47 protein-coding genes and 3 riboswitches are annotated in these 57,489 nt (G+C 72.0%); of the genes, 34 read left to right on the top strand and 13 right to left on the bottom strand.

The genetic code is table 11. The features are described 5' to 3' along the window. Positions 1 to 45: 45 nt before the first annotated feature. The 3 genes from E0F75_RS22430 to E0F75_RS22420 all read right to left on the bottom strand — a co-directional run bounded on the left by E0F75_RS22430 (position 46) and on the right by E0F75_RS22420 (position 1,626). Entirely contained in the window at positions 46 to 249 is a 204-nt protein-coding gene (locus E0F75_RS22430; protein WP_030213732.1) for a cold-shock protein, read from the bottom strand. Positions 250 to 439: 190 nt separating this feature from the next. Next, entirely contained in the window at positions 440 to 781 is a 342-nt protein-coding gene (locus tag E0F75_RS22425; protein ID WP_187624333.1) for a DUF6422 family protein, read from the bottom strand. A 143-nt stretch (positions 782 to 924) separates the two neighbouring features. Continuing rightward, positions 925 to 1,626: a 2-phosphosulfolactate phosphatase gene (locus E0F75_RS22420; RefSeq protein WP_187624332.1), complete on the bottom strand. Its 702-nt coding sequence runs from the start codon at positions 1,624 to 1,626 to the stop codon at positions 925 to 927. Positions 1,627 to 1,883: 257 nt separating this feature from the next. Here E0F75_RS22420 and E0F75_RS22415 point away from each other — a divergent pair, with 257 nt between their 5' ends. Beyond that, the gene (locus tag E0F75_RS22415; protein ID WP_187624331.1) at positions 1,884 to 3,791 is read left to right on the top strand and encodes a propionyl-CoA synthetase; all 1,908 of its coding nucleotides are present in this window, start codon (positions 1,884 to 1,886) and stop codon (positions 3,789 to 3,791) included. A 116-nt stretch (positions 3,792 to 3,907) separates the two neighbouring features. Here the strand turns inward: E0F75_RS22415 and E0F75_RS22410 are convergent, their stop codons facing one another. Then, complete coding sequence (locus E0F75_RS22410) at positions 3,908 to 4,186, bottom strand: hypothetical protein (RefSeq protein ID WP_187624330.1); 279 nt, start codon at positions 4,184 to 4,186, stop codon at positions 3,908 to 3,910. Positions 4,187 to 4,477: 291 nt separating this feature from the next. Here E0F75_RS22410 and E0F75_RS22405 point away from each other — a divergent pair, with 291 nt between their 5' ends. The 7 genes from E0F75_RS22405 (at position 4,478) to E0F75_RS22375 (ending at position 9,570) form a co-directional block, all read left to right on the top strand. Next, complete coding sequence (locus E0F75_RS22405; protein WP_194481514.1) at positions 4,478 to 4,633, top strand: CsbD family protein; 156 nt, start codon at positions 4,478 to 4,480, stop codon at positions 4,631 to 4,633. 191 nt (positions 4,634 to 4,824) lie between these two features. Continuing rightward, positions 4,825 to 4,980, top strand: a complete 156-nt coding sequence (locus E0F75_RS22400) for a DUF6131 family protein (protein ID WP_187624328.1) — start codon at positions 4,825 to 4,827, stop codon at positions 4,978 to 4,980. A gap of 122 nt (positions 4,981 to 5,102) precedes the next feature. Further along, positions 5,103 to 5,927, top strand: coding sequence for a YhjD/YihY/BrkB family envelope integrity protein (locus E0F75_RS22395; RefSeq protein WP_187624327.1), 825 nt, complete (start codon positions 5,103 to 5,105; stop codon positions 5,925 to 5,927). A gap of 169 nt (positions 5,928 to 6,096) precedes the next feature. Further along, positions 6,097 to 6,465, top strand: coding sequence for a PRC-barrel domain-containing protein (locus E0F75_RS22390; protein WP_187624326.1), 369 nt, complete (start codon positions 6,097 to 6,099; stop codon positions 6,463 to 6,465). Between the two features lie 306 nt (positions 6,466 to 6,771). After that, entirely contained in the window at positions 6,772 to 7,365 is a 594-nt protein-coding gene (locus tag E0F75_RS22385; RefSeq protein ID WP_187624325.1) for a snapalysin family zinc-dependent metalloprotease, read from the top strand. Positions 7,366 to 7,574: 209 nt separating this feature from the next. Beyond that, the gene (locus E0F75_RS22380; protein WP_187624324.1) at positions 7,575 to 8,816 is read left to right on the top strand and encodes a hypothetical protein; all 1,242 of its coding nucleotides are present in this window, start codon (positions 7,575 to 7,577) and stop codon (positions 8,814 to 8,816) included. Continuing rightward, on the top strand, positions 8,800 to 9,570 hold the full coding sequence (locus tag E0F75_RS22375; protein ID WP_187624323.1) for an alpha-ketoglutarate-dependent dioxygenase AlkB: 771 nt from the start codon (positions 8,800 to 8,802) through the stop codon (positions 9,568 to 9,570). Before E0F75_RS22380 ends, E0F75_RS22375 begins: the two co-directional genes overlap by 17 nt. A gap of 10 nt (positions 9,571 to 9,580) precedes the next feature. Here E0F75_RS22375 and E0F75_RS22370 read toward each other — a convergent pair whose 3' ends face one another. Further along, entirely contained in the window at positions 9,581 to 10,996 is a 1,416-nt protein-coding gene (locus E0F75_RS22370) for a short-chain fatty acyl-CoA regulator family protein (protein WP_187624322.1), read from the bottom strand. Between the two features lie 375 nt (positions 10,997 to 11,371). On the opposite strand from E0F75_RS22370, the gene aceA reads away from it, so the two are divergent. From aceA to E0F75_RS22355, 3 genes are all read left to right on the top strand, one after another. Beyond that, complete coding sequence (aceA, locus tag E0F75_RS22365; protein WP_187624321.1) at positions 11,372 to 12,697, top strand: isocitrate lyase; 1,326 nt, start codon at positions 11,372 to 11,374, stop codon at positions 12,695 to 12,697. A gap of 100 nt (positions 12,698 to 12,797) precedes the next feature. Continuing rightward, complete coding sequence (gene aceB / locus E0F75_RS22360; RefSeq protein ID WP_187624320.1) at positions 12,798 to 14,396, top strand: malate synthase A; 1,599 nt, start codon at positions 12,798 to 12,800, stop codon at positions 14,394 to 14,396. A gap of 50 nt (positions 14,397 to 14,446) precedes the next feature. Further along, complete coding sequence (locus E0F75_RS22355) at positions 14,447 to 15,340, top strand: 3-hydroxybutyryl-CoA dehydrogenase (protein WP_187624393.1); 894 nt, start codon at positions 14,447 to 14,449, stop codon at positions 15,338 to 15,340. A 94-nt stretch (positions 15,341 to 15,434) separates the two neighbouring features. Here E0F75_RS22355 and E0F75_RS22350 read toward each other — a convergent pair whose 3' ends face one another. The 6 genes from E0F75_RS22350 to E0F75_RS22325 form a co-directional block, all read right to left on the bottom strand. Continuing rightward, a complete protein-coding gene (locus E0F75_RS22350; RefSeq protein WP_229312788.1) occupies positions 15,435 to 16,127 on the bottom strand; it encodes a hypothetical protein in 693 nt (230 codons plus the stop codon). 95 nt (positions 16,128 to 16,222) lie between these two features. Next, a complete protein-coding gene (locus E0F75_RS22345) occupies positions 16,223 to 20,356 on the bottom strand; it encodes a hypothetical protein (RefSeq protein ID WP_187624318.1) in 4,134 nt (1,377 codons plus the stop codon). Between the two features lie 185 nt (positions 20,357 to 20,541). Beyond that, positions 20,542 to 21,612, bottom strand: coding sequence for a hypothetical protein (locus E0F75_RS22340; protein ID WP_229312787.1), 1,071 nt, complete (start codon positions 21,610 to 21,612; stop codon positions 20,542 to 20,544). 71 nt (positions 21,613 to 21,683) lie between these two features. Beyond that, positions 21,684 to 23,279: an AbfB domain-containing protein gene (locus E0F75_RS22335; RefSeq protein WP_187624316.1), complete on the bottom strand. Its 1,596-nt coding sequence runs from the start codon at positions 23,277 to 23,279 to the stop codon at positions 21,684 to 21,686. Between the two features lie 270 nt (positions 23,280 to 23,549). Continuing rightward, positions 23,550 to 24,344 (bottom strand): precorrin-6A synthase (deacetylating), encoded by a 795-nt coding sequence (cobF, locus tag E0F75_RS22330; RefSeq protein WP_187624315.1) that lies wholly within the window; start codon positions 24,342 to 24,344, stop codon positions 23,550 to 23,552. Positions 24,345 to 24,491: 147 nt separating this feature from the next. Further along, a complete protein-coding gene (locus tag E0F75_RS22325) occupies positions 24,492 to 25,904 on the bottom strand; it encodes a hypothetical protein (RefSeq protein ID WP_187624314.1) in 1,413 nt (470 codons plus the stop codon). A gap of 132 nt (positions 25,905 to 26,036) precedes the next feature. Further along, positions 26,037 to 26,111, bottom strand: a riboswitch (cobalamin riboswitch). 117 nt (positions 26,112 to 26,228) lie between these two features. Further along, positions 26,229 to 26,368, top strand: a riboswitch (cobalamin riboswitch). Between the two features lie 108 nt (positions 26,369 to 26,476). On the opposite strand from E0F75_RS22325, the gene E0F75_RS22320 reads away from it, so the two are divergent. The 22 genes from E0F75_RS22320 (at position 26,477) to E0F75_RS22215 (ending at position 53,440) form a co-directional block, all read left to right on the top strand. After that, on the top strand, positions 26,477 to 29,296 hold the full coding sequence (locus E0F75_RS22320; protein ID WP_187624313.1) for a prenyltransferase/squalene oxidase repeat-containing protein: 2,820 nt from the start codon (positions 26,477 to 26,479) through the stop codon (positions 29,294 to 29,296). Beyond that, entirely contained in the window at positions 29,293 to 30,261 is a 969-nt protein-coding gene (locus E0F75_RS22315) for a hypothetical protein (RefSeq protein ID WP_187624312.1), read from the top strand. Before E0F75_RS22320 ends, E0F75_RS22315 begins: the two co-directional genes overlap by 4 nt. A 4-nt stretch (positions 30,262 to 30,265) precedes the next feature. Continuing rightward, positions 30,266 to 31,450: an energy-coupling factor transporter transmembrane component T gene (locus E0F75_RS22310; protein ID WP_187624311.1), complete on the top strand. Its 1,185-nt coding sequence runs from the start codon at positions 30,266 to 30,268 to the stop codon at positions 31,448 to 31,450. After that, a complete protein-coding gene (locus tag E0F75_RS22305; protein ID WP_187624310.1) occupies positions 31,447 to 33,102 on the top strand; it encodes an ABC transporter ATP-binding protein in 1,656 nt (551 codons plus the stop codon). Before E0F75_RS22310 ends, E0F75_RS22305 begins: the two co-directional genes overlap by 4 nt. Beyond that, entirely contained in the window at positions 33,099 to 33,923 is an 825-nt protein-coding gene (locus tag E0F75_RS22300; RefSeq protein WP_187624309.1) for an ECF transporter S component, read from the top strand. The genes E0F75_RS22305 and E0F75_RS22300 overlap by 4 nt, the downstream gene beginning before the upstream one ends. A gap of 41 nt (positions 33,924 to 33,964) precedes the next feature. Further along, positions 33,965 to 34,459 carry a DUF4430 domain-containing protein gene (locus E0F75_RS22295; RefSeq protein ID WP_187624308.1) on the top strand — a complete coding sequence of 165 codons (495 nt, stop codon included), beginning with the start codon at positions 33,965 to 33,967 and terminating at the stop codon, positions 34,457 to 34,459. Positions 34,460 to 34,901: 442 nt separating this feature from the next. Next, on the top strand, positions 34,902 to 36,377 hold the full coding sequence (locus tag E0F75_RS22290; protein WP_187624307.1) for a xanthine dehydrogenase small subunit: 1,476 nt from the start codon (positions 34,902 to 34,904) through the stop codon (positions 36,375 to 36,377). Continuing rightward, positions 36,374 to 38,779 (top strand): xanthine dehydrogenase molybdopterin binding subunit, encoded by a 2,406-nt coding sequence (gene xdhB, locus E0F75_RS22285; RefSeq protein ID WP_187624306.1) that lies wholly within the window; start codon positions 36,374 to 36,376, stop codon positions 38,777 to 38,779. Before E0F75_RS22290 ends, xdhB begins: the two co-directional genes overlap by 4 nt. Position 38,780: 1 nt before the next feature. Continuing rightward, positions 38,781 to 39,584 carry a xanthine dehydrogenase accessory protein XdhC gene (xdhC, locus tag E0F75_RS22280; protein WP_187624305.1) on the top strand — a complete coding sequence of 268 codons (804 nt, stop codon included), beginning with the start codon at positions 38,781 to 38,783 and terminating at the stop codon, positions 39,582 to 39,584. A gap of 701 nt (positions 39,585 to 40,285) precedes the next feature. Next, the gene (locus E0F75_RS22275) at positions 40,286 to 40,855 is read left to right on the top strand and encodes an RICIN domain-containing protein (RefSeq protein ID WP_187624304.1); all 570 of its coding nucleotides are present in this window, start codon (positions 40,286 to 40,288) and stop codon (positions 40,853 to 40,855) included. A gap of 82 nt (positions 40,856 to 40,937) precedes the next feature. Then, positions 40,938 to 42,524: an AbfB domain-containing protein gene (locus tag E0F75_RS22270; protein WP_187624303.1), complete on the top strand. Its 1,587-nt coding sequence runs from the start codon at positions 40,938 to 40,940 to the stop codon at positions 42,522 to 42,524. A gap of 813 nt (positions 42,525 to 43,337) precedes the next feature. Continuing rightward, complete coding sequence (dhaK, locus tag E0F75_RS22265) at positions 43,338 to 44,330, top strand: dihydroxyacetone kinase subunit DhaK (protein ID WP_187624302.1); 993 nt, start codon at positions 43,338 to 43,340, stop codon at positions 44,328 to 44,330. Between the two features lie 26 nt (positions 44,331 to 44,356). Beyond that, positions 44,357 to 44,995 (top strand): dihydroxyacetone kinase subunit DhaL, encoded by a 639-nt coding sequence (gene dhaL, locus E0F75_RS22260; protein WP_187624301.1) that lies wholly within the window; start codon positions 44,357 to 44,359, stop codon positions 44,993 to 44,995. Further along, positions 44,992 to 45,483 carry a PTS-dependent dihydroxyacetone kinase phosphotransferase subunit DhaM gene (locus tag E0F75_RS22255; RefSeq protein WP_229312786.1) on the top strand — a complete coding sequence of 164 codons (492 nt, stop codon included), beginning with the start codon at positions 44,992 to 44,994 and terminating at the stop codon, positions 45,481 to 45,483. The genes dhaL and E0F75_RS22255 overlap by 4 nt, the downstream gene beginning before the upstream one ends. 197 nt (positions 45,484 to 45,680) lie before the next feature. Next, positions 45,681 to 45,959, top strand: a complete 279-nt coding sequence (locus E0F75_RS22250; RefSeq protein ID WP_187624300.1) for a hypothetical protein — start codon at positions 45,681 to 45,683, stop codon at positions 45,957 to 45,959. Between the two features lie 52 nt (positions 45,960 to 46,011). After that, a riboswitch (cobalamin riboswitch) is annotated at positions 46,012 to 46,247 on the top strand. Between the two features lie 28 nt (positions 46,248 to 46,275). Beyond that, positions 46,276 to 46,974, top strand: coding sequence for an energy-coupling factor ABC transporter permease (locus tag E0F75_RS22245; RefSeq protein ID WP_030319292.1), 699 nt, complete (start codon positions 46,276 to 46,278; stop codon positions 46,972 to 46,974). Next, complete coding sequence (locus tag E0F75_RS22240; protein WP_187624299.1) at positions 46,971 to 47,381, top strand: energy-coupling factor ABC transporter substrate-binding protein; 411 nt, start codon at positions 46,971 to 46,973, stop codon at positions 47,379 to 47,381. The genes E0F75_RS22245 and E0F75_RS22240 overlap by 4 nt, the downstream gene beginning before the upstream one ends. Before the next feature lie 6 nt (positions 47,382 to 47,387). Further along, complete coding sequence (gene cbiQ, locus E0F75_RS22235) at positions 47,388 to 48,137, top strand: cobalt ECF transporter T component CbiQ (RefSeq protein WP_187624298.1); 750 nt, start codon at positions 47,388 to 47,390, stop codon at positions 48,135 to 48,137. Then, on the top strand, positions 48,134 to 48,991 hold the full coding sequence (locus tag E0F75_RS22230; protein WP_187624297.1) for an energy-coupling factor ABC transporter ATP-binding protein: 858 nt from the start codon (positions 48,134 to 48,136) through the stop codon (positions 48,989 to 48,991). Before cbiQ ends, E0F75_RS22230 begins: the two co-directional genes overlap by 4 nt. A 203-nt stretch (positions 48,992 to 49,194) precedes the next feature. Next, a complete protein-coding gene (locus tag E0F75_RS22225) occupies positions 49,195 to 51,210 on the top strand; it encodes an NADPH-dependent 2,4-dienoyl-CoA reductase (protein ID WP_187624296.1) in 2,016 nt (671 codons plus the stop codon). 32 nt (positions 51,211 to 51,242) lie between these two features. Beyond that, on the top strand, positions 51,243 to 51,779 hold the full coding sequence (locus E0F75_RS22220; RefSeq protein ID WP_187624295.1) for a PadR family transcriptional regulator: 537 nt from the start codon (positions 51,243 to 51,245) through the stop codon (positions 51,777 to 51,779). Positions 51,780 to 52,045: 266 nt separating this feature from the next. Then, complete coding sequence (locus tag E0F75_RS22215; protein ID WP_187624294.1) at positions 52,046 to 53,440, top strand: NAD(P)/FAD-dependent oxidoreductase; 1,395 nt, start codon at positions 52,046 to 52,048, stop codon at positions 53,438 to 53,440. Between the two features lie 84 nt (positions 53,441 to 53,524). Here E0F75_RS22215 and E0F75_RS22210 read toward each other — a convergent pair whose 3' ends face one another. Beyond that, positions 53,525 to 54,865, bottom strand: a complete 1,341-nt coding sequence (locus tag E0F75_RS22210; protein ID WP_187624293.1) for a DUF2252 domain-containing protein — start codon at positions 54,863 to 54,865, stop codon at positions 53,525 to 53,527. 184 nt (positions 54,866 to 55,049) lie between these two features. On the opposite strand from E0F75_RS22210, the gene E0F75_RS22205 reads away from it, so the two are divergent. Further along, complete coding sequence (locus E0F75_RS22205) at positions 55,050 to 55,808, top strand: GntR family transcriptional regulator (protein WP_187624292.1); 759 nt, start codon at positions 55,050 to 55,052, stop codon at positions 55,806 to 55,808. 140 nt (positions 55,809 to 55,948) lie between these two features. Here the strand turns inward: E0F75_RS22205 and E0F75_RS22200 are convergent, their stop codons facing one another. Continuing rightward, entirely contained in the window at positions 55,949 to 57,484 is a 1,536-nt protein-coding gene (locus E0F75_RS22200; RefSeq protein WP_187624291.1) for an amino acid permease, read from the bottom strand. Positions 57,485 to 57,489 lie beyond the last annotated feature (5 nt).

Raw genomic sequence — 57,489 nt, 5'->3', positions numbered from 1 at the left:
GTCGCCGTCAGGAGGGAGACAAGCCCGCCGGAGCGGGCCCGGGGCTCAGCCCCGGACGATGTTCTCCGCCTGCGGACCCTTCTGGCCCTGGGTGATGTCGAACGTCACGGCCTCGCCCTCGGTCAGCTCGCGGTACCCGTTGCCCGAGATGTTGGAGTAGTGGGCGAAGACGTCCGGTCCGCCGCCGTCCTGGGCGATGAAGCCGAAGCCCTTCTCGGAGTTGAACCACTTCACGGTGCCGCTGGCCATGCTCGTCCTTCTGGTCAGTCCGGCGACGGTCCGGGGTGGGACCGTCGCGGCGCCCTTCCACGGGTGCCACTCGGGTCTTCCCCCGACACATCCCCACCTACACCCACTGATCCGATCTTGTTACTCCGATGTGATGATCTTCCGGTCGGCCGGGACGTACGACTCCGGACCTCGCACCGGTGACCGGGGGTCAGATCCGGCCGTGCGAGTCCTTCGGGTGGCGGCAGCGGACGCGGGGGGAGCCCGTGCCGAGATCAGGTCCCGTGTCGTCGACGAAGGTGTTCACACAGGGCTCGTGGCCGTTGCCGCGGTAGCGCGGGCACAGGCAGAAGTGGGGAGTCGGGGGCGGTGCCAGCGCACCCCCGCAGCCGTCGCCCACGAACCAGTCGCGCTCCTCGGGCAGCAGCTCCGTGTCCGCCCTCCGCAGGATCGCCGCTGCCTCGCGTCGCGCGGCGACGACCACCGCCGCGGCTTCCGCCAGCGCCTTCGTCTGCTCACCGGTCCGCCGGTTCGGCTCCATGTTGTCGGACACCCACGTCCTCCTCCGAGTGGTCGGGCCACCGTCGTACCAGAAGGCCGACGCCCGGCCGGAGAGGGCACGCACGGGGTGCGCCGCACGCCCGACGGGGCTTCCGCCTATCGGAGCAGCCGGGAGGTGGGGGACCGCGTCGCCGATCAGATGGCAGCGGTGTCGGTGGGCGAAGGCGCACCATGAGGGCGGAGGACCATGAGCCCGTCCTCCAGGGTCGCCACCATGGCGAAGGGGAACCGGTCGAGTTCGAGGCAGAGGGCGACGTCATCGGGGTGGGCTCCCTCGCGCATGCCCTCCGTCAGCTCGGCGGCGGCGCGCGACGCGCCGGCGCGGAGGAGGAACTCGGCCGCGTCCGTCGCGCTCTCGGTCGCCCGACGAGCGATGTACTGCGCGCACGCCAGGTCTTCGTCGGCCCGGCCGTCCTCGCCCGTGACCACGAACGTGACGTCGTCGCCATCGCGTGCCCGCAGGATCCGAGCCGTCGCCTCCGCCACCACGAAGCCGGCGCACAGCACCAGCGACGCCTCCTTGACCGCGAGGGCGCCCACCGTCCCCGCCGTGGTCTTCTGCACGACGGTCCGTCCACCCAGGTCGACGGACCGCAGCAGCCCCGGCGAGTTGACGGCGTCGAAGCCGGGCGCGGGCGGGCCGTCCTTGAGCGCCACCCAGTCCGGGTGACGGGCCTTCAGCGCCAGGGCGTCGTCCAGCGACTCGGCGAGAACGATCTTCTCCGCGCCCCGGGCGAAGGCCCAGGCGGCCACCGTGTAAGCACGCATGACGTCGATCACGACCGCCACGGACGGGGCTTCGGAAAGCTCAGCGATACCAAGGAAACGAGCGTCCATCCGACCATGATCACGCATGCCCGACGCGAAGTGCCCCGACAGTGGCACGCATCACGCCGTCCGGTTCACCGGCCCGCGCCGGCTTCGAGACGCAGGCCGGCCGGGATCCGTCCGGTCGATCACGGTCGCAGACCGCAGACCGCCGACATACGGTATGCGTGGTCCGCCCCGCCGGCCCCACCCCGGCCCGTGTGTACGCCGCAACCGCAGTCCGACCCCACGGCGTTGGAACCCCGACGCGACAAGAGGAGTCCGCGATGGGAATGTACGAGGATGTCTTCCGCGCCAGTACGGAAGACCCCGAGACCTTCTGGCTCGACGCCGCCGAGGGCATCGACTGGGATGTCGTCCCGCGACGGGCCCTGGACTCCTCGGGCGCCCCCTTCTACCGCTGGTTTCCCGACGGACGACTCAACGTCTGCTTCAACGCGCTCGACCGGCACGTCGAAGCCGGTCGCGGCGACCAGCCCGCGCTCGTCTACGACTCCCCCGTCACCGACACCCGGCGTACCTACAGCTACACGCAGCTGAGGGACGAGGTGGCGGCTTTCGCCGGGGCGCTCGCCCAGCTCGGCGTGGGGCGTGGTGACCGGGTGGTGATCTACCTGCCGATGGTCCCGGAGGCCGCCATCGCGATGCTGGCCTGCGCCCGGATCGGCGCGGTCCACTCGGTCGTCTTCGGCGGGTTCGCCCCGCGCGAGCTCGCCCTCCGCATCGACGACGCCAAGCCCAAGGTGGTCGTCTCCGCCTCCTGCGGCATCGAGGGCAAGCGCGTCATCGCGTACAAGCCGCTGCTCGACCGGGCGATCGAACTCGCCGCCCACAGACCCGAGAAGAGCGTGATCCTGCAACGGCCGCAGGCGCCGGCCGAGTTGGGGCCCGACGACCTCGACTGGGCCGGCCTGGTGGCCGCCGCACCGCCGGCCGACTGCGTTCCCGTGTCCGCGACCGATCCGCTGTACGTCCTCTACACCTCCGGGACCACCGGAAAGCCCAAGGGAGTGGTGCGCGACTGCGGCGGCTACGCGGTCGCCCTGCAGTGGTCGATGGGCGCCGTGTACGACATCGGGCCGGGCGAGACCATGTTCACCGGATCCGACGTCGGCTGGGTCGTCGGTCATTCGTACATCGTCTACGGGCCCCTGCTGGCCGGTGCCACGACCGTCCTGTACGAGGGCAAGCCGGTCGGCACACCGGACGCGGGTCAGTTCTGGCGCGTCGCGGCCGACTACGGCGTCAAGACCATGTTCACGGCGCCCACCGCCTTCCGGGCGATCCGCAAGGAGGACCCGGAGGGAACACTCGCCGCGGACCACGACCTCTCCCGCCTGCGCTACCTCTTCCTCGCCGGCGAGCGTCTCGACCCCGAGACCTATCGCTGGGCGAGCGCCCTCCTGGACGTCCCGGTGATCGACCACTGGTGGCAGACCGAGACCGGCTGGCCCATCGTCGCCAACCCGGTAGGCATCGAAGCCGCCCCCGTCAAACCCGGCTCCCCCACCCGCCCGCTGCCCGGCTGGGACGTCCGCGTCCTCGACCCCTCGGGCAAGCCGGCCCCCGAGGGCGTCGACGGCGCGATCGTGGTCAGACTCCCCCTGCCGCCCGGAGCACTCCCCACCCTCTGGAACGACGACGACCGGTACGTCGCCTCCTACCTGTCCGCCTACGACGGCTACTACCTCACGGGTGACAGCGGGCACATCGACGACGACGGCTACGTCTTCGTCATGGGCCGCACCGACGACGTCATCAACGTCGCCGGACACCGGCTGTCCACGGGCAGCATGGAGGAGGCCCTGGCCGCCCACCCCGACGTCGCCGAGTGCGCGGTCATCGGTGTCGCCGACCCCCTCAAGGGACAGGTGCCGCGGGGCTTCGTCGTCCTGAAAGCCGGCGCCGGCCGCGAACCGGGCGAGGTCGAGGCCGAACTCGTCCAGCTCGTACGCGACCGGATCGGCGCCGTCGCCTCCCTCAAGGACGTGGCGGTCGTGGCCGCCCTGCCCAAGACCCGCTCGGGAAAGATCCTTCGCAAGACGATGCGGGGCATCGCCGACGGCCGCGACGAACCCATCCCGTCCACCGTCGACGACGCGAGCGTCATCGACGCGCTGCGCCCCGTTCTCCGACGCGGCGGTTCCCACGGTCCCGACGGCCGCACCCCGTGAAGGGATCTCAGCCGTTGTCGGGCCCCGTCGAGACGACGGCCTCCTGGTCCTCCCCGCTGCCGTGACTCACCGTCGTCCTCCCTGCTGTCCGGCTGACCGGCGGCCCGGCGGGGAGGCTACGCCGCTGCGGGTCGCGAGTACGGGGCGATCCGGGTGGGCCCGACGACCGTCATGGGGGTCCCCAGGCCTTCGCACAGGCGGCGGGCGCGGGCGAGCACGCTGAGCGAGGCCGGGGAGGGGTCCGAAGTGGGCAGCTGTATCCGGACGTGCCGCGGACCATGGGTGGCCAGGAGCATCTCGATGTGCAGCGTGACCGCCGCACGGCCGGTGACATCGAGGTCGCGCAGGAGGGTCACGTGCAGGACGCGATCCTCGAAGACATGGCTGATGAGCATGAACCCTCCTGCCACACGTCGGTCCACCCGCTGCCTCGGTCCTCTGTGGGCGAGAGGAGGCAAGGGGTGGTGAACCCAGTATCCGACAACCCTCCCGAAGCGGCGCGCGGGACGCCCGAGGGCAGGCCGCCACCCGGTCCGGAAGCCGCCTGCCCGGGGCCCCGAGCGGGAGGACCGGGGCGTGAGGTGGTGACCGGGCTCCTCCCATGTTTACGCGACACGAAAACGGCTAGCCGCGATACAGCAGACGTGACGCAAGAGAGGAGCACGACCGTGTCGGGTGAGGAAAAGATGAAGGCCAAGAAGGAACAGGCCAAGGGCAAGGTCGAGGAAGCGGCCGGCCGGACCGTCGGGAACGAGCGCCTCACGGCGAAAGGCCGCGCCGAGCAGATGAAGGGAGACGCTCGGCAGGCCAAGGAGAAGATCAAGGACACGATGAAGGACTGACACCGCCCGGTTCGCCATCCGCGGTGCAGCCTTCGCGGTACAGGGCGGGTTCGGACAAGGCTCCCGGTCTCCGGCCCGCCCTCGGCCCGTGCTTCAGCCGTTCATGAGGTGACGGGACACCCATACGCCGCCCGGTTTCGGGCCCGCTGCCCGTGCCGAACACGGCTCACCTCCAGAGAGCGAGGCACACCATGATCCTTGTCGGAGTCATTCTGCTCATCATCGGATTCGTCGCCGGCATCTCGATTCTGTGGACCATCGGGATCGTCCTGGTCGTCATCGGCGCCATCCTGTGGATCCTCGGAGCCGTCGGCCACGCGGTGGGAGGCCGACGCCACTACTGGTGACGTAGCCCCTCCCGGTCCTACCGTGGAGAGAGCAGCGAACCCCTGGAGCGCGCCATGCTCGACTCTCCGAGCGACGCAGGTGGGCCGATGGTGCCGGGCGCGACGCGCGCGCCGGACAGCCGATGACCGGCCGTCCCGCCGGGCGTTGGTCTCCGTTCGAGCGGACACGAAGCGTGATCCGCCGACTGCGCGCCGGGCACCGGTGGGGGCCGGTCAGCGAGCTTGACCTGTGGCAGCGTTCGCTGGGGTTCGCGGCGCTCGGATTCCTCACCCTGATACCGCTGCTGATCGTCGTGTCCGCGGCCGGGGCGGGCAGTGGCAAGGGGTTCGCGCAGTGGCTCGGCGACGGACTCGGGGTCTCGGAGCCCGCCAGGATGGAGATCGAGCGGCTGTTCGCGCTCCCCGGCCAGGTACGGCGGGCCACGACGGCGTTCGGCCTCGCCCTGCTCGCCGTGTTCGGGCTGTCGTTCGGCACCGTGGTGCAGAGCGGCTACGAGAAGGTCTGGGACCTGCCCCCGGCCCGCTGGCGGGCCAGATGGCGGCATGTGCTGTGGCTGGCCGTCCTCCTGGGGGTCCTGTATCTGCTCGCCATCGCCGCCTTCTGGCGCCAGGGCCCGACCGGGGGCGTCGTCACCGTGCTCAGCGGCATCCTGTTCTTCTGGTGGTCGCAGCGCCTGCTGCTCGGGGGCAGGATCGCGTGGAGGGACCTGCTGCCCGGTGCGGTGGCCACGGTGCTAGGGCTGCTGGGGCTCCGGGTGTTCTCCCGGCTCGTCTTCTCTCCGTTGATCGCGTCGAGTGCTGTCAGCTACGGGCCGTTCGGAGCGTTCCTGGTCATCCAGACCTGGCTCGTCGCGGTGGGCGTGGTCGTGTTCGGCGGCGCGCTGGCCGGCCGCCTGTTCGACGACGAGCTGCCCCGCGTGACAGACAGGCTGAAACGACGGAAGTGACCCCCGTCGGCGATCGCGGGCATGGGTCGCCGAGGCCGGGGCAGGCGGAGCACAGGCGGGCACGCAACCCGCCGCGTACGAAGCACGAGGCACGAAGTACGAAGCACGGAAAGGGAGGACGGCGGGGAACCACACGCCGTCCTCTGCCTACCGGAGGAGTTGTTTTCGCGTGACCGAGCACATCTGGAGCTACAAGTCGACCACGGGCCACCTGGCCGGGACCGATCTGACCGGCTACAAGGTCGAGGCGACCAACGGCGGCATCGGGAAGGTGGACAAGCACTCCGAGGAGGTCGATGACGCCTATCTGGTCGTGGACACCGGCCCCTGGATCTTCGGCAAGGAAGTCCTGCTGCCGGCCGGCACCGTCGTCCGCATCGACGTGGACGAGCGGAAGATCTTCGTCGACGGGTCCAAGGAGCAGATCAAGGACGCTCCCGAGTTCCACCGCGACACGCACCTGGACGACCCCGCCTACCGTCACGAGCTGGGCGCGTACTACATGCTGGGCGGCCCCTTCGGTAACCGCCTGGTCTGAACCCCCGCGCGACGGAGGGCCCGAACTCGACGAGTTCGGGCCCTCCGTCGTCTGCGCGTGGAGGCCGGTCCCGTCGACGTGACAACCGCTCACGCGCACGCCGTCCAGCTCAATCGACCTTTCAGACGGCCTGGTTGACAGAATTTGGCGTGTCAGGTGCATGACGTATCGGGTCGCTGGAGCATACCTTCGGAAGGCCCCGGAGGATCGGCGATCCGACCGCCCCAGGTCGACCGGTTCCAGTGCCGCTCCTCCCGCACTCTCGGTTCCGCCAGGTTCCGAGTCCCCCATGAGTGAAGGAGCAGCATGTCGCTCTACACATGGCTGAAGACGGCCGCCGTCGGCGTCGCCGTCGTCCTCGCCACGGCAACGGCCACAACGGCGAACGCCGCACCCGTGCCGACGGCGGAACCGTCGGCGGCGAGTACGTCGGCAGCAGTGGTGACACTTCGTTACGACGACAGCCGGGCCGGAGGCTGGGAGGCGGCCATCGCCGCCGGCGTCGCCTCGTGGAACGCGAACGTCGACAACGTCAAGCTGGTCGAGGCCGCGCCGGGCACCCGGGCGGAGATCGTGATCGTGGCGACCACCGGCTGGCCCCAGGCCACACTCGGGCCCGTCCGTCCCGGCAGGCAGGTCCGTGTCGAACTCGGGAGTCAGGCCGTGAGCCAGGGGTACGACAAGACCCGTATCGCCGCCCATGAACTCGGCCACAGCCTGGGCCTGCCGGACACGAAGCCCGGCCCGTGCTCGCAGCTGATGTCGGGGTCGAGCGCCGGTACGGCGTGCGTGAACGCGATCCCCAACGCGACCGAACAGGCCCGGGTGGAGTCCGCCTACGCCAACGGCGCCGCCTCGCGCATCGCCACGGACGGCCGAACCATCGTGGACGCCCCGTAACGCCGTAACCCCGTAGCCCGTAGTCCGTAGCCCCGTCGCCGGAGCCGTAACCGAAGCTCCGCAACCGGAGCCCCGAAAGGCAGGGCGCCCGATCGGAGTCCACGATCGGGCGCCCTGCCGTCGCCGTACCGCAGAACCCCGTTGTGGCCGCCGTGGACAACGCAGTACCGTCCGGAAGTTCACGGCGGAGTTCGAATGGCAGGCACGGTTTGACGTACACGACAGAGCTGACAGAAGCCTGCATCGAGGATGCGAGCAACATCCTGGTCGCGCCTTCGACGCTGCGGGACCATGACGTGATCAGGGACTTCTTCGGGTCCACGATCACGCCGGAGGACCTGGCCTCCGGTGCGCCCGGCCTCGTGCGGAGGAGGACCGTCTACCTGTGCGGCGACGTATCCGGGATCAGCGGCCGTCAACTACAGGGGGCAGCACGGGTGTTCGTCATCCGGGAGCTGTCACGCGGTGACGACGAGGACGTCGACGCCCCTTGGACCCTCGTCGACCTCGGCCGGGTGCCCGTCCGCGTACACGGCGCCGGCGTGTACTACCGCCGCTTCTTCGACCTCGACGCCGATCACTTCGGACGGATCGGTGCGGAGCACGCCTTCCAGTCCCTGACGGAGTCCACCAAGCCCGGGACAGCCCATCGCAGCGGAATCTATCTGACGCCCGTCACCCAAGACGGCGACGCACTGCGCTTCCGTCTGCTCCGGTGCTCCACGAACCTCTCGGGGCCGACCGAGGGCTTCCGCCCGACCGACACGGACATCGTCGAGGCTCTGAACCGCGAGGCAGCCGCCGTCTTCCGGAACCAGGCACCGCTCAATCACGTCCTCGCCCAGATCTACCACAACACCCTTGCCACGGCCGAGCGCAAGCAGTCCAAGGCGAAGATCTCGGCCCATGCCGACAAGACCAAGGACATGCCCGTCAACGGCATCATGGCCTTCTGCACGTTCTATGACGGGCTCGACGGACTGCGGCCCCTGGCCGAAGACCCGTTCGACCACGGCGTGAAGGGCACCAGCGGACTGACCAGACTCCACTTTCGCCTCAAGGAGCAGACCGAGGACGGCGACGGGACCGCGCTCGCGCTCCCCCCGCAGTTCGGCGTGACGCTGTACCCCGGCTCCGTCTTCTTCATGCCGCTGTCCACCAACCGCCTGTATACGCACGAGATCCGGCCCTCGACGTTGGACGCCGAGTTGCTCCCGACCCGCCTGGGATACGTGGTGCGCTGTTCGAGCACCGAAGCCGTTCACAAGAACGGACACACGTTCCTCGACGTGGCCGGAGACCTGGTGAAGATGGAGCCACCCCACGAGGACGGGATGAACGAGCTGCGCAGGCTGTACGGCGAGGAGAACAGGACCTCGTCCTTCATCGACTACGGCGACAGGTTTCTCTTCAGCATGAACACGGGAGACTATCTTGCCCCCCGCGTCTAGGATTTCGGACGAGATCCTCTCGTACGCTGTGCCGGGCGAAGAGAACCTCTTCGCGGAGCTGTCCGCGTCGGCTCTCCTGGAGGACGTGGGAAGAGGCCGGCGAGGCGCCACGCTCACCCAGGCCGACGGGGCGGTGGGTGTGCCTCTCGTACGCACGACGACGCGGTACGGCAGCCCGGCGCAGCGCTTCCGGGCGGTGCACGAGCGGCTGGCGCGGCAGATCCAGGAACGTGCGGCGCTCCCGGTCGGCTTCAACAACGCCCTCATCGAGACGTACACGAACGCGTACACCACGATGGGCAGCCATTCCGACCAGGCCCTCGATCTGGCCGACGAGTCGTTCATCGCCGTCTTCTCCTGTTACCGGCATCCCGAAGCGGGCCCGCCGAGGAAGCTGATCTTCGAATCGAAGGGGTCCGCCGGCGAGACGTTCGAGGTCCCGCTCGCCCACCACAGCGTCGTCGCGTTCTCTGTCGACGCGAATCGGCGATTCAGGCACAAGATCGTACTGGACAAGCCGGTACCGGCGGCGGACAACCAGTGGTTGGGCGTGACCTTTCGAACGTCGAAGACCTTGGTCCGGTTCCGCGACGGACGGGCATACCTCCCGCAGGGTGCGCGCCTCGTGTCGGCCGACGAGGAGCAGCGGCACGAGTTCTACCGACTCAGACGCCGTGAGAACAACGAAACGGACTTCGTCTATCCCCCGCTGACGTACACGATCAGCGAGAGCGATCTGATGCCGCCCGTCTGAAGTCGAGCTCTCACACCGGGTCTTCGGCCACCCGGTACGGGACGAACGTGCTGGTGTTCTCGTCCACGGCGAGCGGGCGGCCCAGGGGCGGAACCGCGCGTTGGGGGCAGTCGAGGCGTTCGCAGAGCCGGCACCCCATGCCGATCGGGGTGGCCGCCCCGGCGTTGTCGAGGTCGATCCCGTCCGAGTACACCAGCCGGGACGCGTGCCGGATCTCGCAGCCGAGGCCGATCGCGAAGGTCTTGCCGGGCTCGCCCCAGCCGCCCCGGTGCCGGGTGACCGCTCGGGCCGTCCACAGGTACCGCTGCCCGTCGGGCATGGCGGCGACCTGGACGTGGATCCGGCCGGGCGCGGCGAAGGCCTCGTACACGTTCCAGAGCGGGCAGGTGCCGCCCGCGCGGGAGAAGTGGAATCCGGTCGCGGACTGCCGCTTGGACATGTTCCCCGCCCGGTCGACGCGGACGAAGGAGAAGGGGACCCCGCGCAGCCTGGGGCGTTGCAGGGTGCTCAGCCGGTGGCAGACCGTCTCGTAGCCGAGACCGAAGTGGTCGATGAGTCGCTCGATGTCGTAGCGGAACTCCTCGGCGGCCGTGTGGAAGGCGCGGTACGGGAGGATCAGCGCGGCGGCGAAGTAGTTGGCGATGCCGATCCGGGCCAGGCCGTGCGGGGTGGAGCCGGCCGGGAAGTCCTCGGCGGCGATCCGGTCGAGCTCGGCCCCGTACTCGAGGAGCGCCAGCTGCGTGGCCATCCGGAAGGCCTGCTGGCCGGGCCGCAGCCGTGCGGAGAGGTGGAGCACGCGCCCGGATTCGTCGTAGTGGTGCAGTCGCTCGGACCCGGCCGCCGCGTCCCCGACGACCCGTACGCCGTGCCGGTCCGCGAGCCGGGCGGAGAGGGCGTGGACGACTTCTCCGGGCCGGATGCCGATGCCGCGGGCCAGCTCTTCGGCGGCGAGGTCGGTCTCGTGGAGGTAGTTCTGGCGGCGGTAGAAGAACTCGCGGATCTCCTCGTGCGGCGAGAGGGGGCCGCCCCGGTCCCCGTCCCGGCCGTCCGCCACCCCGGCCAGGCCCTCGGCGAGCCGCTGCCCGCGGCGCCCGAGGTCGAGCAGGACCTGGGCGACGGCCGGCATGCGGGAGGCGAGCTCGGCCAGGTCGGTGGCCGAGACGCGGGCCTCGGCGACCTCGCCGGCCAGCGCTTCGCGCAGGTCCGCGACCAGACGGCTGGTGTCGCGCTCCGAGAAGAAACCGGGATCGACGCCGAAGGCCTCGGTCAGCCGCAACAGGACCGGCACGGTCAGCGGGCGTGAGTCGTGCTCCATCTGGTTCAGATAGCTGGGCGAGATGGCCAGTACGCGGGCCAGTTCGGCCTGGCTCATCCGCCGTTCCTCACGCAGCCGCCGCAGCCGCGCACCCGCATACGTCTTGCTCACCCGACCCCCCTCGACTCCCTCGACTCCCGGCTCACACTACGCCGGGATCCGAGCTGGGCGACCTTCGCAGACTTGGCAAATCAGCCCGAGAAGATTCGCAGAAGTTGGCAGTCGTCCACGGTTGATGGCACCCAGTGTCATTGGGAGAGTCGTCCTGCGGCCCGCCGATCCAGTCGGCGCAGGCGGTACCACCGGGCGCGACTCATGCCCTGACGTCGGCGATCCCGGCGGGTACCAGTCGGCGGTTCGGCACGATTGCTCAGTTCGTTCCACGCGGGACGGCGGGCCGCACCCCATCGACGGCACACAGTGCCAAGCCTTTGCACCTTTGACGTGCACGGCCCGCTCGAACGACTCATGGAGACGGTGACGGTCATGGCAGACACGAACACGACGGCAGCGGCGACGACGGAGCCGTCGGCCGCCGCGGCGAAGCTGGCCGCACGCTGGGCGACGGACCCCCGCTGGGCCGGCATCGAGCGCACGTACGGCGCGGAGGACGTCGTACGCCTCTCGGGCAGCGTCCGCGAGGAGCACACCCTGGCCCGGCGCGGCGCCGAGCGGCTCTGGCGTCAGCTGCACGAGCGGGACTACGTCCACGCGCTCGGCGCGCTGACCGGCGGGCAGGCCGTGCAGCAGGTCCGGGCCGGCCTCCAGGCGATCTACCTGTCGGGCTGGCAGGTCGCCGCCGACGCCAACCAGGCGGGGCACACGTACCCCGACCAGAGCCTCTACCCGGTCAACTCCGTTCCCCAGGTGGTCCGTCGGATCAACAACGCACTGCTGCGCGCCGATCAGATCGCCACCGCCGAGGGCGGCTCGACCGCTTCGGCCGACGAGGGCATCGACTGGCTCGCGCCGATCGTCGCCGACGCCGAGGCCGGCTTCGGCGGCCCGCTCAACGCCTTCGAGCTGACCAAGGCGATGATCGCGGCGGGCGCGGCCGGTATCCACTACGAGGACCAGCTGGCCTCCGAGAAGAAGTGCGGCCACCTCGGCGGCAAGGTCCTCGTGCCCACCGCGCAGCACATCCGGACCCTCAACGCGGCCCGGCTCGCGGCGGACATCGCCGACACCCCGACCCTGATCATCGCCCGCACGGACGCCCTCGCGGCGAACCTGCTGACCAGCGACGTCGACGAGCGCGACGCGCGGTTCACGACCGGCGAGCGCACCGCCGAGGGCTTCTACCGCGTCCAGAACGGCATGGCGCACGTCATCGCCCGTGGCCTCGCCTACGCCCCGTACGCCGATCTCATCTGGGTCGAGACGGGCACCCCCGACCTGGCGCAGGCCCGGGAGTTCGCCGAGGCGATCCACGCCCGGTACCCGGACCAGATGCTGGCGTACAACTGCTCGCCGTCCTTCAACTGGAAGGCGGCACTCGACGACGACCAGATCGCCAAGTTCCAGCGGGAGCTGGGCGCGATGGGCTACCGCTTCCAGTTCATCACCCTGGCCGGCTTCCACTCCCTCAACCACGGCATGTTCGACCTCGCCCGCGGCTACGCGGAGCACGGGATGACGGCGTACGTCGACCTCCAGGAGCGGGAGTTCGCCGCGCAGGCGCAGGGCTTCACCGCGGTGAAGCACCAGCGCGAGGTCGGCACCGGCTACTTCGACCTGGTGTCCACCGCGGTCAACCCGGCCTCTTCGACCACCGCGCTGGCCGGCTCCACCGAGGAGGAGCAGTTCCACTAGGACGCCCTCCGGCGCCCGACCGGATCGCGCCTCCGGACGAACGGGGGCGAGCGACCGTCGCCGCCCGCCCCCGTTCCCCCTCGCAGCTCAGGAGAGTTCGATGACCACCAGCGCCCCGACCCGTCACGTCCGTGTCCTGGCCGCCCCGGGTGACCGCCACGACGAGATCCTCACCCCGGCAGCCCTGGACTTCGTCGGCAGGCTCGCCGCCGCCTTCGGCGAGCGCCGCCAGTGGCTCCTGAAGGAGCGCCGCCGGCAGGCCATCCGGCTCGCCACCGGCTCGCCGCTCGACTTCCCGGTCGCCACCTCGGCCGTCCGCGCCGACCGGACCTGGAGGGTCGGCCCGCCCGCCCCCGGCCTGACCGACCGCCGTGTCGAGATCACCGGCCCGCCCGAGCGCCGGATGGCGGTCAACGCGCTCAACTCCGGAGCCCGCGTGTGGATGGCGGACTTCGAGGACGCCACCGCGCCCACGTGGGACAACGTCATCGAGGGTCAGCTCGTCCTGCTCGACGCCATCGAGCGGCGGATCGACTTCACCGCCGACGGCGGCAAGGAGTACCGCCTCGGCGAGAACCTCGCCACGATCATGGTCCGGCCGCGCGGCTGGCACCTCGACGAGGAGCACCTGGACTTCGACGGCCGTCCGGTCCCGGCTTCCCTGGTCGACTTCGGGCTCTACTTCTTCCACTGCGCCCAGCGGCAGATCGACGCCGGGTACGGCCCGTACTTCTACCTCCCCAAGCTGGAGAACCACTACGAGGCCCGGCTCTGGAACGACGTGTTCGTCCTGGCCCAGGAACTCCTCGGCATCCCCCGGGGCACCGTCCGCGCCACCGTCCTCATCGAGACGATCACCGCCGCGTTCCAGATGGAGGAGATCCTCCACGAGCTCCGCGAGCACAGCGCCGGCCTCAACGCCGGGCGCTGGGACTACCTGTTCAGCCTCATCAAGACCTTCGGCCACCGGACCGACTTCCTGCTCCCCGACCGGGCGAAGGTCACCATGACCGCCCCGTTCATGCGCGCCTACACCGATCTCCTGGTCCGCACCTGCCACCGGCGCGGCGCCCATGCCATCGGTGGCATGGCCGCTCAGGTGCCCGGCAAGGACCCGGCCGCGCACGAGGCGGCCCTCGCCAAGGTGAGGCTCGACAAGGAGCGGGAGGCCGAGGACGGCTTCGACGGCTCCTGGGTCGCGCACCCGGGGCTCGTCCCGGTCTGCCGCGCTGTCTTCGACGGCGTACTGGGTGACCGGCCCGAGCAGCTCCATCGGACCCGGGACGACGTGGAGACCACGGCCACGGACCTTCTCTCCGTGCGCCGGATCAGTGGCCCGCCGACGGAGGAGGGCGTGCGGACCAACATCGCCGTGTCGCTGCGCTACTTCGACGCCTGGCTGCGCGGACAGGGAGCCGTCGCCCTCCGCGGCCTGATGGAGGACGCCGCCACGGCCGAGATCGCCCGCGTCCAGATCTGGCAGTGGCTGCGCCACCGCGTGATCGACCGGGAAGCCGTGCTCCTGGTGCTCGACGAGGAGCTGGCCGGGCTCTGCGCGGAGTACCCGTGGGCCGCACTCGACGAGGTCCGCGAGCTGTTCGAGAGGACCGCGCTCGCGGCCGAGCTGCCGCTGTTCTTCACCCCGGAGGCGTACACCCGCCACCTCGTCCGCACCACGACCGCGGAGAGGCAGGCATGAGCGCCGCGGGCAGGGCCGCACGCACGGGCGCTGCGGGCATCGCCGCGGGCATGAGCGCCGCGAGCATCCGCCGCGCCGGCGTCGTCGGCGGCGGCCTGATGGGCGCCGGTATCGCCGAGGTATGCGCGCGGGCGGGGCTCGACACCCTGCTCTGCGAGGCGAGCCGCCCGGCGGCGGCGAAGGCCCGGGAGCGGATCGCCGTCTCCCTCGAACGCGCCGTGCAGCGCGGCAAGCTCGACCGCCCCTCGGCCGAGGCCGCCCTCGCACGGGTCACCGTCACCGCGGAGCTCACCGATCTCGCCGACCGGCAGCTGGTCGTCGAGGCCGTCACCGAGGACGCCGACGCCAAGACGGAGGTGTTCGCCGCCCTCGACAAGATCGTCGACGATCCGGCGGCCATCCTGGCCACGAACACCTCCTCCCTCCCCGTGATGCGTCTGGGCATGGCCACCGGCCGCGCCGACCGGGTCGTCGGGCTCCACTTCTTCAACCCCGTTCCCGTGCTGCCGCTCGTGGAGGTCGTCACCACCCTGCACACCTCGGCCGACGTCACGTCGGCCGTGACCGAGTTCGCCACCCACGTCCTCGGCAAGACGGTCATCCACTCCGGGGACCGGGCCGGCTTCGTCGTCAACGCCCTGCTCGTCCCCTACCTGCTCTCCGCGATCCGCATGACCGAGTCCGGCTTCGCCACCACCACGGACGTCGACCGCGGCATGGAACTGGGCTGTGCCCACCCGATGGGCCCGCTGAGGCTCGCCGACCTGATCGGCCTCGACACCGTCGCCGCCATCGCCGAATCCCTCTACGAGGAGTTCAAGGAACCCCTGTACGCCCCGCCGCCCCTGCTCCTGCGGATGGTGGAGGCGGGGCTGCTCGGCCGCAAGACGGGGCGCGGGTTCCACACGTACCACCGGGAGGAGAGACCCGGTAGCACGGGCTGAGGGGCCCGGGCGGCGCGGGAGGCACCGGGTGAGGGTCCGGTGCCGTGCGCGTGCGGGAGGGCGGGAGGCGTGGAGGCTTCCCGCCCTCCCGTCGTCAGTCCCTGCCCAGCTCCTCCGCGTACTCGCTGAGCTCACTCTCCTGATCCCAGGTCACGTGCCGGACCTCCCAGATCAGCGCCGCCGTGTCGACCACCTCGGGGGCGGGTTCCCGGCCGTCCGCCGACGGGTGGACGCCGGTCAGCCCGGCCAGGACGGCGACCGGCACGCCGAGGGTCGCGGCGAAGCCGTCCAGCATCTCCGCGTCGAGCGGCTTGGCGCCTCGCCCCACCGCGCCGATCGTCGAAGCCGCCTTGCAGACACCGGACATCAGGCACATCGCCTTGGCCGTCCCCGACCAGTTCAGGTTGCGGAGGGCCAGCATCCGGAGGAGGAGCGAGCCGAAGCCCGGTGGGTACTGCTCGTACGGGCGGGGCTGCCACGGGGCGAGCGTGCCCGTCGGCGCGGTCAGGGAGCGTGCGCGGGTGCGCAGCAGCCGACGACCGGACGCGGGCAGCGCGAGAGAGCGCGACACCAGGGAGCTGGAGGCGCCGGCCGTCTCGTCGAAGAGCCACGCGGTCCCGGGCAGGGGGATGTCCGCGACGAGCAGGAGGTCGTGGGCGCGCAGCCCGGTCCGCCGCGCGAGGCCGTCGAGGAACTCCTCGGTGGGGGGCCACTCGGCCGGGAGGCCGACCGCGCCGGCCAGGCGCGCCAGACGTACGTCGGGTTCGGGATAGGGCGAGGTTTCCATGGCCACCAGGGCTTCGGTCGGAGGTGCGGTGGACGGTGTTCGGTCGTGCGTGGGTCCTGCCGGGGACGGTCTCCAGGAGACCGTCCCCGGGACAGTCATGCACCCGGTCGGGGAATCTTGGGGCCGGGGTAGTACTTCCATGCCTTCTCGGGGAACAGCCAGCCGTGCCCGAGGAAGGCCGCGCGAGTGACCTCCTTCAGAGGAGTGAACCCCTCCCTGTCCAACGGCATGTAGTGCCCGGAGAAGTTCTCGATCCGGGTGAACACACCGCCGGGAGCCACGTCCAGCTCGCCCGCCATGAGTACGGGCTTGCGTTCGCCCAGCGAGGTGTGACCCCCGCCGGGGTTGACGGCACGTATGTCGTCCACGTGCGCGGCGCGCAGCGAACCGTCCAGGCGGACGACGAAGATGTACTCGCCGGGGCGCAGGAACGCACCGAACGGTTCCCCGATGTCCGCCGGGACGTCGCCCTGCGGCTCGTCGTCGACGCCGGGGCGGAACGGCACCCAGATGTACGGACCGCAGCCGAGGTCGGCGTCGTCCGCGGCGGCCGACTGGAGCCGGCTGCCGCTGCCGGTACGGAGCATCCCGCTGCGCGCGCTGCCGGGGAGAGCGGTACCGGCGGCGGTGGCCCTTTCGAGGGTCTTGCCTCCCTTGCCGCCCTTGCCTCCGCCCTTGCCGTCGTCGGTCAGGCACTTGGTGGCCTTCTTGGCCCGCTCCAGCGCCTTGTCGTACTTCTTGAGCTTCTTCTTCGCGTCGGCGACCTTGTCGAGGAACGCGCCGATCCCCCAGATCGCCTTGGTGATCTTCGGGAGCTTCGAGCCGAGCTTGAGTAGCTTGCCCACCGGCAGCACGGAGATGATCGCCCACAGACAGGTGGGGATGTCCGGGTCCTCGATGCAGGCCATGATGTCCTCGGCGAACATCTCGACCAGCAGCTCACCCCCGTTCTCGATCAGGTAGTCGAGGATGTCCTGCCCCGACAGCTCCAGGGCCGTCCGGTACTCCTCCTCGGTCAGCCCCGCCTCGGCGAGGGCCTTCTTCACGGTGTCCGCGTCGGCATCGACCGGGGGCGGCACCTGCCCCCTGGCCGCTTCCTCACGGGACTTGCGCTGCTCTTCGCGCTGGAACTCCTCGGCCCTCTTGGCCGCCTCGTCGGCCTCCTTGGCATACGTGCCGGCGTTCTTCGCCGCCGTCTCGGCCGAGGTGGCGTACTCCTCCGCCGAGGTCGCCAGCTTCGCGGCGTCGGCGGCGTCCTTGGCCGCCTGCTCGGCGGCCGCCTCCGCGGTGGCCGCCTCCTTCTCGGCCAGCGTCGCGGCATGGCCGGCCGCGATGGCCTGCCTCTCCGCCTCGGTGGCGGCGTCGCGTGCCCGCTGGGCTTCGGCCTCCGCCTGCGTGGCGGCGGTCCGGGCGGCCGCCGCGTCGGCGAAGGCCTGGTTGGCCGCCTCGCGGGCGAGCCGGGCGTCGCCCTGGGCCTGGGTGTCGGCCTGGGTGGCGCGGACGGCGGCGGCTCTTGCCTTGGCGCCGTCCTCGGCGGCCTGCGCCGAGGACCTGATCGCGGCGGCGGCGGAGCGCGCGGCGTCCGCCGAGGAGCGTGCTGCCGCGGCGGCGGCCTTGAACGCGGGTGCGACCTGGGCGTTGGCGTTCCTGGCCGCCGTCTCGGCCGCCTCGGCGGCCTTGACCGCCTCGGTCGCCCTTGCTTCGGCCTTGGCCGCCTCCTCAAGACCGAGCTGCTGTGCCGCCTTGGCCACCTCGGTCGCGAAGTCGGCGCCCACGTCGGTGCCGGCGAACGGAGCGGTGAGGGCGATGGCGGTGTTCGCCGGGTCCGCGATGCCCGCGGCGGTGGTGCGTGCGGAGACCGCGGCCTGAAGGGCGATACCCGCCTGCACGCGCGCCATGCCGGCTTCGCGGGTGGCTCCCTCGGCCTCCTCGCGCGTGCGGTTCGCGGACTGCAGCGCCTGGTTGGCGTGGATCGCCGCGAGGCCCGCGAGGCGCGAGGCCTCGTGCGCGGCGATACCCGCGCGGGCCTCCTGCGCGGTGGCCTCGGCCGCCTTGGCGCCGGCCCGGTTCGCGGCCGCGTGGGTGGCCGCCGCCTCCGATTCGGCCCGGTTCGCCGCCGCGTCGGCGGCGCGGGCGGCCGCCTCGGCGGTATTGGCCGCCGCGTTCGCCCGCGAGGCATGCGCGTTCGCCTCCTGGGCGGCCGCGCGAGCCCGGCCGGCCGCGCCGTCGGCCTCGATGGCCGCCTGCCGCGACCGTGTCGCCGCCGCCGACGACCCGTCCGCGGCGGTTCGCGCCCGTGCGGCCGCCGTGCCCGCCGCGTTGGCCGCGCCGCGGGCCTCGGTGGCCGCCGCTCGCGCGGTCTCCGCGTGCTCGGTGCCGGCGGAGGCGGCTGCCAGTGCCTCGTTGGCCTTGGCCCTGGCTTCCTCCGCCTTGTGCAGCCGCTCGGCCTCGTTCGCGTTGTTCCGTGCGGTGCGGGCCTTGGACTCCTCCCCGCGCGCCTTGCGGTCCGCCTCGGCGGCGATGCCCTCCTGGGTCTGCGCGCGTGCCCGCTTCTCCGCCGCCGTCGCGGCAGCGGCCTGGGCATCGGCGCGCTTGGCCGACGCGATGCGCTGCTCGGCCTCCGCGCGCGCCCGGGCGGCGGTGGCCTTGTCCCGCTCCTGCTCCGCGCGTACGCGCGCGGCGGCGGCCAACTGCCGCTCCCGCTCCGCGATCCCGCGCTGCTCGGCCGCCACCTTCGCCTGCTGCTGCGCCTCGATCCGGGCGTCGCGGGTGCGCTGCGCGTGGGCCCAGGCCGACGTCTCGGCCGCTTCGGCCTCGATCCGTGCCCGACGCGACGTGGCCGCCGCGTCCGCCGCGATCTTCGCCTGCTTGGCCGCGGCGGCCGCGAGACCGGCTGCCGCCTTGGCGTGCTGCTCGGTGTTGGCGCGCCATGCCTTGGCCTGCTTCTCGTGCAGCTCGGCCTGGTTCTGCGCGTTGAGGCCGGCCGCGTCGGCGGCGGTGGCGTCGACCGCGTGCTGGGCGGTCTGCGCGGCCCGCAGTGCGGCGTCGGACGCGGCGGCGATGCCGGCGGCGATGTCGGCCCACTGGGTGCCGTACGTCAGGCCGGTCTCCACCAGGATCTCGGCCTGGACCTTCGCCTGCCCCGACGCGACCTGGGCCTGCTTGGCTGCGGTGTCGGCGAAGCCCACCTGGCGGGCTACGTCCTTCTTCACCTCCGTGTAGTCCGAAAGGCGCTTGCCCGCTCGGTCCGCCGCGAGCAACCGGTCGGCGTTGCGCGAGGCCGCGGCTGCCAGGCTCATGGCGTTGGAGGAGTTCTTGAGGGCCCGGACCGCGTCGCCGTGAACGGCGATCAGCTTCGTACGGGCCTCGGCGGCGCGGGCGGAATTCTCGGCCAGCTTGCGCAGCCGCTCCGCCGCCTCCAGGGCGTCCTTCTGCGCCTTCTCCTGTGCGGCCCGGTCGTCGGCGTCCTTCCGCGCCGCGACCAGATAGCCCTTCTCGAGGAACTCGGCGATCAGCTTGTCGTCGGCGGTGGCGAGCGCCACCTGCGCGGCGCGCTTGACCTCTGGTCCGCCGATCGCGGCGAGCATCTCCACCCGCTTGCGGTTCTCGGCCGCGCGCTGCCGTTCGTTCTGCTCGGTGGCCTTGTCCCGCTGCCGGGCGATCTCGGCGCCGAAGGCCAGGAAGTCCGCGCGGTCCCGAGCGGTGCCGTTCAGTACGCGCTGGACCTCGGCGTTGAAGTACGGCCCGCCCGTGCCCCGCAATGCCTCGATCTTCTGCCGGTTCTCGACGTCGGCCGCGTTCCGCTTGTCCCGGGCCCGCTGGCGGGCCTCGGCCTCGCCGCGCTCCAGGAAGTCCCGGATCGCGTTCGGATCCGTGCTGTCGAGCGCCTTCCTCGCAGCCTCGCGGACTTCCTCCTCATCGTCGAACTGCGCGTAGTCCTCGACCAGTTGACGGTCACGTTCGTCGCTGATCCGGTCGAGTTCGGTGCGGGTGTCCGCCGGTGGTGTGGCTCGCGCCTCGGCCAGTGCCGCATTCCCCCGCTGCACGACGTCCCAGGCGCGGGCGTCGAGGGCCGCGCCGGCCGGCGCTCCGGCGGCGGGTGCCGCGGACGCCTGTCCTGTCAGACCCGCGAGCAGCGCCGTGGCCAGCGCCAGGGACACCGCCCTGGCTGCGACGGCCCGGGCACGGCCGGGCCGTCTTCCGGCCCTCGGCCGGAAGGTCTCTCCCATGAGAAATATCCCCCTGAAGTATGTGAAATCCGGGATGGATCGGGAACAGAGAAACGGGTGCTCCGCCCTTCCCGAGGAGGGCGGAGCACCCGGGTGACGCGGCGAGAGCACCGGCTGGACAGCGGCCGGCGCCGGTCGCACCGGCGGGCCGAGCACACCGCTCGCCGGTCACCCGCGAGAGGTGGTCAGCCCCTCACTCGGGTCTCGCCTTCGTGGGCCTGGCGGAGGATCTCCTGCCAGGTGGTGGCCGCACCGGCCGCGTCCTGCTCCTCCTTGGACCAGGACCGCTGGTTCTCGCCGGCGGGGTCGGCAAGGCGCTTCCACATCTCCTCGGCCGAGCCCTGGGCGAGCGCCTGGATGCCGCGCCAGGTCTCGGCCTGGCGCGCGGAGTGTTCCCGCTCGGTGTCCCACGCCGTGCCGGAGTCGCGGGCGTGCGCGGCGACGGCCTGCCAGGCGCGTTCCGCCTCGGCGCGGGCCGTGGCGGCGTCGGACGTGTGCCGCAGCGCCTCCTCGGCCTCGACCGCGGCCTTGAGGAGCAGCGTCAGCGTCCGGTGTCGGAGTGCCTCGGACTCCGCGGTGCGCAGCCGGTGGCCCTCCAGGTCGAGGGTCGCGCCGTTCACCCAGCCGAAGCCGTAGAACTCACGGGTGTCCTCGTCGGTCGCGCCGGGCCGCAGCGCCCACTGGGCCGACCCCCGGACCTGCTCGCCCGGGTCGTGCTCGGCGAGTGACCGTACGAACTCCCGGTCACGCTCGAGGACCGCGCGCTGTTCCCCGGCCACCGCCTCACGGGCGGTCCGGTCGCTCTGCTGCGCCTGGGCGTAGCCGGTCCTGACGAAGGCGGCCCGATCGGCGTCGGTGCCCTTGAGCGCCCTCTCCGCCGCACCGCGTGTTCGCGGGGCGAAGTCGACCGGGTGCGTCCGTACGACGCGCTCACAGAACAGCCGGTTACGGGTACGGGTGTCCCGCAGTCGCTGCCTGGCCGCGTCGTAGCCACCGCCCGGCGCCAGCCAGTCGGCGATCGCGGCGTCGCCGGCGGTGCTGCGCAGCGCGTTCCACGCCGAGGTCCGCAACTCCGGCGGGAGGCCCGACAGCGCGATCCGCCGCACCTGTTCACGTGCTCCGGCGGCCGCGGCGGCGAGCGCCGCGCGCGGCCCCTCGTCCTGTTGCGGCGCATCCGCCGGGGCGAGGACGAGCACCCGCTCGCGCGGGGGCTCCTGGGCGTGGGCGGCGGTCCCGGCGAGGGGCCACGCCACCACCGCGGCCACTGTGCAGACGGCCAGGGCCGTGCGGACGGCCCGGCTCGGCCCGGAGTGCGATCCGGCGCCCATCAGGGAGCCAGCGGGGGGACGACCTGCCACGCCGGGTGGGCGCGGAGGTCGATGTCGTCGGACCAGCGCCCGTGCAGCGAGAGCTCGTTCCGCTGGTTCATCGCCACCTGGGTGCCCTCGTTGTACGAGCCCGCGATGAACCACGCGGCGGTGGGCCTGCTCTGCGGCCAGCCCTTCATCCTCGCGCACCAGGTGGCGTCCGAGCGGAAGGCCGCGGTGTTGTTGTCCGCCGCCAGGGTCACCAGGCCCTTGGACTCGTCGGCCTTGAGGTAGTGGCCGGACTTGGCGGCGGCCTCGAACGAGTAGCAGCCGGGCTCCCCGGACAGCGCGGGGAGGACCAGCCAGGTCGCCTTCTCCCGCCAGTCCAGCGGGCTGGCCTCGGTCACCGGACCGACGGAGGCCGCTCCGCCGTTGACACCGGTGTGGCGGATGGGTCGCCAGGTGGCGGGAGCGGTCGCCCAGCCGAACACCAGCGTCTGCCGCTTGGCCCGCTTCTGGCCGTCCTCGGAGAGGAAGTCCGCGACCGCCATGTCACCGGTGGCCAGTGCCTTCTCGGCCGAGGCCACGAGGTTCGGATTGAACCCGCTCTGCTGGGCCGCGGTCAGGATCTGACGCGCCAGCACCCGGTTGGCCTCCGCCAGCTTCGCGCGCCGCGCGGCGTCGTCGCGCTTGTACGCCGCTTCGGCACCGCCGTGCAGGAAGCCCTGCAGGTGCCCCGGGTTCATGCTGTTCACCGCGGACTGGGCGGCCCGGTACAGCTCGGAGTTCTGCAGGTCCGCGGGTGCCGTCCGCAGCATCTCGCGGATGAAGATGTCGTCGCTCACGTCGAGCAGGCTCTGTGTCATCGGGACGCGGAACAGAGCGGCGACGTTCTTGCGCGCGGCCTGGTTCTTGCGGAGTTCGGCCTCCTTGCGATCTTTCTCGGCGAGTTCGAGCAGCTCCCTGGCGACGTCCCTGTTGTGGGCCTCGCGCGCGCCGTTGACGATGAACTCCTGCCGGGCCGCCGGGGTGCCGGTCAGCGCCGCCGTGGCGGCGGCGCGCACCTCGGGGCCGGAGGCCGGATGCCTGAGGACCGCGCGGATGAAGTTCTCGTCGTTGAGCTCAAGGAGATCCGGGGCGCCGGTGATGCCGATGACCGTCATGACCTGCTGGCGGGCGAGACGTGCGAGGCGTGCGGCCTCCGCCTTGTCGCGCTCGCGGCGCTGGTCCAGCCGATGGGCCTCGTGGATGCCGGTGGTGATGAACGCGACATGGTCGGCGTCCAGGGTGCTCGCCATGGCCTTCTCGGCCGCGGTGCGCACCGAGTCGTACGCCTCACCGCCGTCCCTGGCCTTCTGCCACAGGGCGTGGACGAAGTCGTAGTCGCTGAGCAGCAGCACCTCCCACGTGGGGTCGAGCCGCACCACGGCGGCCGCGTCGACGCGCTGGGTCTCGGTGGTGCCGATGCCCACCCCCCGCGCCTCCTGGTGCGGCGGCGCGGGGGCGGCGAACGCCGCGGCCCCGGCGCTCACCGCGAGCACGGCGGCCATGGCGGTGGTGCCGGCCACGGTACGGGTGACGGCCCGCCGGACCGCCGGCGACGGATTTCTGCGCATGATGATTCGTATCCCCCATAGAACAAATCAAAGGAACCCGGCTCGCAGCCATGGAATGGCCGCGCGGGCACGAGGAGAAGTCCAGGGGACCGTCACGCCGAGATGGCGCGAGAAACGACAGGAAACCCCGTCGGCCGAATCCCCCACGACTCACTGAGTTCTCGCGACGGGTGAACTGCTAATGCCCCGCCGCTGCATGCCGGTTGGTCAGACCGGCCAGCTAAACCCTACCAAAGGACGAAGCGAAACGATCAACGAAATACGAGTCGGTCATGGCCGGGGAAAGTCGTCGGAGCAGGGTCTCAGCAGATACGTGTCCATGATCCAGCCGTGTTCCGCCCTGGCCGCGGCACGTACCCGCCGGATCTCCTCGGCGACGTCCCCGAGCGGGCCGGAGATCAGGATCTCGTCCGGCGTGCCGATGTACGCGCCCCAGTAGATCCAGGTCCCCCCGGCGGCGAAGTGCCGGAACGACTCGTGGGCGTCGAGCATGACGACGATGTCGCCGTCGTCGTTGCCCACGGTCTCGGCGAGCCGCCGCCCGGGGGTGATGTGGATCGGCCGGCCCACCCGGTTGAGCCCGGTGCGGTGGCGCGCCGCCAGGGCGGACACGCTGCTGATCCCCGGGATCACCTCGTACGAGAACGTCACGTTCCCACGGGACGTGATGTCCCCCAGGACGGCCAGGGTGCTGTCGTACAGCGAGGGGTCGCCCCACACCAGGAAGGCGCCCCGTTGCCCCGGCGCGAGTTCCTCGCGGATCAGCCGCTCGCAGAGGTCGGCGCGCCGCCGGCGCCAGTCGTGGACGGCGTCGGTGTAGCCGCCCGGTTCGTCCTGGGTCCGGTCGCGCCACGGGTCCTCGGCCCGGACGACCCGGTGGGGGCCGGGGGCGTGCTCGGCGAGCATGTTCCGTCGGAGCCGGGTGAGGGAGGATTTCTCCGGTCCCTTCTCCAGGACGAAGAAGACGTCCGTTCTCCGCATCGCTTTCACGGCCCCGAGCGTCAGCTGGTCGGGATCCCCCGATCCGATGCCGATCACCGCGATGTGTCTGATCTCGTCGCCCAACGCCTTGTCTCTCCTCCTGCGGATCCACACGGAACCGATTCAGGCCCGGAATGACCGCGATCCCGTCGTACGTGCCACCGGAGTTCTCCGGCGAATTCCTCCGGGTCCGGTTCCGACGCGGCCGAATCGAGTCGCTCCCCCTCGTGGTCAGGCGCCCCAGCGCAGCGCGATGGTGTCGCCGACGTTGATCGTCTTCTCGCGGAGGGCTCCGGCGAAGGACGAACCGTCGACGCTGACCTTCCAGGTGCCGGAACCGCTGTTGGCCTTGCCGTCGACCGCGGTGATCGTGCCGGTGCCGGACGCCGGGGTGACGCCGGTGACGCAGCCCGACGGGGTGGCCGCGCCCGTCGCGGCGGCGAGGACGTCACCGAGGGTCGTGGTCGTCCCCGTGGGCGTGAAGGTCACCGAGCACGCCTTGAGGCTGCCCGCGCCGTCGTCGACGGTCAGCGCCAGCTTGGTGGCGGTGCCCGCCGTGAAGGTGGGCTGGGCGACCCACTGGGTGGCGCCCGGGGTGACCGGAACCGGCGGGGCCGCGGTGAATCCGCCGCCGGCGACCGCGCGCAGCGCGTCGATGGAGGAGTAGGCGGAGGGCACGGTGTCGGCGGGCTTGTATGTGAAGCCACCGGCCGGGTTGTACTGGTTGGCGATGAGGAAGTCGACCGGCGTCTTGCCGCTGATCGTGGTGAACTCGGCCGACTGCGGGTTGATGCCGCAGGCGTTGAGGCCCGCGACGCCCCAGCCGTTGGAGTTGGTGTTGACCCCGTACAGGGAGTTGAAGGCGCCGGAGGAGGCGACCAGCTTGCCCTTGAGGAAGTTCTTGGCCTGGACGACGTCCGTGTCGGTGTGCGGGACGCCGGAGACGCACAGGGCGGCCATCGCGGCACCGGTCATGTCGATGTCACTCGCGGTGTTGAGGGCGGTGGGGTTGCCCTCCACCTTCTGGTAGGTCCAGCCGCCGTCGTTGTGCTGGTTGGCCCGGAGGCGGGTGACGATCGAGTCGGTGAGGGCCTGCGGGACGCGGGCGGTGCCGGCCTGGGTCTTCGTGCCGCCCAGTGAAAGGGCCGCGAAGACCGTGCCGTTGAAGTTCGCGGACGGGCCGAAGTAGCCCGGCTCGGCCGTCCGCCAGTACGCGTAGATGTCGGCGATGAGGTTGCGCGAGGCGGAGACGCGGGCCGGGTCGATACCCGCGGCGTACGCGTTGAGCGTGCCGCGCTCGTAGTCCGTGACCACCGGGGTCGCCGACGGCCAGCCGGCCGTGGACAGCAGGTTGCGGTAGACGGTTCTGGCGTTCTTCGTGGTGTCGCCGCCCGGAGCGACGTCGACGACGGCCGTACCGGCGGCCGCGAAGGCGCTGAACGCCCACTCGTTGGACAGGCCCGCCCCGGCGTAGGAACCGTCCGCCGCCTGGAGGGACTTGAGGTAGGCGACGCCGTTGGTCCTGGAGGTGGCGATCTGCGCGGGGGTGGAGGTCGCGAAGGCGGGCAGCGCGGTGAGCGCGAAGGCGCCGAGTGCCGCCGGTACGGCGAGCGCGAGACGGCGGGAGGTGCGGAAACGGGGCATGGCCTGCTCCTGGAATCGGCGAACGCCGGCTCCGGTGCACGCCGCGGAGCACCGTGCGGAAGCACGGCCGGGCATGGCCGGGGAGCCGCCGTCCGGAACGCGTGGTACGGCTTCTGTACTGCATCGCCGTATGGGCATTCGGGCTCGGAACGGCCCCCGCCGTCCCATACCGCTGCGCGTCAGCTCCGGCTTCGCACCGGATTCCCCCACGTGGCAGCCCAGGACGCTACCCGAGTGATCAGGGGTCCGCCAGCCGGTTGAACGCGGTGAGCACGGCACGCCGTCGCGAGCCCCCCGCAGGTGAGCCACACCGTCTTGACGGTTCGAACACATCCGTGTTGCACTCCGGCTGATAAGCAATCAGCACCAGGGGAAGCCGGTCGAATTCCGGCGCTGACCCGCAACCGTAGGCCCGGCTTCGTCCCGGGTGAGTCGGAATGCCTGGAGCTGGGACTCAGTACGAGGAACGCCGTCGCGGACTACGGCGTGGTCGTCCCCGCCCTCCCATGGCGCAGCAGCCGTGTGGGGGCGCATCGCCACGCACCCACCGCCCGGCAGAGACGAGGGCCGCGGTGGGGACCGAACAGCAGGCGAGACGGCCGGGGAGAGCGGGGCAGCGGTTGCTGTCGCTCGTGACCGCCGCCCTTCTGGCGATCGGCGCGGCAGTGGCGTTCCTCACGGTGGCCCCGCCGGCCCAGGCCGACCCGATCGCACGGTGCACGCCCACCAAGGGCGCCATCGTCGCGGTGGACTTCGGAAAGTGGGGCGGTCCGGTCGTCCGCGGCTGCGACACCACCCCCACCACCGGCTACGAACTGCTGCGTGACGGCGGTTTCACCACCGAGGGAACGGGCCACGACGGGCCCGCGTTCATCTGCCGCATAGGCAACCGCTCGTTCACCAACGGGAAGAAGTACCCCACTCCGGCCGAGGACGACTGCGTCCTCACCCCGCAGGCCACCGCCTACTGGTCGTACTGGATCGCCTCCCCCGGCCAGCGGAAGTGGACCTACAGCCCGCTGGGCGCCATGGCGCGCACCCTCAAGCCCGGTGACGTGGACGCCTGGGTCTTCGGCGGTACGGACATCGGCGGCACCAAGGGCAGGCCCTCGTTCACCCCCGACGACGTCCGGGCCGAGGGCGGCGACCCGCCGAACCCGAGCGACCCCGCCGCGCCGACCGTCCCCCCGGGCTCGGTCGACCTGCCCGCCGCGACGCGCTGGCTCACCGAGCGGCTGACCAACGGGCAGCGCGTCGTCGACGAGGGCGCCACGACGCCGAACTACCTGGCCACCACCGAGGTCGCCTACGCGCTGGCCTCGCTCGACGACGCGAACCCCACGGCCCGGCGGATCGCCGACTTCCTCGGCAGACCCGAGCACACCGACGCGTACGCCTACCCCGCAGGGAAGGACGAGGCACCCGACGCCACCGCCGCCGCCCGCCTCGCCCTCGTCGCCGAGGCCACCGGCAAGGACCCCCGCGCCTTCGGCGGCCACGACCTCCTCGGCGACCTCCTGGCGAACGTCTGCCTCAGCGGCGCCGACGCTCCGCAGCCGGTCCCCGGCTGCGCGACCAAGGGCGACTTCCGTACGACCGGACAGACCGAGGGCCAGACGCTGGCCGTCATCGCCCTGCTGAGCGGCGGAGCGAAGCCGCCGGCGGAGTCCGTCGCGCGCCTGGCCCAACTGCAGTGCGACGACGGCGGGTTCCCCAGCTTCCTGATCCTGGACGGCCAGACGTGCGAGAGCGAGGCCGGGAGCACCGCCCTCGTCGCGCTCGCCCTCAAGCAGGCCGGCGGTCACACCCCCGTGGTGACCAAGGCCCGGTCCTCGCTCAAGAAGGCCCAGTTCCGGACGGGTGCCTGGCCCGCCGCCTCGTACAGCATCCCGGGCAGCGCGCACGCCACCGGCTGGGTGGCCCAGACCCTGCGGGCCCTGGGCGATCGCGCCCACGCGAACGCAGGTGTCTCCTGGCTCTCCCGGCAGCAACTGCCCGGCGGCGGCTTCCCCTTCGAGGAGGGCACCACGGACCCGCTGCTGTACGCCACCACCTCGGCCGTCATCGCGGGCGCCAAGAGCGACCTGGTCTCCCTGACCGCCAAGGAGCCCGCCCCGCCGACCACACCCCCGACGACGCCTCCGACCACTCCGCCCAGCACGCCGCCCACGACGGGGCCCACCCATCCCCCGGCCGGTGAGGGACCGGACCTCAGGAAGGGTTCGGCCTACCTCGCCGCCCACAAGCGGCTGATCCAGGGCCGGTACTACGAGGGCAGCCCCCGCTTCGCGGACTACGGACTGACCATCGACGGCGCCTACGCACTCGCCGCCACCGGCCACGACAACGCCACCCTGCGCAACATCGTCGACTTCCTCGACAAGGGCGGCAAGGACGCCTCGGGCCGCGGCGTCCACGACTGGACCAAGATCGGGACGAAGTACGCGGGAGGCGGCTTCATCGGCAAGACCGCGGTGCTCGCCGAGTCCGTGGGCCGCGACCCCCGCGACTTCGGCGGGCGGGACCTGATCGCCGCGCTCGCCGAGGGCAGCTGTCCGGCCGCGACCCCGGCCGAGCCCCGCAAGTGCGCGGGCAAGGGCAACTACACCTACGCCACCTCGGTCTTCTCCCAGTCGCTCGGCATCATCGCCCAGATCCGGGCGGGCGAGGCGGCCGCCGCGGCCGACCCCGTCACGTACCTCAAGAGTCTCCGCGATCCGTCGACGGGCGCCTGGCCCAGCCTCATCGGCGAGAAGAGCGACATCGAGGTCGACTCGACCGCGATGGCCGCCATGGCCCTGGACCTGTTGCCCGACGCCGACTCGCAGGCGTCCGTGGACCGGGCCCTCGGCTGGCTGGCCGGCCGGCAGCTCCCCGACGGCGGCTTCACCGGCGCCTCGGGGAACTCCGTGAACTCGGCGGCGCTCGCCGTCCAGGGGCTGTCGCTGGACGCCGGAAAGTACGGGCCCGAGATCGCGAAGGCCCGGAAGTTCCTTGCCTCGCAGCAGAACGAGGACGGCGGATTCAACGTCGTCAAGGGCGGTCAGCGGGGCTCTGACGTCCGCGCCTCCACCCAGGCGGTCGGCGGCGCCACCGGCATCTCCTTCGGCGTGCTGACCCGGGACCTGAGCGGCACCACCCCGGAGCCGGTCCCGAGCATCTCCGGGCCGCCGAGCACCTCCACACCCGTGATCATCACCCCCGGCGAGGACACCGGTGGCTCCGGTTCCGCCGGAGGCCGGGGCAGCGGCACGGGAAGCGGCGGCAGCCTCGCCGCCACCGGGTCCCAGGTCACCGGCCTCGCCGTCGTGGCCGTGCTCCTCGTCCTCGCCGGCTGGGGCGCGACCCATGCCGCGCGCAGGCGCCGCGAGACCGACGGCGGCCAGGCATGACCGCCCGCCGGGTCCCGCGCGCCCTCGCCCGTACGACGGCCGCGCTGGGTCTTGCCGCGGCGGCCTTCGCCGGCACCGCGGCCCCGGCCGGGGCCGCCCCGCAGCCGATGGGGCAGTGCACGACCTCGTCCGGTGCCGTGCTCGCCGTCGACTTCAGCCGCTGGGGAGGGCCGATCTACCGCTCCTGCGGCACGACGCCCACCACCGGGTACGAGCTCCTGAACCAGGGCGGCTGGCGGACCACCGGCACGGGCCACGACGGCCCGGCCTTCATCTGCCGCATCGGCTACAGCGGTCATCAGGGCGGCAGGCAGTACCCGACGCCCCGGCAGGACGACTGCGTCCTGACCCCGCCCGCCTCCGCGTACTGGTCGTACTGGCACGCCGACGCGGGCCAGAACACCTGGACGTACAGCCAGCTCGGCGCCATGCTCTACAAGCCCAGGCCCGGCAGCGTCGACCTGTGGATCTTCGGCGGCACCGACATCGAGGGCACCCGTGGCCGGCCCACCGTCTCCCCCGACCAGCTGCGCGCCAGGAACACGAGGCCCACCGGGGACGACGGGCCCGCGCCCGAGGGCACCCGGACCGCGGCCCCGCTGCCGCCGAACGCCGACACCGGGCCCGCGCCGGAGAACCCGCCGCCGGCCGACCGGACGCCTCCTCCGACGCCGACGCACTCCCCTTCGGCCACGGCGAGCCCGACCGCCTCGAAGAGCCCTTCACCGAGTCCGTCGAAGAGCGTCTCCCCGACGCCGTCCGCGACGCCGTCCGCGACTCCCCCGGCGACGACCGGCTCTCCGGCGGTGGCCGCCTCCGGCCCCACGGTGGTCGACGCGGCACCAGCCGCGGACGCGGCCCACGACGTGGGCTCGTGGGTACCCGCCGTGATCACCGGGGTGCTGGGCCTGCTGATCGGCGCCGCCGCCGTGTTCGCGGCCAAGCGCCGCCGTCGTGCGGAGTAGCCCCGTGTCCCGCACCTCCGCGGCAGCCGCCCGGCCGCGCGCGTCCGGCCACGCGCCGGACGCGGGTGGCCGCCGGCTGCCCCGCACCCTGCACCCCGTCGCCTGGTGGGTCTGGGCGCTGGCCCTCGCCACCGCCGTCAGCCGCACCAACAACCCGCTGCTGCTCTTCCTGGTCCTCGCGGTCCTCGGCTACGTCATCACCATGCGCCGCACCGAGGCCCCCTGGGCGCGCGGCTTCACGTACTACCTCTATCTCGCGCTCACCGTCGTCGCCATCCGGGTGGTGTTCCGCGCGGTCTTCGCCACCGGGATCACGCCCCACGACCACTTCCTCTTCTCCCTCCCCCACATCCCCACCCCGGACTGGTACGCGGGGATCCGACTCGGCGGCCCCGTCTCCCTGGAGGCGCTGCTCTCCGCGGCCACCGACGGACTCCGGCTGGCCTGCATGCTCTGCTGCATCGGCGCCGCCAACACCCTCGCCAACCCCAAACGGGCGCTGCGGGTGCTGCCGGGCGCGCTGTACGAACTCGGCGTCGCCGTCACGGTCTCCATCAGCGTGGCGCCCCAACTGGTCCAGAGCGTCCAGCGCGTTCACCGGGCACGACGTCTGCGCGCCGGACGCTCCAAGGGGCTGCGGGCCCTGCGGGGCATCATCGTCCCCGTTCTCGAGGACGCGCTGGAACGCTCCCTGCGGCTGGCCGCGGCGATGGACTCCCGCGGTTACGGCCGGGCCGGAACGGCCACCCGCCGTTCACGCCGGGCCACCGGCGCCCTGATGCTGCTCGGGATGTGCGGCCTGTGCGCCGGCGCTTACGGGCTCCTCGACGCCACCGCGCCCACCCTGCTCGGCTTTCCCGCGCTGGCGGTCGGCGGAGTGCTGTGCGTGGCGGGGCTCCGTCTCGGTGGGCGCCGGATCACGCGTACCACCTACCGGCCGGATCCCTGGCGGGCCGCCGAGTGGGCCGTGGCCGGCTGCGGCGTCCTGTCCGCCGTACTCCTCTTCAGCAACGCGGGCTTCGACGCTGCCGAGCTCAACCCGTCCATCTACCCGCTCAGTTGGCCCACCCTTCCGCTGGTGCCTGCCGCCGCGATCCTCCTCGCGGGAACCGCGGGATTCCTGGCCCCGCCACCGAGCGCACCGGTCCGTCCGGCCGTCCCCGCACAGCGCACCGAGGAACTCACGTGATCACCTTCGACCAGGTCGGCGTCCAGTACGAGGACACGGCCGAACCCGTGCTGCGGGACGTGAACCTGACGGTGGAGGAGGGCGAGCTCTGTCTTGTCGTCGGACACACCGGGGTCGGCAAGTCGACCCTCCTCGGCGCCGTGAACGGCCTCGTCCCGCACTTCACGGGCGGCACCCTGTACGGGCGGGTGACCGTGGACGGCCGGGACACGGCCGACCATCCGCCGCGCGAACTCGCCGACGTCGTGGGCGTCGTGGGCCAGGACCCCCTCGACGGTTTCGTCACCGACACGGTCGAGGAGGAACTCGCTTACTCAATGGAGCAGTTGGCAGTCCCTCCGGCCACCATGCGCAAGCGGGTCGAGGAGACCCTCGACCTCCTCGGCCTCGCCGACCTCCGCCACCGGGCCCTTCACGAACTCTCGGGCGGACAGCAGCAGCGCGTCGCCATCGGCTCCGTCCTCACCGCGCATCCCCGCGTCCTGGTCCTGGACGAGCCCACCTCCGCGCTCGACCCGACGGCCGCCGAGGAGGTCCTGGCCGCCGTCACCCGGCTGGTCCACGACCTGGGAGTCACCGTCCTGCTCGCCGAGCACCGCCTGGAGCGGGTCGTCCAGTACGCCGACCGCGTCATCCACCTCCCGGGCGACGGCCGTGTCGTGTCGGGCGCGCCCGCCGAGATCCTCCGTACGTCGTCGATCGCCCCGCCCGTCGTCGAACTCGGCCGGAGGGCCGCCTGGTCCCCGCTGCCTCTCTCCATCCGCGACGCCCGGCGGGCCGCGGCCCCTCTCCGTGCCCGGTTGAGCGGCGTCGTCCCCCCGCCGGTCCGGCCGGCCGGGGACGCGAACCGGTCGGAGCTCCTGACGGCACGCGGCATCACCGTGACGTACCAGGGCGTTCCCGCCGTCCGTGAGGTCGACCTCGGCCTCCGTGGCGGGGAGGTCACCGCGCTGATGGGCCGTAACGGCTCCGGCAAGTCCTCCCTGCTCTGGGCCCTCCAGGGCTCCGGCCCCCGCAAGGCCGGTGCGGTCTCCGTCGGGGAGCCCGGCGGCCCGACGTCGCGGGACCCCCGGAAGGTCTCGGCGGCCGAGGCCCGGCAGCTCGTCGGCCTGGTGCCGCAGACCCCCACCGACCTCCTCTACCTGGAGAGCGTCAAGCAGGAACTCGACCAGGCCGACGCCGAGTCCGGGGTCGCCGCCGACGGGGTACCGGCCCGTACCGTCCTGGACCGGCTCGCTCCCGGCATCCCCGACAGCACCCACCCCCGCGACCTGTCCGAGGGCCAGAAGCTGGCCCTCGTCCTGGCGATCCAGCTCGCGGCCGCGCCACGGGTGGTCCTCCTCGACGAGCCCACCCGCGGTCTCGACTACCGGGCCAAGGGCGAACTGATCACGATCGTCGACGGTCTCGCGGCCGAGGGCCGGGCGGTCGTCATCTCGACGCACGACGTGGAGTTCGTCGCCCGCGCAGCCGACCGGGTCGTGGTCATGGCCGAAGGGGACGTCGTCGCGGACGGCCCCACCAGCGAGGTCATCGTCGCGTCCCCGGTCTTCGCCCCGCAGGCCGCGAAGATCCTCGCCCCGCTGCCGTTCCTCACGGTGGACCAGCTGGCCGCGGTACTCGACGCCGACGGATCGGACCCGGAATCGTGAGCACGTACGCCGCCGCCCTTCGCATCCGCGCACGGGCCGGGGTCGTCATCGCCATGGCGGCCTTCCTGGGTGTCGTCGCGTTCTTCTGGCCGTTCCTCGTCGCACCGGGGAAGTTCGGCTCGAACTACGCCCCGCCGCTGATCTTCGGCGTGCTGCTGGTCATCGTGCTCAGCGTCGTGATCTCCGAGATCGCGGAGGGCGGCATCGACTCCAAGGCCCTGGCCATGCTGGGCGTGCTGTCCGCGGTCAACGCCGCTGTCCGTCCCCTCGGCGCGGGTACGGCCGGCATCGAGACGGTCTTCTTCATCCTGGTGCTGGCGGGCCGGGTGTACGGACCCGGCTTCGGTTTCACCCTGGGCTGCACCTCGCTCTTCGCCTCGGCGCTCATCACCGGCGGCGTCGGCCCCTGGATGCCGTACCAGATGTTCGGCTGCGCCTTCGTGGGCATGCTCGCCGGCTTCCTTCCGAGAGCCACGGGCCGTCGGGAGGTCGCCCTGCTCGCGGTGTACGGCTCGCTCTCCGGGTACCTGTTCGGCTTCCTCCTGAACCTGTCCTTCTGGCCGTTCTCGCTCGACCCGAACAGCTCCATCGCCTATCTGCCCGGACTTCCGTTCACCGAGCAGTTCCAGCGGTACATCGCCTTCGACCTGGCGACCTCGCTCGGCTGGGACACCGGCCGCGCCGTCACGAACCTCGTCGCCATCACCCTGGCCGGCCCCGCCGTCCTCACCGTCTTCCGCCGCGCTGCCCGCAAGGCCCGCTTCCAGGCCCCGATCCGGTTCGCGGGTCGGGGTACGAGCCCGGACTCCACGGCCGGATGACCTCCGCACCACCCACCGCATCCCTTACCGAGAGGAACACCATGCGCCCCACCCTGCTCCGCCGCGCCGCCGTGACGACCGCCGCGGTCGGTCTCGCCCTGACCACCGCACCCGCCGCCGTCGCGCAGGCCGGGACCACGGCCACGTACACGAACGCGCCGGTGAGAGTCACCGTCACCGTCCAGGGCCCGGACGGCCTGCTCTTCCAGAAGAAGATCTTCACCTGGGGTCATGACGTCACGACCGCCACCGGCGGCACGCACAAGTGCGACGGCACCAACGGCAGCGCGCACGCCACGAAGGTCCCGACCCCGACCGCCGCCCTGGACCACGCGGCCAAGCGGAACGGCTTCTCGTGGGACGGCACCTGGTACGCGTCCTTCGACGACTACGCGGTGGAGACGGTCAAGGGCGTGAACGGAGGCGGCTCGGCGTACTGGAGCATCTCGGTGAACGGCACCCCGACCCCGGTCGGCGGCTGCCAGTTCGAGATAGAGAACGGCGACCAGGTCGCCTTCACCTGGACCTCGTTCTGACGGTCGGCGCTCCCACGGCGGCCCGGGCTTCCGAAGCCCGGGCCGCCTCGCCATGCGGCCCGCCGTGGTACGCCACCCCTCGGCGGGGCGGCACACGAGGGCTTGACCGGGGAACCGCGTCATCGTAGGTTCGGGCGCACCGGCTCACCCGCGAGACACTGGAAGGAGGCGACGTCGGATGTCGATCATCTCCGATCTTTCCCGCCTCCCTCACCAGACCGCCTGGGCCCCGGGTCTCATAGCACACGGCTGCTGAACAGCCCTCTTCCGGCGTGCCCGATCGCGGCCCCGGAACTTTCGCATGTCTGTCACCGCTGAGACACGTCGTTGCGTGCCCTGTGTGGCGCGCTCCGGGTCACCGAGCTGCGCCACCGCGAGAGAAAGCTCCTGAGATGGCGACTTGGACAGTCACAACAACCGCGCGCCCGGACGGGGACGTTCCGTGGTAGCGGCGCGGCCCACGGCCACCGTCACGGTCAACGGCGGAGAAGCACCGATCTCACCGGCCGCGCCCCACACCACCGTGCTGGACTTTCTGCGCGAACGCGGCCTCACCGGCACCAAGGAGGGCTGCGCCGAGGGCGAGTGCGGCGCCTGTTCGGTCCTCGTGGCCCGTCCCGGGACGGACAAGCCCACGGACTGGGTGGCGGTCAACGCCTGTCTGGTCCCGGTCGCCGCGCTCGACGGTCAGGAGATCGTCACCTCCGAGGGACTCGCCACCGCCGGCGTGGCCGGCGGGCCGGCCACGCTGCACCCGGTGCAGGAGGAGATGGCCGTCCGCGGCGGCTCCCAATGCGGTTACTGCACACCGGGATTCGTCTGCAGCATGGCCGCCGAGTACTACCGGCCGAACCGCTGCGCGCACGCGGACCCGGCCGGCGGCGGCGACCCCGAGCACGGTCCGAACGGTTTCGATCTCCACGCGCTGAGCGGAAACCTGTGCCGCTGCACCGGCTACCGCCCCATTCGCGATGCCGCGTTCGCCGTCGGCAGTCCCACCGAGGACGACCCCCTGGCGCGGCGTCGCGAGCTGTCCCCGCCCGAACCGGTGGCCACCGAATACTCCCGGTACGACAGCGTGTTCCTGCGCAGGAGCACCCTGGCCGGGACACTGCGGGTGCTGCGCGAGCGGCCCGACGCGGTCGTGGTCGCCGGTTCCACGGACTGGGGCGTGGAGGTCAACATCGCCTCCCGTCGGGCGAACTGCGTGGTCGCCGTCGACCGGCTGCCCGAACTGCGCGAGCTGCGCGTCGAGTCCGACCGCGTCGAGATCGGAGCGGGGCTGACGCTCACCGAGATCGAACGCCGCCTCGACGGCCAAGTCCCTCTGCTGGCAGAGCTGTTCCCGCAGTTCGCGTCCCGGCTCATTCGCAACAGCGCGACGCTCGGCGGCAATCTGGGTACCGGTTCCCCCATCGGGGACAGCCCACCGGTCCTGCTCGCGCTCGAGGCGTCGGTGGTACTCGCCGACGCCGACGGCGAGCGCGAGGTGCCCCTCTCCGACTACTTCACGGGCTACCGGCAGAGCGTGCGCCGTCCCGGTGAGCTGATCCGCGCGGTGCGCGTCCCGCTGCCGCTGTCGCCGGTCGCGGCCTTCCACAAGATCGCCAAGCGGCGCTTCGACGACATCTCCAGCGTGGCGGTCGCCTTCGCGCTCGACATCGAGGGCGGGATCGTCCGCAAGGCGCGCATCGGCCTGGGCGGCGTGGCCGCCACCCCGCTCCGCGCCCTCGCCGCGGAGGCGGCCCTGGAGGGCCGGCCGTGGACGACCGAGACCGTCGAGGCCGCGGCCCGGGTGCTGCGGGCCCAGGGCACCCCCATGGACGATCACCGCGCCAGCGCGGCCTACCGCGCCGCGATGCTCGGCCAGAGCCTGCTGAAGCTGTACGCGCGAACCACCGAGGCGGTGTCGTCATGAGCCAGTTGTCCCAGCGTCCCGAAAAGCCCGTCGTCGGTGTTGCGATGCCGCACGAGAGCGCCCGCCTGCACGTCACGGGCACCGCGCTCTACACCGACGACCTGGTCCATCGCACCAAGGACGTGCTGCACGCCTACCCGGTGCAGGTCATGAAGGCGCACGGCAGGATCATCGCGCTGCACACCGGGCCCGCGCTCGCCGTCCCCGGTGTGGTCCGCGTGCTGACCGGTGCCGACGTGCCCGGCGTCAACGACGCCGGGATGAAGCACGACGAACCTCTCTTCCCCGACGAGGTCATGTTCCACGGCCACGCGGTCGCCTGGGTGCTCGGCGAGACCGTGGAGGCGGCGCGGCTCGGTGCGGCGGCCGTCCAGGTGGAACTCGACGAGCGGCCCTCCCTGATCGCGCTGCGGGACGCGATCGCGGCCGGGAGCTTCCACGGCGCCCGGCCCGTGATGCGGACCGGTGACGTCGACGCCGGCTTCGCCGACTCCGCGCACGTGTTCACGGGCGAGTTCCAGTTCTCCGATCAGGAACACTTCTATCTCGAGACGCACACGGCGCTGGCCCTCGTCGACGAGAACGGGCAGATGTTCGTCCAGAGCAGTACCCAGCATCCTTCGGAGACGCAGGAGATCGTCGCGCACGTGCTCGGCCTGCACAGTCACGAGGTGACCGTGCAGTGCCTGCGGATGGGTGGCGGCTTCGGCGGCAAGGAGATGCAGCCGCACGGCTTCGCGGCCGTCGCCGCGCTCGGCGCCAGGCTGACCGGCCGGCCGGTCCGCGTACGGCTCAACAGAACCCAGGACCTGACCATGTCCGGCAAGCGCCACGGGTTCCACGCCGAGTGGAAGATCGGCTTCGACGGCGACGGCCGCATCCAGGCCCTGGACGCCACCCTGACCGCCGACGGCGGCTGGAGCCTGGACCTGTCCGAGCCGGTGGTCGCCCGGGCGCTCTGCCACATCGACAACACCTACTGGATTCCCCACGCACGCGTCGCCGGCCGCATCGCCAAGACCAACAAGGTCTCCAACACCGCCTTCCGCGGTTTCGGCGGACCGCAGGGCATGCTGGTGATCGAGGACATCATGGGCCGGTGTGCGCCACTGCTCGGCCTGGATCCGATGGAACTGCGGGAGCGTAACTTCTACCGGCCGGGCCAGGGCCAGACGACGCCGTACGGGCAGCCGGTGACGCACGCCGAACGGATCTCGACCGTCTGGCAGCAGGTGCGGGACGACGCCGCACTCACCGATCGCAAGCGCGAGATCGCGGCCTTCAACGCCGCGCACCCGCACACCAAGCGCGGGCTCGCTCTCACCGGCATCAAGTTCGGCATCTCGTTCAACCTCACCGCCTTCAACCAGGGCGGCGCGCTGGTGCTGATCTACAAGGACGGCTCGGTCCTGATCAACCACGGCGGCACCGAGATGGGGCAGGGCCTGCACACCAAGATGCTGCAGGTGGCCGCGACCACGCTGGGCATCCCGCTGCACAAGGTGCGGCTGGCCCCGACGCGCACCGACAAGGTGCCGAACACCTCCGCCACGGCCGCCAGTGCCGGGGCGGACCTCAACGGCGCGGCGGTGAAGAACGCCTGCGAGCAGTTGCGCGGGCGGCTGCTGGGGGTGGCCGGCACCCAGCTGGGTGTGAACGCCTCGGACGTGCGCATCGTCGAGGGCGTCGCGCGCGCCCTCGGCCACGACGGGGAACTGGCCTGGGACGACCTGGTGCGCACGGCGTACTTCCAGCGGGTGCAGTTGTCGGCGGCCGGTTTCTACCGGACCGAAGGCCTGCACTGGGACGCCAAGGCGTTCCAGGGCTCACCGTTCAAGTACTTCTCGTACGGCGCCGCCGCTGCCGAGGTGGAGGTGGACGGCTTCACCGGCGCGTACCGCATCCGGCGGGTGGACATCGTGCACGACGTCGGCGACAGCCTCTCGCCGTTGATCGACATCGGTCAGGTCGAAGGAGGCTTCGTCCAGGGCGCGGGGTGGCTGACGCTCGAGGACCTGCGCTGGGACACCGGTGACGGGCCGAACCGCGGGCGGCTGCTGACCCGGGCGGCAAGTACGTACAAGCTGCCGAGCTTCTCCGAGATGCCCGAGGAGTTCCACGTCCGGCTGCTGGAGAACGCCACTGAGGAGGGCGCGGTCTACGGCTCCAAGGCCGTGGGCGAGCCTCCCCTGATGCTGGCGTTCTCGGTACGCGAGGCGTTGCGGCAGGCCGCCGCGGCGTTCGGGCCCGCCGGGGTCGGCGTGGAACTCGCCTCGCCCGCCACACCGGAAGCGGTGTACTGGGCGATCGAAGCGGCCCGCGGCGGCGCCGCGCGAGACGGAGAGCACGCTCGCGTCGGCGACGCGACAAGCATCGACGCGAGCTCAGCGAGCCATGCCTGACATGACCTGGGTCACCGCGGTCGCGCGGTTGCGGGCACGCCGGGAACCCGGCGTGCTCGTGACCGTCGCGACCGTGCGCGGCCACGCGCCCCGCCGGGCCGGTGCCAAACTCGTCGTGGGACGGACGGAGTCCTGGGGTTCGATCGGCGGTGGCAATATCGAGGCCGTCGCGATCGACCGCGCGCGCGAGCTGATCGGCACGCCCGATCCGGAGCCGGAGCTGATGGAGTTCGCCCTCAACGACAAGGTCGCGGGCCGGCACGGCGTGCAGTGCTGCGGCGGTGCCGTCACCGTACTGCTCGAACCGCTGCCGGTGGTTCAGGCCGTGGCGGTCTTCGGTATCGGGCACGTCGGCCTCGAGCTGGCACGCATCCTGGCCCGCCACGACCTCGACCTGCACCTGACCGACAGCCGCGCCGACATGCTCACCGACGGTCGGCTCGGCGTGCTCGCGGACGCGGTGGCACAGATCCACGTGCACCACACACCGCTGCTTCCCGAGGAGGTGCTCGCGGAGTTGCCGGCCGGCACCCACGTCCTGATCATGACCCATGATCACGCCGAGGACGCCGCACTGTGCGACGCCGCGTTGCGCACCGCAGGTCTCGGCTCGATCGGACTGATCGGCTCGGCCGCCAAATGGACGCGGTTCCGACGACGCCTGGCCACCGAGGGCGGCCACGACGCCGTCACCATCGACCGGATCAAGACCCCGATCGGCATCGCCGAGATCACCGGCAAGGAACCCGCCACGATCGCCCTGAGCGTCGCTGCCGACCTGATGCGGAACTTCGCTTCCGGATGACGGCCCCACCGGGGCTCCCTTCGACGTCCGACGCGCGTCGACGGGGGTGGGGGTGGAATCCGGACAGGCGGAGGCGCCGGGCGGGCACCGCGAACGCATCCAACTCGCGCTGTTTCAGGGCAGTCCGGGCCACGAGGAGAACGCGTGGTGGGCGCGCCCGGGGCGACGGAACCCCTGCGAGGGTGGCGAAAAGTAACCCTTTGCTTCCTTTGGCACATGCCGGTTACGGTTCCAGTGATCATTTGACGGGGGCAGGCGCCGGAGGGGATCGACGGAGTGTTGACCGCACTTCGTCGGGACAGGGCGTACCCCCGAGCACGTTCGTAGTCCGGGGGGAACCATGAGCCGTGAGTCTGTGTACGCAGGCTGCACGATGGCCGTTTGCGTTGTCGTGCCGCCCCATGGGCGGCAAAGCGACATCGCCGCGCGCGCGAGCTTCTTCACCGGCTGAGAGCCCGAGCCCGGCCGGCCCCTCGGGGTGCGGGCGCCCCTCGGCATGCCGCAGCGCGAAGGCGTGGGGACTGTTTCGTACGCGTACCGCACGCCTATCCGTAACCCTGACGTACCCGCACCCGCACCCGAGCCGATGTCGGTGCCGGTGCCGGTGCCGGTGCCGCTGTGCGGCAACTCCTTCGTCGTCGCGTCCCGATGCGACTCGACGCGTCCGCGTCGGACAACCCAGTAAGAAGAGAACGGATCCCATGAAGTTCCACAGACTCCGCTCCGCCCTGACAGTCGGTGCCGGTGTGACCGCCCTCATGGTCGGCGCGGGCACTGCTCACGCGGGCCCGGCCGTGCCCGCCCCCGCCGCCGCCCCCGCCGCCGCCACGGCCGGCGGCCCGGACGCGCAGCTACAGGTGAAGTACCGCGACAAGTGCCTCGCCATCGCGAACGGCAGTCTGCGCAACGGGGCCCACGCCGTCGAGGGCACCTGCGACAGCACCTCGCTCCACCAGGTCTTCAAGCTGAAGCCCGGGGACACGTCGGGCTGGGAGCTGGTCGCCGCCCACAGCGGCCGATGCCTCGCCCATCGCCCTTCCGGAAGGGTCGATGTCGTGCAGGACTGGTGCAACGGTTCCACCGCCCAGCGCTGGACGATGCAGTTCCTGGAGGGCGCCGAGAAGAACCGGCTGCAGCTGCGTCCGGTCGACGCCCCGAACGAGTGCCTGTCCATGGGGGGAACTCCCGAAGGGGAGGAACCGACGGCCTACGTCACCGACTGCTTCGACGACATGCCCAGCCAGGAGTGGCGTCTCGCCTTCATCAACTGATGACTCCTGCTTGCTCTTTGCCCATCGCTCTCGCACGCATTGTGTCGTCGGTTCACGGCGACGGAGGGATCTCGACATCAGCATGAACACCAAGCACATGACGTCCGCGTGGATGCGGCGGACCGTTTCCCGCGGCCTGGTCACCGCCACCGCACTGGCAGCGGTGACCGGTACGGTGGTGCCGGGTACGGCCGTGGCCGGCACGTCCGCCGGGACGCTGGACATGGCGGCCCGCGCGGCCGGCATCGGCACGACCGACACCCAGCGGGTGGAGGCCGCGGCCGTGGTCCGACTGGATCCGACGGCGGACGTACTCCTGCTCAGCGACTACGACTTCGTGCACGCGCTGTGGCAGAAGGCCCGCGACGCGGGCGAGAGGCTCGACGCGGTACGGACGGCAGCCGAGCAGGCCATGGCCGGCACGGCGGCCGAGGACCACGTGCGATTCATCGTCACGGGCGTCCACGAGGCGTACAGGCTCGATCAGCAGCGCGAGCGGGAGAAGGCCGAGGCAGAGCGCGTCGCCCGGCTCGCCAGGTCGCAGGTGTTGCTGGCCATCGGCATCCCCAGCACTCCTGAACTGCTCGCGCTGACGGACGACAACTTCGTCCGCGCGGTCGCCAGGCACCCCGCGTCCGGTCCCGAGGTGCGGGGCGCGGCGCTGAAGGCACTGGTCGGCGAGGCGGCGGACTGGCGGGAGTTCATCGTCAACGGCGCCCGTGAGGCGCACAGGCGGGACGTGGCCAAGGAGTTGGAGGAGCTGGAGGAGCAGAACCGCAAGGAGGCCGAGCGCCGCAAGGAACTCGCCGCCCGCAACAACACCGCGGCCCTGTTCCGCATCTCGCCCTCCCCGGCCATGCTCACGCTGAGCGACGACAACTTCATCCGCGAGCTCCTGCGCATGGCCCCGGCCGATCTCAAGGGATCCGAACTGCTCGCGGCCGCTCAGCGCGCGGCCCTGAGCGCGAACGCCCTGGACTGGAAGACGTTCATCCACACCGGTGCCGAAGCCGCGTACAAGCAGGACGACGAGAACCGCCGCAAGAAGCTCGCGGCGGCCAATCGCACGCTCGCCCTGCAGATACAGGCCGCCGCGGAGAACAGCGGCGTGAACCCCCACCTGGTCTCCGCCGCGAAGAAGGTGCTCGCCGGGACCGACGACGCCGCCGTGGCCGAGTTCCTCAAGGAGGACACGCAGTACCGGCTCAAGCGCCAGTCCCTCCGGTCGGGGGACAACAAACTGACCGGATGGTTCGCCCGCCAGTCCAGCCCGGACGGCGGCGAGGGGTTCATCGGTCCCCTGGACGCCAAGAGCGGGCAGGCCGACCGCGAGGACGCCACCTGGGTCATCGTGCCCTCCCTGGCCGGTCTGCCCGGCTGCTACTCCTTCGAGTCGGTCGGCAAGCCGGGCCACTACCTGAAGGGCGACAAGCCGTCGCTGCGCGTACGGATCGCCGCGGACGACCGCAGCGGGGCCTTCAGGCAGAGTGCGACCTGGTGCGCGACCAAGGGCCAGAACGGCTCCGGCACGTCCTTCAAGTGGGCCGTCGGGCCTGAGGAGCGTTCTCTGCGCCACATGGCCGGCGAACTCTACGTGGCGCAGCACTACACCACCGACGACGCCCGTCAGGCGTCCAGCTGGCAGATCGCCGCCCCGCTCGCACCCTGAGCGCCCCGCGCCCCGGCCGGCCCTGCCTCCTGCTCGTACCCGTGGCACGAGACGAGATCGACAGGAACGAGGCAGACCTGCCGGTCGTCTTCCGCGGGTGAGCCCCTCCACCGCCTTCCTCAGGTGCGCCACTACGCGCCCGGCACGGTGCGCACGGTCGACCGACTGCTCGAACGCGGACAACTCTCGGTCGATCGAGGCGCCCGGCCTCTGTAGAGCAGAACGCAACGGAAACCCCGCCGGGGCCGCCCGGCGGGGTTTCCGTACCCGTCTGCTCGTCGATGTGGGCGGTGCAGCCAGGAGTCCGCGGCGCCCGAGAAGGGCGGGGTCGAGGGGCAGATCGGCTGGTTCCATCGCAACCACCGTGTCCCAGTGCACGAGGTCGCGACGCTCGCCGAGCTCGACGCACCGGGGAGGCCCTCGACCGATAACCCCGTACTCCCCGCGCTCGGCCGTGTTCCGCATGCGAGCATGCACGTCACACGGCCCGCCTGTCGTCCAGTCGGTCGCCGCCGCCGCCGCGCACCCCACAGAGCCGGCCACCGCGGAATCGGCCGCTTCCTACCGCCGAACACCGCTGCACGACCGCACCCCTGCACCGATAATTGCGCCATCATGCACTGATGCAGAGAGCACCTATCGCACGCTCTTCCTGATGGCCAGTCAGGACGGTCGGCAACAGGTCGGCATCGGCGCCGCGCGATACCGCTTCCGACCGCCGTGAACCGCCGAGATCAACAACGTGTCTCATCCCTTCCTACCTGCGAAAATCCCGCTCAGCCACATGCCTGCTCATTGCACCAGGAGGTATCTGTGAGGATGCTCATCAACGTCCCCGAGACCGTCGTCGCCGACGCGCTGCGCGGGATGGCCGCCGCTCACCCGGAACTCACCGTCGACGTGGAGCGGCGGGTCGTGGTGCGGCGGGACGCGCCCGTGGCCGGGAAGGTCGCGCTGGTGTCCGGCGGCGGTTCCGGGCACGAGCCGTTGCACGGGGGGTTCGTGGGGCCCGGGATGCTGGCGGCCGCCTGTCCCGGGGAGGTGTTCACCTCCCCGGTGCCCGATCAGATCGTGCGGGCCGCGGCCGCCGTCGACAGCGGCGCCGGCGTGTTGTTCGTCGTCAAGAACTACACCGGTGACGTGCTGAACTTCGAGATGGCGGCGGAGCTCGCCGAGGACGAGGGCATCCAGGTCGCCAGGGTCCTGGTCGACGACGACGTCGCCGTCATGGACAGTCTCTACACGGCCGGCCGGCGCGGGACCGGCGGCACGCTCTTCGTGGAGAAGATCGCGGGCGCCGCCGCCGAGGAGGGCGCACCCCTGGAGCGCGTGGAGTCGATCGCCCGCCGGGTCAACGAGCGCTGCCGTTCCTTCGGCGTCGCCCTGAGCGCGTGCACGACGCCCGCCAAGGGCAGCCCCACCTTCGACCTCCCCGAGGGCGAGCTGGAGTTGGGCATCGGCATCCACGGCGAACCGGGCCGCGAGCGGCGTCCGATGATGACCTCCCGCGAGATCGCGGACTTCGCCGTCGACGCCGTCGTCGAGGACCTCGGCCCCTCCGGGCCCGTCATCGCCCTGGTGAACGGGATGGGCGCCACCCCGCTCCTCGAGCTGTACGGGTTCAACGCCGAGGTGCAGCGCGTCCTGGGCGAGCGGGGTGTGCCGGTGGCCCGGACCCTCGTCGGGAACTATGTGACCTCGCTCGACATGGCCGGCTGCTCGGTGACCCTGTGCGAGGTGGACGAGGAGCTCCTGCGCCTCTGGGACGCGCCCGTGGAGACGCCCGCGCTGCGCTGGGGCCGGTGAGACGAGCGAGGGAAGAGGGGACCGACATGACGCAGACCTTCGACGCCGAGTTCCTCGTGCGCTGGCTGGCCGCCGTGGCCGAGGCCGTCGACCGCGAGGCCGACCGGCTCACCGAGCTCGACTCGGCCATCGGCGACGCCGACCACGGCGCCAACCTCAGGCGCGGCTTCGCCGCCGTGACCGGGACCCTGGCCAAGGACCCGCCCGCGACGCCGGGCGCGGTGCTCACCGCCGCCGGGCGGCAGCTGATCTCCACCGTGGGCGGCGCTTCGGGGCCGCTGTACGGCACGCTGCTTCGCCGTACCGGCAAGACGCTCGGCGACGACGAGCGCGTCACCCGCGAGCAGTTGGCGGAGGCGCTCGGCTCCGGCGTGGCCGCCGTGTCCCAGCTGGGCGGAGCGCAGGTGGGTGACAAGACGATGCTCGACGCGCTCGTGCCGGCCGTGGAGGGGCTGCGGGACTCGTTCGGCGCGGCCCGCGCGGCGGCCGAGGAGGGTGCCCTCGCGACCGTACCCCTGCGGGCGCGCAAGGGCAGGGCCAGCTATCTGGGCGAGCGGTCGGTGGGGCACCAGGATCCGGGGGCCACGTCCTCGGCGCTGCTGTTCGCCGCGCTCGACCAGATCGCCCGGACGGAGACCTCGTCGGGCACCGAGGAGGCGTCATGAGCACCGGGAGCGGGACCGGCTCGGGCGCGGTCGACCCCGGCGCGGCCGGTTCCGGTTCCAATTTCGGTTCCGGGTCCGGGTCCGGGTTCGGTTCCGTCGGCATCGTGCTCGTCTCGCACAGCGCCGCCGTCGCGACCGCCGTGGCCGAGCTGGCCCGGGGGCTCGCCGGTGGCGGTGACCTCGCCCCGATCCTCCCGGCCGGCGGCACCCCCGACGGTGGTCTCGGGACGAGTTCCGAGCTGATCTCCGAGGCGGCGAAGGCCGTCGACCGGGGCGCCGGTGTGGCGATCCTCGTCGATCTGGGGAGCGCGGTGCTCACCGTGAAGGCCCTCCTCGCCGAGGGCGACGACCTGCCCGCGGGCTCCCGGCTCGTGGACGCGCCGTTCGTCGAGGGCTCGGTCGCCGCCCTGGTCACGGCGAGCGCGGGCGGGGACCTCGACGCCGTGGCGGCGGCCGCGTCGGAGGCGTACGCCTACCGCAAGGAGTGAGGTCGCGGGAAGACGGTGATCCAGCCTCAAGCGGCTGAGTCTCAGGCGCTGTTTGGCCGGAACTCAGCCGCTGAGGCGGCACGGGTGCGACCTACCCTGGGAGATCGCAACCGCGATCCGGCTGCGCGGCGGGCCTCTCCGGGAGCCGGCTATCACCCGTGTTCCACCTGGCCCGGCCAGGTGATGGAGGAGGGGCAATGTTCGGCGGTCTGTCCGCTGTACTGATTCTCGCGCTCGTCTGGTTCCTGATCGCCCTGGTGCCCCTGCGCACCCCGTCCGCCCGCAAGGCATGGGCGAGGGGCGTACTCGGTGTGTCGCTCCTTCTGGTGGTGGGCGCGGCCCTGTTCGGCGCCAACGCGGAGGTGTCGGCCGGCTACGACGGCCCGGACCCCATGCTGCTCGCGGCGCTCGCGGCGGCGGTCGTCGTGGCGCCGGGTGCCATCGCGGCCCTCGTGCGCAGCGGCAGGAACGGCTAGGCGGCGGAAATCCGGGAGATCCACGGCGCCGCCCACGGGACCCGGCAAGCACCCACATTGTGATGTACCTGGTCAACGCACTAATGTCGCAGGGCCTTGGTGTACGGGAAACCGGTGCGGTACCGGTGCGGCCCTCGCCACTGTGATCGGGAGGTCCGGCTCCACCCCCGCGGGGAACACCCACGGGGAAGCCACTGGACCACGTCGGGAGACCGTCGTGGTGTGGGAAGGCGGAGTCGGGCGGAATGACCGTCAGCCAGGAGACCGGCCAGGGTGCGTTGTCCATCCACGAGGTGCTGGAGAGGGTCTCCCAACCATGCATATAGCCGAGGGGTATCTGCCCCCTGTGCACGCGGCCGCCTGGGGCGTCGCGTCCGCGCCGTTCGTCGTCCACGGGGTCCGCGCGCTGACCCGCGAGGTGCGGTCGAATCCTGAGTCCACCCTGTTGCTCGGCGCCGCCGGCGCCTTCACGTTCGTCCTGTCGGCACTCAAGTTGCCCTCAGTCACCGGCAGCTGCTCGCATCCGACCGGCACGGGCCTGGGCGCCATCCTGTTCCGGCCGCCGATCATGGCGGTCCTGGGGACGATCACCCTGCTCTTCCAGGCCCTGCTGCTCGCCCACGGCGGGCTCACCACGCTGGGCGCGAACGTCTTCTCGATGGCGATCGTCGGACCCTGGGCCGGATACGGGGCCTACGTCCTGCTGCGCCGGTTCGGCGCTCCGCTGATGGTGGCCGTCTTCTTCGGCGCGTTCGTCGCCGACCTGTCCACGTACTGCGTGACCAGCGTCCAGCTGGCGCTCGCCTTCCCCGACCCGGGCAGCGGCATCCCCGGCGCACTCGCCAAGTTCGGCGGGATCTTCGCCGTCACGCAGATTCCGCTCGCGGTCAGCGAGGGCCTGCTCACCGTGCTCGTGATGCGCCTGCTCACCCAGTCCAGCAAGGGCGACCTGATCCGGCTCGGCGTCCTCGCCGGACGCACGTCGGAGCGACGCGAGGAGGCGACCGCGCGATGAACCGGAACACGAAGATCAACGCCCTGCTGCTGCTCGTCGTCGCGGCGCTCGCGGTGCTGCCGCTCGCGCTGGGACTCGGGGACCACAAGGAGGAGCCCTTCACGGGGGCCGACGCGGAGGCCGAGACCGCGATCACGGAACTCCAGCCGGACTACGAGCCGTGGTTCAGCCCGCTCTACGAACCGCCGTCGGGGGAGATCGAGTCGGCGCTGTTCGCCCTTCAGGCCGCCCTCGGCGCCGGTGTCCTGGCGTACTACTTCGGTCTGCGGCGCGGCCGCCGACAGGGGGCGGCGCGGGCCGAGGAGGCCGGGGCGGCCGATACCGATACCGATGCCGATGCCGCGAACGCGACCGCGGACAACGAGGGCGGCTCCGGCGGCGGGTCCGCCGGCGGGCCGGGCGCGTAGCCGTCGATGCTGCCGATCGACGCGGCTGCGCACAGCAGTCGCTGGCGCCGCCGCCATCCCGCAGAGAAGGCGCTTCTCGGCTTCGGTCTCACCCTCTGCGCGGTCGGTCTGCCGCCGTGGCCGGGCGCGGTCCTCGTCGCGGCGGCCACGCTCACGGTGCTGCTCGGTCCGGCCGGTGTGCCGGGCCGGGCCCTGTGGCGGGCGTTCCGCATCCCGCTCGGGTTCTGTGTCACGGGCGCGATTCCGCTGCTCTTCGAGGTCGGCGGCGCACGGGGGCTCGTGGCCCTCGCGCCGGACGGTCCGACGCACGCGGGCGAGTTGCTGCTGCGGACCGCTTCGGCCTCGCTCGGGGTGCTGCTCTTCGCGTTCACGACGCCGGTGTCCGACGTCCTGCCCCGGCTGGTACGGGCGGGGGTGCCGGCGCCGGTGGTGGACGTGGCGCTGGTGATGTACCGGATCATCTTCCTGCTGCTCGACGCGATGTCCAAGATCCGGCAGGCGCAGGCGGCCCGGCTCGGACACACCACGCGGGCCGCGACCTGGCGTTCTCTCGCGGGCCTCGGTGCGACCACGTTCGTACGGGCCTTCGACCGGGCGCAGCGCCTCCAGTCGGGGCTCGCCGGGCGCGGGTACGACGGGACGCTGCGGGTCCTGGTGCCCGCGGGTGCGCTCTCCCGCCCGTTCCTCGCCGCGACGGGCGTGCTGCTCGCCGGACTCGTCGCCCTCACCCTCGTACTGGAAAGGCTCCTTCCGTGACGTCTCCGACCCCTGTCGTGGAACTGGTGCAAGCCGGCTTCGCCTACGAGGACGGACCCCCGGTCCTGTCCGGCGTGGACTTCGCCGTCGCGGAGGGGAGGGCGGTCGCGCTGCTCGGGCGCAACGGCAGCGGCAAGACGACGCTGCTGCGCCTGCTCAGCGGGGGACTGCGCTGCGTGAGCGGGTCGCTGCGCCTGGACGGTACGGAGGTGGCGTACGACCGGAAGGGGCTGACCCGGCTGCGGACGACCGTGCAGCTGGTGGTGCAGGATCCCGACGACCAGCTGTTCGCCGCGTCGGTGGGGCAGGACGTGTCGTTCGGTCCGATGAACCTGGGACTGCCCGAGGAGGAGGTGCATCGACGGGTCGGCGAGGCCCTGGAGGCGCTGGACATCACGGCGCTCGCCGACCGGCCGACGCATCTGCTGTCGTACGGGCAGCGCAAGCGGGCGGCGATCGCGGGCGCCGTGGCGATGCGGCCCCGGGTCCTGATCATGGACGAGCCGACGGCCGGTCTCGATCCGCACGGGCAGGAGCGGCTGCTCGACGCGCTCCAGCGGCTGCGGGAGGCCGGCACGACGGTGCTGATGGCCACGCACGACGTGGATCTGGCGTTGCGCTGGGCGGACGAGGCGGCGGTGCTCGCCCCGTCGGGACTGCGGACCGGCCCCGTCGCGGAGCTCCTCGCGGACGACGCACTGCTCGACGAGGCCCGGCTGCGCCGCCCCTGGGGTACGGCGGTGGCCCGGCTGCTCCGCACCCACGGCCTGCTCGCGGCGGGGGCGGCCGAGCCGCGGACCCCGGAGGAGCTGGACGCGTGGCTCGGGGCGGCGGCTCCCCTGCGTACCGAGTAGCTCGGAGCAGCGGCGACTCCCCTGCGTACCGCAGTGGCTCGGAGCGGCGTCCCCGCCGAGTGGCGCGGCGGCCGCCACCCCCCTGCGCCCCGATGGGTTACCGAGTAGTAGACATCACGTCCCGAATCTTCTGCAACTAGTTGCACAAAGCGAGGGGGTCCCCTAGAACTGAAGGCGACGATCCTGCGCAAGGAGGCGCCCGCATGACCCCGTACCCGCACCTGCTGAGCCCGCTCGACCTCGGGTTCACCACCCTGCCCAACCGGGTGATCATGGGGTCGATGCACGTCGGCCTCGAGGAGGCCGAGCACGGCTTCGAGCGCATGGCCGCCTTCTACGCCGAGCGGGCCCGCGGTGGCGTGGGCCTCATCGTCACCGGTGGCATCGCGCCCAACGACGCCGGCCGTCCCTGGGACGGCGGCGCCAAGCTCACCACCGCCGACGAGGTCGCCGAACACCGGCTGATCACCGACGCCGTGCACGCCGAAGGCGGCCGGATCGCGATGCAGATCCTGCACTTCGGCCGGTACGCGTACCACCCCGCGCTCGTCGCGCCCAGCGCCCTCAAGGCCCCCATCAGCCCCTTCGTACCGAACGAGCTGACGGACGCCGAGGTCGAGCAGACCGTCGAGGACTACGCCCGCTGCGCCGAGCTCGCCAAGGAGGCCGGGTACGACGGCGTCGAGGTGATGGGCTCCGAGGGCTACCTCATCAACGAGTTCATCGCCGCCGCGACCAACCAGCGCACCGACCGCTGGGGCGGCTCCTACGAGAACCGCGTCCGCTTCCCGCTGGAGATCGTCCGCCGGATCCGCGAGCGCGTCGGCACGGACTTCATCCTCGTCTACCGCCTCTCCATGCTGGACCTCGTGCCCGGCGGCTCCACCCTGGAGGAGGTCGTCCGGCTCGCCAAGGAGATCGAGGCCGCCGGCGCCACCATCATCAACACCGGTATCGGCTGGCACGAGGCGCGCATCCCCACCATCGCCACCTCCGTGCCGCGCGGCGCCTACACCTGGGTGACGAAGAAGCTGATGGGCGCGGTCTCCGTGCCGCTCGTCACCAGCAACCGCATCAACACCCCCGAGGTCGCCGAGGAGATCCTCGCCGACGGCCGCGCCGACCTGGTCTCGCTGGCCCGCCCCTTCCTCGCCGACCCGGAGTTCGTCGCCAAGGCCACGGCCGACCGCGCCGACACGATCAACACCTGCATCGGCTGCAACCAGGCCTGCCTGGACCACACCTTCAACCTGAAGACCTCCTCCTGCCTGGTCAACCCGCGCGCGTGCCACGAGACCGAGCTGGTCCTCTCCCCCACCCGCCGCGCCAAGCGGATCGCCGTCGTCGGCGCGGGCCCGGCCGGCCTCTCCTGCGCGGTGTCGGCGGCCGAGCGCGGCCACTCCGTGACGCTGTTCGACGCGGCCGCCGAGATCGGCGGTCAGCTGAACATCGCCAAGAAGGTGCCCGGCAAGGAGGAGTTCGACGAGACGCTGCGCTACTTCCGCGTCCAGCTCGCCGAGCGCGGGGTCGACGTGCGCCTCGACACCCGGGTCTCGGCCGGTGACCTGGACGAGTTCGACGAGGTCGTCGTCGCCACCGGTGTCTCCCCCCGCACCCCCGGCATCGCGGGCGTGGACCACCCGAGCGTCCTCAGCTACCTGGACGTGCTGCGGGACGGCGCGCCCGTCGGCGAGCGGGTCGCGATCATCGGCGCCGGCGGCATCGGCTTCGACGTCGCGGAGTTCCTGACGGACGGCGGGGAGGGCGCGAGCCAGGACCCCGAGACGTACTTCCGCCAGTGGGGTGTCGACACGTCGTACGAGAACCGGGGCGGGCTGCGCGCCCCCGAGCGCGGCGCGCCGCCGCGCCAGGTGCACCTGCTCCAGCGCAAGGAGTCCAAGGTCGGCGCCGGCCTCGGCAAGACCACGGGGTGGATCCACCGCACCGAGCTCAAGCACCGGGGCGTCGCGATGGTCGCGGGCGTCTCGTACGACCGGATCGACGACGAGGGCCTGCACGTCACGATCGGCGGCGAGCAGCAGCTCCTGCCCGTCGACACCGTCGTGCTCTGCGCGGGCCAGGAGCCGCGCCGCGAGCTGTACGCGGAGCTGGTCGCGGCGGGCCGCGTGGCGCACCTGATCGGCGGCGCCGACGTGGCCGCCGAGCTGGACGCCAAGCGCGCCATCGACCAGGGCACCCGCCTCGCGGCCACCCTGTGATCACCGTGGCCGGCCACTCCTAGGATGCGTTCATGTCCCTCCCGCACGCGATCCTCACCGCGCTGCTCGAGAAGCCGTCCTCCGGCCTCGAACTGACGCGCCGCTTCGACAAGTCGATCGGCTACTTCTGGTCGGCCACGCACCAGCAGATCTACCGCGAGCTGGGCAGGCTGGAGCAGGCGGGGCACATCCGTGCCCTGCCCGCCCCGGTGCCGGTACGGGGACAGCGCAAGGAGTACGAGGTGCTGCCCGCGGGCCGCGAGGAGCTCGGCACCTGGGTGGCGAGGTCCGAGGACCCGAAGCCCATGCGGGCCGCCCTGCTGCTCCGGATGCGGGCGGCCGCGGTGGTGGGGGCGTCGGGCCTGCGCGCCGAGCTCACCCGCCATCTCGCGCTGCACCAGGAGCAGTTGGACGAGTACCTCGCGATCGAGACCCGCGACTTCCCGAGCGAACGCCGCCACTCGGAGCCCGACCGGCTGCGCCATCTCGTCCTGCGGGGCGGGATCGAGATGGAGCGCTTCTGGGTGGAGTGGCTGACGGGGGCGCTGGCGGAGCTCGGGACGGAGTGACGTCCCGGGCGTGCCCTCTCCGGACCCGCGCGGGCCACTGTGCCCAGGGGTGTCCTGCCGATCAGGCCGGGCTCGCGACGCCTGGCGCCGCGCGGGGGACTCCGTGGGCCGGCGCCGTCGGGGACCTCCCGGCGGGCTACCTGAACCCCGTGGGCCCGTACGCCCGTTCGCCTGCCAGGTGGCCGATCCTCGCGACCTCGGGGCGACGCGGTCCGTGGTGGTGTGGATACTGGGAGGTTCGAGTTCCACGACACGAAAGGGCGGGTATGGCCGACGACTTGGGGCATCGCGCGACACGTCACGCGGTGGTCATCGGGGGAAGTCTCGCTGGGCTGCTTGCCGCCCGGGTGCTGGCCGAGCACGCGGAGCGGGTGACGGTCGTCGAGCGCGACCGGCTGCCCGAGGGCCCGGAGGCGCGGGCGGGCGTCCCGCAGGGCAGGCACCTGCACGTCCTGATCGCGGGTGGGCAGCGCGCGCTCGACGAACTGCTCCCGGGATTCACGGACGAGTTGACCGCGCTCGGGGCGCCCACGGTGGGCGCCCCCGCCGACATGATCCAGTGGCAGAACGGCAAGTGGTTCCGCCGCACCACCGCCACCACCCACCACTACACCGGCCCGCGTCCCCAGCTGGAATGGCTGGTGCGGCAGCGGGTCCTCGCCGATCCGCGCATCGAGCTGATCGAGGGCACCGAGACCGTGGGCCTGACCGGCGACTCCTCGCGGGTCAGGGGCGTACGGCTGCGTGAGCGGGGTGCGGGGGCCGACAAGGAGCCCCGCACCCTGGCCGCCGATCTGGTGGTGGACGCCTCCGGGCGCTCCACGAAGGCCGCCGACTGGCTGGCGGGGATCGGCGCGGAGGCCCCGCACGAGGAGACCCTGGACACGGGGCTCGCGTACGGCACCCGGGTGTACCGCGCCGCCCCGGCCGAGGACTCGGACACCGACGCGACGGGCTACTACATCGTGCCCAACCCCGCCCAGGTGTACGGCGGCGTCGTGCTGCCCCTCGGCGACGGGCACCACCTGGTGACCCTCTCGGGGTTGCGCGGCGACGAACCGCCCACCGAGGAGGGCGCGTTCGAGGAGTACGCGAAGCGGCTTCCGCATCCGGTGATCAGCGACTGGCTGACGCGGGCCGAGCCGGTCTCTCCGGTGTACGGCTTCCGGAAGACCGCCAACATCCGGCGCCGGTACGACCGTCCGGGCCGCCGCCCGGCCGGCTTCCTCGCGATCGGCGACGCGCTCTGCGCGTTCAATCCCATCTACGGGCAGGGCATGGCGGTGGCCGCGCTCAGCGCGGTCGCGCTGCGCAAGGCGCTCGCCGAGCCGAAGCGCACCCCGACCACGCGTACCGTGCAGCGGGCGCTGCTCGACGCCTCCCGGCAGGCCTGGGACATCTCGGCGGGCGCCGACAAGAAGATGCCGGGCGCGACCGGTGACGCGGCCCGGCCGGGCCCGATGGACCGGGTCGTCGGCTGGTACCTGGGCCGGGTGGTGGAGCGGTCCGCGGGCAATCCGGCCGTGGGGGCGTCGTTCCGTGCGACGATCACCCTGACCGCCCCGCTGACGAGCCTCTTCGCCCCCTCGGTGGCGCGGGCCGTGCTCTTCGGACCGCCCGGCGAGACGCCGTCGGGGCCGCCCCTGCGCCGCGACGCGTAGGGAGTGTCTCCCGGGGCCGGGCCGCGGCCGTGGGGCCCGGCCCGGCCACCGGAGGGTGGCGGGGCCGCTTCGGCACGCCCCTCCTCAGGCCCCGGGCGCCGCCACCACCACGCCCGCGGCGATGGCCCCGCCGAGTGCCGCGTAGTCGTCGGCGTTCTGGCCCGCGTAGGCGAGCGCGAAGTCGGCGACGGCGCGGTCGAAGACGTCCGAGCCGCCGAGGTACGCCGCGATCGCGATCCGGTCGCCGGAGCGGGCGTGGGCGCGGGCCAGGGCGCGCCCGCAGAGCCTCGCGTAGTCCCGCAGCATGGTGGCGGACATGGTCTCCACCTCGGCGGAGCCCTTCATGTCGCGCAGCTGGCGCCAGTAGAAGTGGCGCTTCTCGGGTCCGGTCATCCAGCCGAGGAAGATGTCGCTGGCGGCCTGGGTGAGGCGCTGTCCGTAGACGACGCGGCGCCCCTGGTGGGCGTAGGCGCTCGGCTCCAGGTACGGCTCGAGGACCGAGCCGACGGCCTCCTTGATCTGGAGGATGAGCGGGTCGCCGTCGTCCCGGCCTTCGAGGAGGAGGACGAAGCAGCGGGTGCCGACGCTGCCGACCCCGACGACCTTGCGGGCGGCTTCGAGGAAGCGGTAGCGGTCGAGGAGCACCCGCCGTTCCTCGGAGAGCGAGCTGCGGTAGTCGTGGTAGATCTTGCCGAGGGTGACCCGGTCGATGTCCGTGGTCCGTTCGAGCAGCGGCGGGTCGTCGACGAAGTGCCGCTTCCCGGTCGCGTCGGTCTCGGTGAGCTTGGCGAGCGCGTGGAGGCTGGTGCGCCGGCGGGCGCGGGCGAGCCTGTTCTCGAATCGGGCGCGTTCGTCGCGGCGCACCAGGGGGACGAGGTCGTCGGCGGCGATCCGCTCGTACCAGACGGTGAGCTCCCCGAGGTCGGCGAGCCGGCGCATGGTGGTCCGGTACGACTCCACGGCGACGAGGGCCGCGCGGCGGGCCTTGGCCCTGCTGCTGCCGTTCTGGAGGGCGGCGACGGTGATGCTGGCGGCGAGCCTCTTCACGTCCCATTCGAAGGGTCCCGGAAGCGTCTCGTCGAAGTCGTTCACATCGAAGAGGAGCGTCCGTTCGGGTGAGGCGTAGACCCCGAAGTTGAGGAGGTGGGCGTCGCCGCAGAGCTGGACGGTGAGTCCGGTGTGGCGCTGGGCGGCGAGGTCGGCGGCCATGACGGCGGCGGCGCCGCGGAGGAAGGCGAAGGGGGAGGCCGCCATCCGGCCGTACCGGAGGGGAACGAGGTCGGGCAGCCGGTCCTCGGCCTGGCGTTCGAGCACGCCGATGGGGTCGGGGCGCTGGGAGCTGGGTATCCAGCGGCCGTGGGAGGAGCGTGGGACGTGCTTGCGGGCCGCCCTGCCCCGTTCGGCACGCTCTGACGGTGTCGTCATCCGGCCTCACCCGCCTCGTCCGCGGTCACGGTCTCGTCCCCGTCACCTGCTACCTCATTACATGGTGACTCGCTCGTTTCGGCCACTCTGCCGGACAGCCCTGGCAAAATGGTTTAGACCAATGATAGGAATTGGTCACCCGCACGACCCATGCGGTCACGCTGAGCGAAGAGAGGGTTTGATCATGGCCGAGCCCGAATCCGAGGCGGCGGCAGACGCGCCGCTCTATCTCCGGGTCGCCGCCGCGCTGCGCGAGGACCTCGCCCACCGCCGCATCTCCCCCGGCAGCAGGCTCCCTTCGGAACGATCCCTGTCCCAGCGCTACCACGTCAACCGTCAGACGGTACGCAGCGCGCTCCAACTCCTGCGGGACGAACGGCTCGTGGTGACCGACCGGCGCGGCACCTTCGCCGCCTCCGGAGCCGAGGGCGGGAGCGAGCCCGTCGCCCCAGCCCTGACGGCCCGCCGGCCGACCTTTCCGGGCGGTCCGCGCGCGGCCGAGGCGCTGGTGCGGGCCTCGCTCACCTGGGAGCCGCCGCCCACGCCGCTGACGGCGCGGCTCCTGCTCACGCCGGGCGAGCCGACGCTCGTCCACCGGCACGTGGTGCTCGGGCCGCAGGGAGCGGCGCTCCAGCGGGCGGTGTCGTGGTTCTCACGGCCCGCGCTCACCGAGATCCCGCAGCTCGCGCGCTACCGGCGGGGGCGGGACTGGCGCCAACAGCCCGATCTGCGGCTGCTCTACCACTGGATGCACCAGGCGGGGCTGCGGGTCACCCACCGGGAGTCGGTCGGTGTGCCGGGTCCGGCCACGACGACGGCCGGCGGCGCGGCCCGGCTGATCGTCCACCGGGTGGTGAGCGACCAGCACGGGCACGCCCTGGAGATCACGGACATCGACTTCTCGGCCCAGTCGGCGGCCTGGACGTACGAGTTCAGCGCCTGAGGGCGGGCCGGTTCCTGTCCGGTACGGGGACAGGAACCGGCTCGCTCGTCACAGGAGCCGGCTCTCCGGTGCCGTCGGGCTCCTGGGCTGCTCCGACTCCCCCGGCCGGTCCGACTGCTCCGGTCGATCCGGCTCTTCCGTCAGATGATGCCTTCCGAGATCTCCGCCTCCTCGCGGGCGTTGCCGTACGCCGTCGGAGTGCCGTACGAGCGCCGGGCGACGTACCACCAGACGCTGGCCAGGACGAGCACGACGGCCAGCGCGATCACGGCGTAGTTCATGGTGTCGACCGTCACCGGGGACTTCTGCGGCAGGCAGAACAGCACGGTCACGAAGGCCACCCAGACGACGGCGGTCCAGCCGATCGGCTTGCTCCAGCGGCCCAGGCTCCACGGGCCGGGCGTGAACCGGTTCCCGGCGCGCAGACGCAGATAGATCGGGATGGCGTAGGCGGGCGTGATGCCGATGACGTTGATCGCGGTGACGGCGCCGTAGGCGGTGGCGGAGTACAGCGAGGGGAGGGCGAGCACCGCGGCCACGGCCACGGCGAGCCAGACGGCCGGCACCGGGGTCTGGGTGCGGCCGCTGACCTTGCGCCAGATCGCCGAGCCCGGCAGGGCGTTGTCACGGCTGAAGGCGAAGACCATGCGGCTGGCGGCGGCCACCTCGGCGTTGCCGCAGAAGAGCTGGGCGACGATGACGACGAGGAGCAGGGCGGTGGCGCCGCCGGAACCGAGCGCGTCCAGGAAGATCTGGGCGGGCGGGACGCCCGTGGCGCTGTTCTGCGTGGCGGTGTAGTCCTGGATGGCGAAGCTCAGCCCGGCGAGCAGGGCGAATCCGGCGAGCCAGGAGACCCAGATGGCCCGCACGATGCCCTTGGATGCGGCGACGGAGGCGTTGGAGGTCTCCTCCGAGAGGTGGGCCGAGGCGTCGTAGCCGGAGAACGTGTACTGGGCCAGGAGCAGGCCGATCGCGGCGACGTAGAAGGGGTTGGCCCACCCGGTGTCGTTGACGAACTCGGTGAACACGAAGTCGACGGACTGGTGCCGGTCGGGGATGAACGCGAGGGCGCCGACGATGATCGCCACGCCCGCGAGGTGCCACCAGACGCTGATCGAGTTGAGCACGCTGACCAGGCGGACGCCGAAGAGGTTCAGGACGGCGTGGAGCAGCAGGATCGCGAGGAAGATCAGGAAGGTGGAGCCCGCGGTGGGTTCGAAGCCCCACTGGAGGTTGAGGAAGGCGCCGGTGAAGAGCGCGGCGCCGTAGTCGATGCCCGCGATGGCGCCGAGGAGACCGAGGAGGTTCAGCCAGCCGGTGTACCAGCCCCAGCGGCGCCCGCCGAGCCGGTCGGCCATGTAGTAGAGGGCGCCGGAGGTCGGGTAGGCGCTGGTGACCTCGGCGAGGGCGAGGCCCACGCACAGCACGAAGAGACCGACACCGACCCAGCCCCAGAGCATGACGGCGGGGCCGCCGGTGCCCATGCCGAAGCCGTACAGGGTCATGCATCCGGAGAGGACGGAGATCACCGAGAAGCTGATCGCGAAGTTGCCGAAGCCGCCCATGCGGCGGGCGAGGACGGGCTGGTAGCCGAGCTCTCTCAGCCGCGCCTCCTCGTCCTGGGCCGGGGGTGGCTTGCGCAGCGCGTCGGTGGGGTCGGGGGCGGTGCGGGACATGCGTT

Origin of the sequence: Streptomyces sp. CB02980 (assembly GCF_014451325.2) — a bacterium.
Lineage (GTDB): Bacteria > Actinomycetota > Actinomycetes > Streptomycetales > Streptomycetaceae > Streptomyces.
Note: the sequence above shows the minus strand (reverse complement) of the source record. Positions and strands in the feature narration are given on the sequence as shown.

Bases quoted from the DNA above. Each gene is read 5' to 3' on its own strand.
- E0F75_RS22430 (WP_030213732.1), bottom strand. From the start codon at position 249: ATGGCCAGCGGCACCGTGAAGTGGTTCAACTCCGAGAAGGGCTTCGGC.
- E0F75_RS22420 (WP_187624332.1), bottom strand. From the start codon at position 1,626: ATGGACGCTCGTTTCCTTGGTATCGCTGAGCTTTCCGAAGCCCCGTCC.
- E0F75_RS22415 (WP_187624331.1), top strand. From the start codon at position 1,884: ATGGGAATGTACGAGGATGTCTTCCGCGCCAGTACGGAAGACCCCGAG.
- E0F75_RS22410 (WP_187624330.1), bottom strand. From the start codon at position 4,186: ATGCTCATCAGCCATGTCTTCGAGGATCGCGTCCTGCACGTGACCCTC.
- E0F75_RS22405 (WP_194481514.1), top strand. From the start codon at position 4,478: ATGAAGGCCAAGAAGGAACAGGCCAAGGGCAAGGTCGAGGAAGCGGCC.
- E0F75_RS22400 (WP_187624328.1), top strand. From the start codon at position 4,825: ATGATCCTTGTCGGAGTCATTCTGCTCATCATCGGATTCGTCGCCGGC.
- E0F75_RS22395 (WP_187624327.1), top strand. From the start codon at position 5,103: ATGACCGGCCGTCCCGCCGGGCGTTGGTCTCCGTTCGAGCGGACACGA.
- E0F75_RS22385 (WP_187624325.1), top strand. From the start codon at position 6,772: ATGTCGCTCTACACATGGCTGAAGACGGCCGCCGTCGGCGTCGCCGTC.
- aceA (WP_187624321.1), top strand. From the start codon at position 11,372: ATGGCAGACACGAACACGACGGCAGCGGCGACGACGGAGCCGTCGGCC.
- aceB (WP_187624320.1), top strand. From the start codon at position 12,798: ATGACCACCAGCGCCCCGACCCGTCACGTCCGTGTCCTGGCCGCCCCG.
- E0F75_RS22355 (WP_187624393.1), top strand. From the start codon at position 14,447: ATGAGCGCCGCGAGCATCCGCCGCGCCGGCGTCGTCGGCGGCGGCCTG.
- E0F75_RS22350 (WP_229312788.1), bottom strand. From the start codon at position 16,127: ATGGAAACCTCGCCCTATCCCGAACCCGACGTACGTCTGGCGCGCCTG.
- E0F75_RS22345 (WP_187624318.1), bottom strand. From the start codon at position 20,356: ATGGGAGAGACCTTCCGGCCGAGGGCCGGAAGACGGCCCGGCCGTGCC.
- E0F75_RS22335 (WP_187624316.1), bottom strand. From the start codon at position 23,279: ATGCGCAGAAATCCGTCGCCGGCGGTCCGGCGGGCCGTCACCCGTACC.
- E0F75_RS22325 (WP_187624314.1), bottom strand. From the start codon at position 25,904: ATGCCCCGTTTCCGCACCTCCCGCCGTCTCGCGCTCGCCGTACCGGCG.
- E0F75_RS22315 (WP_187624312.1), top strand. From the start codon at position 29,293: ATGACCGCCCGCCGGGTCCCGCGCGCCCTCGCCCGTACGACGGCCGCG.
- E0F75_RS22295 (WP_187624308.1), top strand. From the start codon at position 33,965: ATGCGCCCCACCCTGCTCCGCCGCGCCGCCGTGACGACCGCCGCGGTC.
- xdhB (WP_187624306.1), top strand. From the start codon at position 36,374: ATGAGCCAGTTGTCCCAGCGTCCCGAAAAGCCCGTCGTCGGTGTTGCG.
- xdhC (WP_187624305.1), top strand. From the start codon at position 38,781: ATGACCTGGGTCACCGCGGTCGCGCGGTTGCGGGCACGCCGGGAACCC.
- E0F75_RS22275 (WP_187624304.1), top strand. From the start codon at position 40,286: ATGAAGTTCCACAGACTCCGCTCCGCCCTGACAGTCGGTGCCGGTGTG.
- E0F75_RS22270 (WP_187624303.1), top strand. From the start codon at position 40,938: ATGAACACCAAGCACATGACGTCCGCGTGGATGCGGCGGACCGTTTCC.
- dhaL (WP_187624301.1), top strand. From the start codon at position 44,357: ATGACGCAGACCTTCGACGCCGAGTTCCTCGTGCGCTGGCTGGCCGCC.
- E0F75_RS22255 (WP_229312786.1), top strand. From the start codon at position 44,992: ATGAGCACCGGGAGCGGGACCGGCTCGGGCGCGGTCGACCCCGGCGCG.
- E0F75_RS22250 (WP_187624300.1), top strand. From the start codon at position 45,681: ATGTTCGGCGGTCTGTCCGCTGTACTGATTCTCGCGCTCGTCTGGTTC.
- E0F75_RS22245 (WP_030319292.1), top strand. From the start codon at position 46,276: ATGCATATAGCCGAGGGGTATCTGCCCCCTGTGCACGCGGCCGCCTGG.
- E0F75_RS22240 (WP_187624299.1), top strand. From the start codon at position 46,971: ATGAACCGGAACACGAAGATCAACGCCCTGCTGCTGCTCGTCGTCGCG.
- cbiQ (WP_187624298.1), top strand. From the start codon at position 47,388: ATGCTGCCGATCGACGCGGCTGCGCACAGCAGTCGCTGGCGCCGCCGC.
- E0F75_RS22225 (WP_187624296.1), top strand. From the start codon at position 49,195: ATGACCCCGTACCCGCACCTGCTGAGCCCGCTCGACCTCGGGTTCACC.
- E0F75_RS22220 (WP_187624295.1), top strand. From the start codon at position 51,243: ATGTCCCTCCCGCACGCGATCCTCACCGCGCTGCTCGAGAAGCCGTCC.
- E0F75_RS22215 (WP_187624294.1), top strand. From the start codon at position 52,046: ATGGCCGACGACTTGGGGCATCGCGCGACACGTCACGCGGTGGTCATC.
- E0F75_RS22210 (WP_187624293.1), bottom strand. From the start codon at position 54,865: ATGACGACACCGTCAGAGCGTGCCGAACGGGGCAGGGCGGCCCGCAAG.
- E0F75_RS22205 (WP_187624292.1), top strand. From the start codon at position 55,050: ATGGCCGAGCCCGAATCCGAGGCGGCGGCAGACGCGCCGCTCTATCTC.
- E0F75_RS22200 (WP_187624291.1), bottom strand. From the start codon at position 57,484: ATGTCCCGCACCGCCCCCGACCCCACCGACGCGCTGCGCAAGCCACCC.